The organism is Pseudomonas sp. LRF_L74, assembly GCF_965644255.1.
Classification (GTDB): Bacteria; Pseudomonadota; Gammaproteobacteria; order Pseudomonadales; family Pseudomonadaceae; genus Aquipseudomonas.
The window spans coordinates 15345-57802 of sequence record NZ_CBFFRH010000015.1 but is presented as its reverse complement, the minus strand read 5'-3'; the positions used below and the strand labels follow the sequence as shown (position 1 = coordinate 57802).

The 42458-nt window shown below is 59.6% G+C and carries 18 protein-coding genes and 2 pseudogenes (1 of these 20 only partly in view); 9 read left to right on the top strand and 11 right to left on the bottom strand.

Going from position 1 to position 42458, the window contains the following annotated elements:
• From ACSZPK_RS25535 to ACSZPK_RS25525, 3 genes and pseudogenes are all read right to left on the bottom strand, one after another.
• Positions 1 to 401 (bottom strand): annotated as a pseudogene (locus ACSZPK_RS25535) (phosphopantetheine-binding protein); the annotation flags it as partial.
• A 93-nt stretch (positions 402 to 494) separates the two neighbouring features.
• Positions 495 to 6386, bottom strand: a pseudogene (locus tag ACSZPK_RS25530) (amino acid adenylation domain-containing protein); the annotation flags it as partial.
• Between the two features lie 370 nt (positions 6387 to 6756).
• Complete coding sequence (locus ACSZPK_RS25525; RefSeq protein WP_437884428.1) at positions 6757 to 7962, bottom strand: hypothetical protein; 1206 nt, start codon at positions 7960 to 7962, stop codon at positions 6757 to 6759.
• 203 nt (positions 7963 to 8165) lie between these two features.
• On the opposite strand from ACSZPK_RS25525, the gene ACSZPK_RS25520 reads away from it, so the two are divergent.
• The 5 genes from ACSZPK_RS25520 to ACSZPK_RS25500 all read left to right on the top strand — a co-directional run bounded on the left by ACSZPK_RS25520 (position 8166) and on the right by ACSZPK_RS25500 (position 13820).
• Positions 8166 to 9590, top strand: a complete 1425-nt coding sequence (locus ACSZPK_RS25520; RefSeq protein ID WP_437884427.1) for a UbiA family prenyltransferase — start codon at positions 8166 to 8168, stop codon at positions 9588 to 9590.
• Positions 9587 to 10903, top strand: a complete 1317-nt coding sequence (locus ACSZPK_RS25515; RefSeq protein WP_437884426.1) for an FAD-binding protein — start codon at positions 9587 to 9589, stop codon at positions 10901 to 10903. The genes ACSZPK_RS25520 and ACSZPK_RS25515 overlap by 4 nt, the downstream gene beginning before the upstream one ends.
• Positions 10900 to 11640, top strand: coding sequence for an SDR family oxidoreductase (locus tag ACSZPK_RS25510; RefSeq protein ID WP_437884425.1), 741 nt, complete (start codon positions 10900 to 10902; stop codon positions 11638 to 11640). The genes ACSZPK_RS25515 and ACSZPK_RS25510 overlap by 4 nt, the downstream gene beginning before the upstream one ends.
• A gap of 8 nt (positions 11641 to 11648) precedes the next feature.
• Positions 11649 to 12626 carry a lysylphosphatidylglycerol synthase transmembrane domain-containing protein gene (locus ACSZPK_RS25505; protein WP_437884424.1) on the top strand — a complete coding sequence of 326 codons (978 nt, stop codon included), beginning with the start codon at positions 11649 to 11651 and terminating at the stop codon, positions 12624 to 12626.
• A 228-nt stretch (positions 12627 to 12854) separates the two neighbouring features.
• The gene (locus ACSZPK_RS25500; RefSeq protein WP_437884423.1) at positions 12855 to 13820 is read left to right on the top strand and encodes a siderophore-interacting protein; all 966 of its coding nucleotides are present in this window, start codon (positions 12855 to 12857) and stop codon (positions 13818 to 13820) included.
• Positions 13821 to 13861: 41 nt separating this feature from the next.
• Here the strand turns inward: ACSZPK_RS25500 and ACSZPK_RS25495 are convergent, their stop codons facing one another.
• From ACSZPK_RS25495 to ACSZPK_RS25480, 4 genes are all read right to left on the bottom strand, one after another.
• Positions 13862 to 14608 (bottom strand): thioesterase II family protein, encoded by a 747-nt coding sequence (locus ACSZPK_RS25495; RefSeq protein ID WP_437884422.1) that lies wholly within the window; start codon positions 14606 to 14608, stop codon positions 13862 to 13864.
• An 11-nt stretch (positions 14609 to 14619) separates the two neighbouring features.
• On the bottom strand, positions 14620 to 14862 hold the full coding sequence (locus ACSZPK_RS25490) for an MbtH family protein (RefSeq protein WP_437884421.1): 243 nt from the start codon (positions 14860 to 14862) through the stop codon (positions 14620 to 14622).
• Between the two features lie 75 nt (positions 14863 to 14937).
• Positions 14938 to 16335: an aspartate aminotransferase family protein gene (locus ACSZPK_RS25485; protein WP_437884420.1), complete on the bottom strand. Its 1398-nt coding sequence runs from the start codon at positions 16333 to 16335 to the stop codon at positions 14938 to 14940.
• Between the two features lie 70 nt (positions 16336 to 16405).
• Positions 16406 to 29335 carry a non-ribosomal peptide synthase/polyketide synthase gene (locus ACSZPK_RS25480; protein ID WP_437884419.1) on the bottom strand — a complete coding sequence of 4310 codons (12930 nt, stop codon included), beginning with the start codon at positions 29333 to 29335 and terminating at the stop codon, positions 16406 to 16408.
• A gap of 327 nt (positions 29336 to 29662) precedes the next feature.
• Here ACSZPK_RS25480 and ACSZPK_RS25475 point away from each other — a divergent pair, with 327 nt between their 5' ends.
• Both ACSZPK_RS25475 and azu read left to right on the top strand, forming a co-directional pair.
• Complete coding sequence (locus tag ACSZPK_RS25475; protein WP_437884418.1) at positions 29663 to 30202, top strand: RNA polymerase factor sigma-70; 540 nt, start codon at positions 29663 to 29665, stop codon at positions 30200 to 30202.
• A 264-nt stretch (positions 30203 to 30466) separates the two neighbouring features.
• On the top strand, positions 30467 to 30919 hold the full coding sequence (gene azu, locus ACSZPK_RS25470; protein WP_437884417.1) for an azurin: 453 nt from the start codon (positions 30467 to 30469) through the stop codon (positions 30917 to 30919).
• Between the two features lie 39 nt (positions 30920 to 30958).
• On the opposite strand, the gene ACSZPK_RS25465 is transcribed toward azu, so the two are convergent.
• The 3 genes from ACSZPK_RS25465 to ACSZPK_RS25455 form a co-directional block, all read right to left on the bottom strand.
• A complete protein-coding gene (locus tag ACSZPK_RS25465; RefSeq protein WP_437884416.1) occupies positions 30959 to 31393 on the bottom strand; it encodes a DUF3325 domain-containing protein in 435 nt (144 codons plus the stop codon).
• On the bottom strand, positions 31390 to 31533 hold the full coding sequence (locus ACSZPK_RS25460) for a DUF3649 domain-containing protein (protein ID WP_437884430.1): 144 nt from the start codon (positions 31531 to 31533) through the stop codon (positions 31390 to 31392). The genes ACSZPK_RS25465 and ACSZPK_RS25460 overlap by 4 nt, the downstream gene beginning before the upstream one ends.
• 152 nt (positions 31534 to 31685) lie before the next feature.
• On the bottom strand, positions 31686 to 33392 hold the full coding sequence (locus ACSZPK_RS25455; RefSeq protein ID WP_437884415.1) for a PepSY-associated TM helix domain-containing protein: 1707 nt from the start codon (positions 33390 to 33392) through the stop codon (positions 31686 to 31688).
• A 399-nt stretch (positions 33393 to 33791) separates the two neighbouring features.
• Here ACSZPK_RS25455 and ACSZPK_RS25450 point away from each other — a divergent pair, with 399 nt between their 5' ends.
• Positions 33792 to 36704: a hybrid sensor histidine kinase/response regulator gene (locus tag ACSZPK_RS25450; RefSeq protein ID WP_437884414.1), complete on the top strand. Its 2913-nt coding sequence runs from the start codon at positions 33792 to 33794 to the stop codon at positions 36702 to 36704.
• Between the two features lie 198 nt (positions 36705 to 36902).
• Positions 36903 to 39011, top strand: coding sequence for a TonB-dependent receptor (locus ACSZPK_RS25445; protein ID WP_437884413.1), 2109 nt, complete (start codon positions 36903 to 36905; stop codon positions 39009 to 39011).
• Positions 39012 to 39696: 685 nt separating this feature from the next.
• On the opposite strand, the gene ACSZPK_RS25440 is transcribed toward ACSZPK_RS25445, so the two are convergent.
• A protein-coding gene (locus ACSZPK_RS25440; RefSeq protein ID WP_437884429.1) for a calcium-binding protein crosses the window boundary here: on the bottom strand, positions 39697 to 42458 show its 3' portion. 1435 nt of this gene lie beyond the right edge of the window; 2762 of the gene's 4197 nt are visible here — the last part of the coding sequence; the start codon falls outside the window, past its right edge — the gene reads right to left on this strand; it ends in the stop codon at positions 39697 to 39699.

Below are 42458 nucleotides of genomic sequence, written 5' to 3'. Positions count from 1 at the left end.
CGCAACGCGTCGATATCCAGAGGCCCCTTGAACCGCAGAGCAGTCGGCATGTTATAAGCCGTGCTCTCCGGCTCCAGTTGCCAGAGGAACCATTGACGCTGTTGAGCATAAGACAAGCTCAGAGGCTTCGAGCGATCAGCCTGAATAAAGGATGGTGCTTTGCTGTAAACACTCTCTCTGACGGCCTGTGCAAAGCCAACCAGATCCGAGCGCTCAAAAAGTGCTTTGAGTGGGACATCCAGATCTAGAGACTGGTGCACCCGAGAGACAACCTGGGTGGCTAGCAAAGAATGTCCACCCAACTCGAAGAAGTTATCAGTTAAGCCAACCCTCTCCAACTTGAGCACATCAGCCCAGATTACAGCGATCTGCTGCTCAAGTTTGCTCTGAGGCGCGACATACTCTTGCTGTAGCTGACAAGCTCCTAGCTTTGGTAAAGCCTTGCGATCTAACTTACCGTTTGGTGTAAGCGGCATACTATCCAAGAAGACAAGATACGCAGGCACCATATAACTAGGCAGGTACTTCAACAGATACTCGCGCAGTATCTGGAGTAATAGCATTCGCTGATCCTCCGACAGCGTCTCTTCTGCCACTAAGTAGCCGACCAGTTGTCGATACCCACTCTCTTCGCTAGCCAGAACAACGGCCTCACGCAATGCTGGATGCTCACATAGCCGCGACTCTATCTCCCCAAGCTCGATACGGAATCCGCGAATTTTCACTTGATGATCGATCCGACCGACGTAATCCAGCACGCCATCAGCCCGGTAACGCGCTAGATCTCCGGTGCGGTACAGCCGACTACCATTGCTGTAAGGATCGGGCACAAAACGTTCAGCGGTAAGCCTAGGGCGATTCCAGTATCCATCACCGACACAGCTACCACCTAAATACAACTCTGCCAGTTGGCCAAAGCCAACAGGCAATAAAATGCTATTGAGTAGACATGCTTTAACACCGGGCAACGGCCTCCCAATTGGCACATCCTGCAGCCTGTCCATCACACTCATGATTTCACTGTGAGCACTAACTACATCGGTGCACTCAGTGGGCCCATATGTATTATGCAACCATAGGGGGCTAGCATGCCTTGCCCGATACCAGAACTCAATTTCATCAACACGAATCGGCTCCCCTCCCAGCACGAGGTGTCGAAGTGAACTCAGGGTTGCTCCTGAGTATTGAGCGATAGGATAAAATGCACTAGGGGCACAGTTGATTAGGGTAATTTGGTTAGTATCAATATAACGAGCAATTACCTGAGGGTCATATCCATCACATGCCATATGCAACTGCCCACCAGCGCAAATGGTTGCAAGAATATTTTTTTGTGTCAGATCGAAGCTAAAAGAACTTGCCAGCAATACTTTTGAGGTTCGACCGAGACCACAGATATTCCGGTACCAGCAAATCAATCTAGAAAGACTATCAAGCCTTACTATCGCGCCCTTAGGTTGACCAGTAGAGCCTGATGTATATATTAGATAAGCTGGAACTTTTACACTTCCACTTGCACCTTCAAAATTATTCGAATCAGTCTGCCCAAATCCGGAGCACTCTAGCGCCACCCAATCCCCAGCCGGTAAAGATTGCCCTGATTGATAAACGACAGCCTCTACCGCACTATCATTAATCATGTAAGTCAATCGCTCAATTGGATAGTCCGGGTCTAATGGAACATAAGCAGCACCGACTTTAAGAACACCTAGCATGGCGACTACCATCTCAACGCTGCGCTTGGCTAATATGCCAACCTTGGCCCCCTCGTTTATACCTTGCCCAGACAGAATACGAGCAAGGTGATTAGCTCTAGCATTAAGCTCGGCATAGCTTACCTGCTCAGTCCAAGTCACCACTGCCAGCGCCTGCGGAGTATTAGAAACTTGAGTCTCAAATAGAGCGCAAATATTTTCACCTTCGGAAAGAAAATCTGCGTCTTCACCCCAGAGCTTACGTAACTCTTCTAGTGCACCTTCTCGATATAAATCGATATTACCTAAAGCTATTCCTCCTCGCTCTTTTAACTCCTGCAACAAGACCAAAAATTGCTCGGCCATATTCTCTATACGCCCATGCAAAAACAGGTCTTTTGAATAACCAAACGACGCGAAAACCCCTCCTTGACGCTCGCTAGTCGTCAAAGTTATATCGAACTGCGCACTGCGTTCAGTCAAATCGATTTCTTCGACATGCAGGCCGTGCAGGCTGTCAGCTGACACCTGCTCACCGAAATCACGCAGGTGGTTGTACATGACTTGGAACAGCGGGTTGTGCCCCAGGCCACGCTCGGGCTTGAGTTCCTCGACCAGGGCGTCGAACGGCACGTCTTTGTTGGCCTGAGCTTCGAGGGTGGTTTCTTTCACAGCTTCGAGCAGTTGCGTAAAGGTCAGGGTGTGGTCCACGCCAATCCGCGCGACGATGGTGTTGACGAAGAAGCCGATCAGGCCTTCCAGTTCGAGGCGATTGCGGTTGGTGACGGGCACGCCAATGTTGATCTTGTCCTTGCCGCTGTAGCGCGACAGCAAAATGGCGAAGGCAGCCAGAAACACATGGAACAGGGTCGCGTTGGCGTCGACGGCAAGGCGTCGCAGGCCGTTGGTCAGGTCTGCGGGCAAGCACACGTCGATGCGCTCGCCTTGGTAGCTCTGTACCTGTGGCCGGGGACGATCTGCGGGCAGTTCGAGAACATCGAAGTCATCTTCCAACTTGGCTTTCCAATAGCCAAGCTGCGCCTGCAATTGCCCATCGGCCAAGCGCTGGCGTTGCCAGGCGGCGTAGTCGGCGTATTGCACAGGCAGCGGCTGAACAGCCAGCGAGTCGCCCGCTGCGAGGGCGTTATAAGCACGCGCGAACTCCCGTACCATAACGCTCATCGACCAGCCATCGGAAACGATGTGGTGCAACGTCACCGCCAACAGGTGCTCATCATCGTCAACCTGGAACAGCTTGATGCGAAGCAGAGGTCCGTTGGCCAGATCGAAGGCAGCGGTAGCCTCGCTCTCCAGGGCGCTGGTCCAAGATATTTCGTCTTTCCCGCGCAGGTCTTGCACGTCGATGACGACCGAACTGGCAGGCAGTATCTGCTGCCACGGCATGCCATTTTCCTCACGGAAGATCGTACGCAATGACTCATGTCGAGCGACCAGTGCATCCAGAGCACCTTGCAGAGCCTGGGAATCCAGATTACCGCGCAACCGCACCGCCAGCGGTGTGTTGTAAGCCGTGCTTTGCGGGTGCAGTTTCCAGAACAGCCACTGACGATGCTGAGCATGGGACACCGGCAACGGTGAACTGCGATCAAGCAACTCGATAGCGACGCTGACCTCGCGACCAGTACCACTTACGGCCAGGGCAAAGGTTTGCAGATCCGCTGTATCGAACAGGGTCCGCAATGGAATATCCAGGCCGACATGCTGCCTCGCGCGCGATACAACCTGAGTCGCCAGCAAGGAATGGCCGCCCAGTTCGAAGAAGTTGTCGGTCAACCCCACTCGCTCGACGCGCAATACCTCGCCCCAGATCGCTGCCAGCTGGATTTGCAATTCGGTAATAGGCGCTTCATAGATGGCAGAAGCCGCGACGGGTTCGGGCAGCGCTTTCACGTCGACCTTGCCGTTGACGGTAACGGGGAAGCGCTCCAGGGCAATCAGGTAAGCCGGCACCATGTGTTCGGGCAGGATGCGCTTGAGCGTCACGCGAACGCCATCGGTAAACGCCTGCTGATCCTGCCCTGTTTCTGCTGGAACCAGATAGGCTGCCAGTTGCTTGGCTTGGGCATCACCGAATACGCGAACCAGGGCATTGGCAACACCGGGCAGACTGCGCAGGCGGCTTTCGATTTCAGCGAGTTCCACGCGATAACCACGGATCTTCACCTGACCATCCATACGCCCAGCGAATAGAAGCTCCTGTGCCGCATTGCGGCGTACCCAGTCGCCGGTACGGTACATTCTTGCTCCGTCACCAACGGGGTTCGGCACGAAGCGCTCCGCGGTCAGTCCTGGGCGACCGAGGTAGCCGCGCGCCAGCGCAGCACCGGAAATGTACAGCTCGCCTTTTGCTGCTGTCGGAACGGGCGATAGGCACGCATCCAATACCCGCGCAGAGACATTTTCCAGCGGGCTACCCAGAACCGGTATACCACGCAGTGGCGCGGTCAGCACACCCACCGTAGTTTCAGTCGGCCCGTAGTGGTTGATTACCAGCAGCTCCGGCGCCAGCCTGGATATCTTCGCCAGCAATGCCGGAGGGCATGCCTCACCACCGAGGATCAGACAGTGCTCGGGCAATGCCGAAGCTCCGGCGACGAGCATCGCCTCCAGGTGAGAAGGGACAATCTTCAGCACGTCCACCTGATGCGCCAGTATGTGCACGCCGAACGCATCGGCGTCGAGCACCACGCTCTTGTCCAGCAAGTGCAGAGTCTTGCCAGCGCACAGCGCACCGAACAGGATGGTGTGGCCAAGATCCGCCGCCGGCGTGGACACCATGGCCAGGTTGCTGACCGCCTCCATTGGCAGGCGTTGGCTGACACCTTGAACATAGTTGACCAGCGCCCCGTGCGATACCGCCACGCCCTTGGGCATGCCGGTGGTGCCGGAGGTGTAGATCACATAGGCCAGATTGTCCGCACTCAGGCTGACAGGTAGTTGCCCTGTCTCATCGGCGCACACCATTGGGCCGTCCAGGTTGAGCAGGCGCACATCGGCAGGCAGTTCGGCAGCCCAGGACGACCGACCCAATACGATATCCACTGCACTGTCGGCCAGCATGAACGCCAAGCGCTCTTGCGGTTGCTCAGGCTCCAGTGGCAAGTAAGCCGCACCCGCCTTGAGAATCCCGAGCATGCCGACCAGCATGTCGACAGAACGATCAGCCACCAAGCCGACACGCTGGTCAGGTTGGACACCCGCAGCCAGCAGGACTTGGGCAACCTGCCGAGCACGCTCTTCCAGCCGGCCATAGGTGATGGCGTCGTCACCACTCACTGCTGCCAACTCATCCGGATGCTGGCTGGCCGCTTGCTCAATCAGTTGATGGATACAGGTATCGCCACGCTGAATCGGCACTTCGGCAACTTCAGCCGTCTCACGGGACAGCCAGAACTCACCGACCACACCCTCGTCAGCCCCAGCCATCTGCTCCAACAGCAGTAACCAGTGTGCCTGCAAACGTTCGACAGTGATCGTGTCGAACACGTCCGTCGCGTAGGTGAGCGCTGCATACAAGCGCCCGCCACGCTCATAGGTATCCAGCGACAGATCGAAGCGAGCCGTATGCCGCGATGGCTCGACGCGCTCCATGGTCAGACCTGAGCGAGTCTGCAGCGCCTGCACGTCGGCGACAGTCGCCTGGTGATTGAACAGCACCTGGAACAGCGGTGCCTGCCCTGTACTACGATCCAGGCCAAGTGCCTCGACCAATTGCTCGAACGGCAGGTCCTGATGCGCTTGTGCGCCCAGCGCAGTGTCCTTGACCCGCAGCAGCAACTGGCTGATATCGAGCAGCGGATCGATCTCCGTGTGCAGCACCTGGGTGTTGATGAAGCAGCCGATCAGGCCTTCGACATCAGCGTGGTTGCGGTTGGCGATCGGCACACCGACACGGATTGCGGTCTGCCCGCTGTGTCGTTGCAGCAGCAGCTTGAAGGCCGCCAGCAGGACAACGAACAGCGTGACGTTATGCTGTCGCGCCAGTGTTCGCAATTGCTCGGCCAGGCTCGCCTCGACTTCGAACGAATAGCGTGCGCCCTGGTGGCTGGGGTGGCCGGTCCGTTGTCGATCCAACGGCAGATCCAGCGGCGAATGATCATCGCCCAGTTTGTCCTGCCAGTAAGCCAATTGCTGCTCACGCTCGCCCGCCTCCAACCAACTGCGCTGCCACAGGGCGTAGTCGCGGTACTGGATCGGCAGCGGTGCCAGAGCCGCTTCGCGCCCCTCACAAGCGGCATCGTAGGCCTGCATGAACTCGTCGATCAGCAGGTTCAGCGACCAGCCATCGGCGATGATGTGATGCAGGGTGAGCAGCAGTACGTGTTCGTCCTCTGCCAGTTTCAGCAGGCGCACGCGCAGCAGCGAGCCCTGAGCGAGATCGAACGGAGCAGCAGCCTCCGTCTCGGCGAGCGCGGCAACTTGTTCATCGCGCTCAGAGGCCGTAAGGGACTTCAGCTCGTCGACACGAATGGCGAGTGACGCGTGATCGGCGATCAGTTGGCGGACCGTATCGCCCTCCTGGACGAAGCGCGAACGCAGGCTTTCGTGACGAGCGACCAGCACATCGAAGGCGTGCTGCAAGGCAGCACCGTTCAACTCCCCCTTCAGGCGCACCGCCATCGGCAGGTTGTAGGCGGCACTTTGCGGATCGAGCTGCCATAGAAACCACATGCGCTGTTGCGCATAAGACAGCGCATCACGGTCCTCGACTGCGACCTGCGCCGGTATTGGCAGCAACGAGAAATCCACGCCTTCGCTTTTCAACCCTTCCAGGAACAGCCGGCGCTTGTTGGAAGACAACTCAATAAAGCGGCGGGCGAGTTTGTGGGTCTGATCAGCATTCATGCGGGCTTCGTCCTGACAGTAAAACGGTGAGAAAAAGACGAAGGCATACCAGGACTATTTAGTCAGGCGTGCAGGCTATTGAGCGCAGAGGTAGATGGGGGGATTCGGATGCGGTCGCACGACTGTCCATGTCATTCAGGACAGCGATGACAGGGAGCCAGATTACGCCTGGAAAGAAGAGAAAGACCTGAGCCGTTCAGGGAACGTAGGGAGCCAACCCACAGGCGCTCAGAATGAAATTCCATAGAGGGATGAAACTCTGAAAACTGTCCATCACACCAAGCGGCCCTACGATTAAATCGAGGAGCAAACAAGCAACGACCCAATACCGGTTCTGCATGACGACCGCCATGAGCTCCGACACCTGGCCCTGCTCATGAGCAAGAAACACGACGACCACGCCAAGATTCATCAAGGCGACAGACCACCAGCGGTAATAATCGAAGCCGATGAATGACAACGCCAACGGGGACAAAGCCGAAAGCACCAGCAAGATCGACAAGAAGGACGATCCACCGAATAAAATAACGCGCAGCATTCTGGCGATCAGAACGAATGACAAAAACAGCGCCATGCCCATGTAGACAACATTGGCGGCGTTATACAGGCTGATCAGGCGCCCCAAGCCACTTTGCAGGTTGCTATCGACAGCCTTGAACAAGACGTACACCGAATACGGATGCGCATGATCACTGATCGAAAGCAGATGAGCGTAATACGCATCCAGCCCGACTCTTCCAGACAGCGTCTTCGTGTCCATGAAGCATACGAAACCAATCACAACACCGAGCACGACACATGCCGCAATAACGTCGCTCCTCATCAGCGACGAGCGCTGCTTGAACAGCCACATGGCGAGCATGAGCGGCATGAACATCAGGAAGTTCGCTTCATGGAAAAGAACCTGAAAAATACCAATCAGCAACACCGCAAACAACGCCTGGTACTTCGTCGAGGTACGAATGAATAACGCAGCGAGCAACATCAATAGCACACCAATCGTGTCGAAACGACCGACATCAAAATAGGCATGCTGAAGCGTGCCAGGGTGGGCCAGCCAAAATGCCGCGAACAACCAGGCAGCCATGGACGGGCGACGTATAAAATCCACAGAAAACAGCCCCAGTAGCAGCGCCGACAGCACAGTACTGATGGCGATCGAGATAACGCCAACCGTCTGATAATCCGTGCTTACGCCGAGCGCGCTGAGCAGTTGCCCGGCCAACCCTCGCTTCACCAAGCCAAATTCGTAATTGAACAGCCAGTGCGTATAGACCCAGTCCTCGAGAGGTGCGAACGCCCTTATCGCTAGACCGCCAGCCAATAGGCCAAGCAGCGAAAGGCCAGCGATACCGGCAACGGTGTAGCCATTACGAGCCTGTACGATGGGCGCTGCGAGCACAGTCGACACCTCACATAAATTCATACCGCCGACAGGTTTTTAAGTCGTCGGAACAGTGCCCATAAACGTTTATCCCGGAGGCGGATTTATCCGGCCGCCTCATCACGTATCGGTAAATCCTTCAGCGCACACCTCGTTTACTCCGGGAATACCAATACCTGGCCGATGGATATGCAAGACTCTGCGCATGAGGGAGAACCGACGTGGCTGAACATCCGCTGGTCATTGATCTGGACGGCACGCTGCTGCGTTCCGACATCCTCCACGAAGCGAGTTTGCGTTTCGCCAAGAACAGCCCTTGGCGGATTGCTGCACTGTTCGCCTGGTTGGTACGCGGCAAAGCCCACCTCAAGGAACAATTGGCGCTGCAGACCTCCTTGGAGGTCGAGCACCTGCCGTACAACCCTGAGGTGATGGCACTGATTCATCAACACCGCTCGCAAGGTGGCAAAGTTGTGCTGGCCACCGCCACCCATCGCTTGCAGGCAGAGCGGATCGCTGCCCACCTCAACGTGTTCGACCAAGTGTTCGCTACCGAGAACGACCGCAACCTCGCCGCTCACACCAAGCGCGACCTGCTGATCAACGAGTACGGCGAGAAGGGTTTCGATTACGCCGGTAACGCCCGTAGTGACCTAAAAGTCTGGGCCGCCGCGAACCGCGCCTATGTGGTCAGCCCGGATGTAGGAGTGGAAAGGCACGCCAAGGCGCAGGGCAACGTGGTGCAGGTGCTCAAGGACAAGACGCATCCACTCAAGCATTGGTTGAGGGCGTTGCGCGTGCACCAATGGTTGAAAAACCTGTTGATCTTCGTGCCGCTGCTCGCCGCTCATCTGATCGGCGAGCCAGCGCTGGTCGGCCGGGTAGCCTGCGCCTTCCTGCTGTTCAGCCTATGCGCGTCCAGCGTGTACATCCTCAACGACCTGCTGGACATCGACGACGATCGCCGCCACCCGCGCAAATGCCGAAGACCATTCGCCTCGGGGCACTTGAGCATCAGTGCCGGGCTGGTGGTTTGCCCGCTGCTTCTCGCGGCAGCGTTCATCGGCGCCTGGCTATGGCTGCCGCCCATCTTTACCCTGGCCATGCTCGCTTATTACCTGCTGACCTTGGCCTATTCGCTGTACCTCAAGCGCGTTATGGCGGTGGACGTAATTACCCTGGCGTTGCTCTATACGCTGCGCATCATCGCCGGCGCCTGCGCCCTGAACCTGCAGCCGACATTCTGGATGCTGGCTTTCTCGCTGTTCATCTTCCTCAGTTTGGCCTTGATCAAGCGCTACGCAGAGCTGCGTGAAGCACGCGAACTGGGCAAATCCGGGCGTGCACGTGGCCGTGACTATTACCCTACGGACCTGGAAATGATTTCCTCGATCGGCACCACCTCCGGCTACCTCGCCGTTCTGGTACTGGCCCTATACATCCAGGAAGTCAGCACCACTCACCTGTATCGCTATCCGACAGTAATCTGGCTTGCCTGCCCGCTGCTGCTATTCTGGGTCAGCCGCACTTGGTTTCTCACCCACCGCGGCCTGATGCATGACGATCCGGTGGTATTCGCGGTGAAAGATCGCATGAGCCTGGTCACCGGTTTCGTGTTCGCCCTCGTGTTCTGGCTGGCCATATGACCCTGGGCCGATCCTGGGGAGGTTATCCGTACCATCCGCAACGGCTTCTGCCCTGCCACTGGCGGGGCGAGATAGACGCTCTTATCGACCAATTGCAAACAGCCGACAGCCAGAGCCTGCCGTTCGGTAACGGCCGAAGCTATGGCGACAGCTGCCTGGCGGCGAGTGATCACGCGGTGCATCTGCGTCCACTTTCGCGCTTCATCGACGTGGATTGGGAGCGTGGCGAGGTCACGGTCGAGGCGGGCATGACCTTGGAAGAGTTACTGCAGCAATGCGTCCCTCGCGGCTGGTTCCTGCCTGTGACCCCCGGCACCCAACTGGCCACCGTCGGCGGCGCCATCGCCAATGACGTGCATGGCAAGAACCACCATCGCCTGGGGACCTTCGGTCGCCATATCGAGCACCTCGATCTGGTACGTTCGGATAAGGGTCGACTGCGTTGCAGTGCCAGCCACAACGACGAACTGTTTCGCGCCACCATCGGTGGGCTGGGCCTGACCGGCATCATCGCAAGCGCACGCCTGCGCTTGCGCCGTATCCAGTCCAGCCAGATTCGCGTGCGACAGTTGCGCTTCGCCAACCTCGCTGAGTTCTTCAACCTGAGCGACGAACTGGACCCTCTACACGAATACAGTGTCGCCTGGGTCGATTGCCTGTCGACAGGAACACAAGCCGGGCGCGGGGTTCTGATGCTGGGCGAACATGACCACGCGGCGCCCTGCCAGGTCAGCCGCCATCGGCGCTTTAACGTGCCCTTCACGCCGCCGTTACCGCTGTTCAACCGCTGGACCTTGAAAGCGCTCAACGAAGCCTACTACCACCTCAAGGGGTATGGTCCGAAACACCAGCGTCAGGATTACCAGGCTTTCTTCTACCCGCTGGACAGCATCGGTCAATGGAACCGTATCTATGGACCACGCGGCTTTCAGCAATATCAGTGCATAGTTCCCGAACCCCACGCGGGAGCAGCCATCGGCGCCATCCTCAAGGAAATCGCCCGCTGCAACGAAGGCTCGTTCCTCGCCGTGCTCAAACGCTGCGGTGATGTTTCTTCACCTGGCCTGCTGTCCTTTCCCATGCCCGGCACCTCGCTGGCCCTGGACTTCCCTCAGCGCGGCGAGTCGACCGCACGCCTGTTCCAGCACCTGGACGCCATTGTCCGTGAGGCGAGTGGGCGTCTGTATCCAGCCAAAGACGCACACATGCGCGGCGATGACTTCCGTGCGGCCTACCCTTCCTGGGAGCATCTGGAACGCCTGCGCGATCCCTTGCTGCTCTCCCGTTTCTGGCAACGAGTGACCCAACCATGAACAACATCCTGATCGTCGGCGCCACCTCCTCCATTGCCATGGCCTGCGCACGGCTATGGGTGGAAGACGGCGCCCGTTTCCTGCTGGTCGGGCGCAACCAGGAAAAACTGCACCAATGTGCGCAAGACCTAAGTGCCCGTGGCGCTGTCTCGGCCGACATCTACCTGCTGGACGTCGACCGCGTCGATCAGCACGCGGCGATGCTCGATGACGCGCGCCAACGCCTTGGCCGTATCGACATCGCCCTCCTAGCCAATGGCACGCTGCCGGACCAGGCCCAGTGCGAGCAAGACCCGCTGGTCGCCCTGGATGCCTTTGCCAGCAACGCCAGCCACTCGATCAGTCTGCTGACGGGCCTAGCCAACCTATTGCAGGAACAACGCAGCGGTAGCCTGGCGGTGATCGGCTCGGTGGCAGGCGATCGCGGGCGGGCCAGTAACTACCTGTACGGTAGCGCCAAAGCTGCGCTCAGCACCTTCTGCAGTGGTTTACGTGCACGCCTGCACAAGTCCGGGGTGAACCTGCTAACGATCAAACCCGGTTTCGTCGATACCCCCATGACCCAAGGCCTGCCTCTACCAGGCGCGCTAGTCGCCAGCCCTGAACGGGTGGCGCAGGACATCGTCCGTGCGGTGGGCAAGCGTCGCGCCAACCTCTATACGCCCTGGTTCTGGCAACCGATCATGCTGATCATCAAGGCCATCCCCGAACCATTGTTCAAACGCTTGTCGCTGTGAAGCCCGTAATGGATGTTTCGAGCACCAGGGACTTCCGGCAAAGCTGGGGCTATCGCGCGACTATTTATTCGACCGTGCTCTCGGCCTCGGGTTATCTGGCATTTTCCTTGTGGGGCGGCTGGCACGAGGTGGTGCAGGCGCTACTCAGAGTCGGCGTGCTTGGCCTATCATTCGCGCTGCTGATGTCGCTGATCAACTATGCCCTACGCTTCCTCCGCTGGCAGACCTACCTGCAGGCGCTGGGTCATCCGCTGCCAACCTGGCGCATCAGTCTGCGCATCTATATCGCCGGTTTCGCCTTGTCCACAACACCCGGCAAGGTCGGCGAAGCAATCCGTAGTGCCTTGCTCAAGGAGTACGGCATGCCGTACAGCCGCAGCCTGGCCGCATTGCTCAGCGAACGCCTGTCCGATCTGGTAGCGATCACGCTGATGGTCACCCTGGGTCTGGCGATGTATCACCAGGCACGCACCCTCGCGCTGGTCGGCACGCTGGCGATCGTGCCGGTTCTGTTGCTGCTGTCCAGGCACCGTTTTATCCAGCGAGTCAGCGACAGAATTGTCGATTACCCAGGCAAGATCATGGGCCTGCTGCGCCACCTGCTGTCGATGTTTCTCGATGCACGCCAATGCCATACGCCGGGCCTGCTGATCCGCAGCACCTTGCTGAGCCTGACGGCCTGGGGTGCCGAGGCACTGGCATTCCATGTCTTGCTGCATTGGATCGGCGCCGACTTACCGCTGACCTCATCGGTGTTCATCTACAGCGCCTCGACCCTGGCAGGCGCCCTGAGCTTCATGCCCGGCGGCCTGGGCGGCACGGAGGCGGTGATGGTTGCCTTGCTGCTCGGTAATGGACTGTCCCATGCCGATGCGGTCGCCATCACCCTAATCATCCGCTTCACCACGCTATGGTTTGCCGTGGCACTGGGTGCGGTAGCGCTGGGGCAGCGACAGCATCGGCCCGACAACAAGGCTAAAGGCTGAACGAACCGGCTCCTTTCCCCGTAGGAGTGCACTGCGCGCGAAACGAAGCAGGCAGTCGCCTCATCGATGAGACGAGCCTGAAAGACCATCCGAGCAGACAAATCAATCCATTGGAGCGGTCGTACCCGTGATCGCACGCATGGCGCGCTAAGGCTAGGAGGCTACGCCTTGCTTTATTGCCTGCGATCTCATCCGTCTTTTCCTGAGTGATCACTCAGGAGCTCTATCATGTCCATCGCCCAGTTAGTCTCCCAGAACCTGCGCCAACTCGCACAACGCGTAGGAGCGGTCAAACCACCCAGCTATCGCATCTTCGATGTACAACTCAAGCAGCGCGTTGCGCTCAGCCCTTCCCTGACACGCTTTATCTTCACCGGCCCCGAACTCGATCAATGCCGCACACTGGCCGCAGATCAACGCATAAAACTGCTGTTCCCGACAGCCGACGGCAAACCACCCGCACTACCACTGGCAGCCAGTTGGCACAAAGCATCACGTGCGTTGCCAGTTGAACAGCGACCACCAATGCGCACTTACACCATCCGCGGGTTGAGAGCAGAGCGCAAAGAGGTGGACATCGAGTTTGTCCTGCATGGCGAAACAGGTCCCGCGTCACGTTGGGCCACCCACGCCCAGCCAGGCGAGCGCCTGCAGATGGTCGCGCCTAACGCACTCTACTCCGGCGACCCCGGCGGTTATGAATGGCAACCGCCGCAGCAACCGGGAAACATCGTACTGATCGGCGACGAGACGGCACTACCAGCCATCGCCGGCATACTTGAAAGCCTGGCCCGAGTGCAATCGAGCGCCCAGGTCGAAGCCTTCATCGAAGTACCGGACAAAGCCGACTGCATTGAACTGGAGGTGCCTGCCGATATGCGCCTGCACTGGTTCGCCCGTCACGATCAGCACCTGGCCCATGGCGACGGCATGCTCAGGGCAGCCAAGGAGCTGGTGACACTACCGGCCTGGAGCGAACGCGAGAAGTCGGCGAAGCCGCTGGAAGAAATCGACATCGAGCAGCAAATACTCTGGGATCTGGCGAAGCCTACCAACAATGCTTTCTATGCTTGGGTCGCAGGTGAGTCAGGTGCGGTGATGAAAATTCGCAAGCACTGGGTCGGTGAACTGGGCATCGACCGGCAGGCCTGCAGCTTCATGGGCTATTGGCGGATGGGGCGGGCATTGGAGTAAAGAAGAGCGAGATCCGGATGCCAGAAGGCATCCGGAGTCGGTCAGCCTTCGGCTGCCACAGCGAAATGAGATGAGACACGCCGCATATGCACGGACAGGTTGTTCCTGACCAGCTTCAACACGCGTCCTTCGTGTTCGTGAATGAAAAAATGACCACCAGCGAGCATGTCCAGAGAGAAACCGGTGGCAGTCTCGTTCTGCCAGGACAGCAATTGTTCCATGCTGCTCTTGTCTTTCTTGCCGCCCAGCACATGTATCGGCAGTTCCAGACGCGGTCGCTTCCGGTACTGGTAGCGACCACACATGAGAAAGTCCGAGCGCAGGATCGGCAAGGTCAGACTCATCAATTCTTCGTTAGCCAGGATCTCTTCAGAGGTGCCATCCAGCTCGCGCAGTTCGGCGACCAGTTCCTCGTCACTCTTCGGTTCCGAGTAATCCTTCTCGTAGTCTTCGCGGCGAGTTGGGCCAGAGGTGCCGGACGCGAACAGCGCCAGGGGCGACTCAGCCTGCAGATCGCGCAGCGCATGGGCGACCTCGAAGGCCAACAACGCGCCCAAGCTGTGGCCGAATAGCGCATAGGGCGATTCAAGACGAGGTAGCAGTTCACTGGCCAACTGGCGTGCCAGTTCGTTCATGTCCGTCTGCAAAGGCTCGCCGAGGCGCGCGCCGCGCCCCGGCAGTTCCACCGGCTGCACGTGGATCCACTCTGGCAGGCTGCGGCGCCAGCGGCTGTAGACCATGGCACTCGCGCCTGAATAGGGCAGGCAGTACAGCGTCAGCTTGGACATGCTAGCTCGCCTCAGTTCGCCGCCGCGGCTTCGCGCTTGCGTGCCTGCTCTTCCATGTGTTTGCGTAGGCTCAGCGGGCGCATGTCGGTCCACACTTCTTCGATGTAGGCCAGACATTCCTTCTTGAAGCCTTCCTTGCCAGCCTTACGCCAGCCGCGCGGGATTTCCTTGTAGTCCGGCCAGATGGAGTACTGCTCTTCGTGGTTCACCACGACCTGGAACAGAATGTCTTCGCGGTCGAATACGGACGTCATGGATACATCTCCTTATCGAATGATGAGCGCTACGACGGTGGCGCCTGTTCAGAAAACGATTAATGCGGACGGAAATTAAGCGGCCAACGCCGCAAGCAGGGCCTTGCCGAAGATCCGGGCAACCTGCTCGACCTGTTCGCGGTTGATGATCAGCGGCGGCAGGAAGCGCACGACACTGCCGTAGCGACCGCCCAGTTCGATGATCAGGCCGCGCTTGAGGCACTCGCGCTGGATCAGCGAGGCAAGCACGCCATCATGAGGGCCACGACCCAGGGCATCCGTCGGTCCGCTCGGATCGATGATTTCCACACCGATCATCAAACCACGTCCCCGTACCTCACCCAGTTGCGGATGGTCCTGCTGGTGCTCGCGCAGACGAGTCATCAACAGTTCGCCCATGTTGGCCGCGTGCTGCGCCAGGTTCTCGCCATCGATGTAGCGCATCACCGCGGAGCCGGCGGCCATGGCCATCTGGTTGCCGCGGAAGGTACCGGCATGAGCGCCCGGTTGCCACTTGTCGAGCTCTTCGTGATAGAGCATCACTGCCAATGGCAGGCTGCCGCCGATGGCTTTCGACAGCACCAGCACATCGGGGACGATGCCGGCGTGCTCGAAGGCGAACATGCGTCCAGTACGTCCGAAGCCAGACTGAATTTCATCGAGGATTAGCGGGATACCGGCCTTGGCCGTTATATCGCGCAGCTCACGCAACCACTCGTTGGCAGCGGGGATCATCCCGCCCTCTCCCTGCACCGCCTCGACGATCACGGCCGCTGGCGGCTGCACGCCGCTTTCTGGATCGTTGAGCAGGTTTTCCAGGTAACGCAGGTTGGTGCGCACACCCTCTTCGCCACCGATGCCGAAGGGGCAACGGTAGTCATAGGGGAACGGCAGGAATTGCACGCCTTGGCTGACCAATGCCCCCAGCGGTGTCTTGGCCTTGAGGTTACCCATCAAGCCCAGGGCGCCCTGGCTCATGCCGTGGTAGCCACCGCTGAAGGCCAGTACCGTGCTACGCCCGGTAGCGATGCGCACCAGTTTCAGCGCAGCCTCAACGGCATCGGTGCCGGTCGGGCCGCAGAACTGGATCTTCGCCTGACGGGCGAACGTTTCCGGCAGGATGGCGTAGAGGTCCTGTACGAAGCGGTCCTTGACCGGCGTGGTCAGGTCCAGGGTATGCAATGGCAATTCATCGTCCAGTACCTGCCTGATCGCCTCGATCACCACCGGATGGTTATGACCCAGTGCCAGGGTCCCGGCGCCGGCCAGGCAGTCGATGAACACGCGCCCCTCCACATCTTCCACATGGATGCCGCGAGCGCGCTTGAGCGCCAGCGGAATACGCCGCGGGTAGCTGCGCGCATTGGACTCCTGCTGCTTCTGCCGTTGCAGCAAGGCGTTGTCTTCGAACTGGAAAAGCGCTTCGTCTGATTCCAGTCCGCTGTGTACCAGTTCCGCCACCACACTGTTCATGGATCCACTCTCCATTGGAACGCAAGATTCGTTGCGAAGAAGACGTCTGAATCTCCTTCGCAATTAGCCTCTAAAGCGCTTCGAGCCTCGACATCAAATCATCCAACCGACTGGCCTTCTGTTCGGTCAGCGCCGCGCCTTCCAACGCATCGATATAGCCGGCCAGCGCCTCGACGCTGTGGCACTCGAACATCGCCCGCAGGGGCACGTTGCGCTGCAGAGCCTTTTGCACCCGTGAGGCGATTTGCGTGGCCAGCAGCGAATGACCGCCAAGGTCGAAGAAGTTGTCGTGGATACCGACTTTCTCCACCTTCAACACATCGGCCCAGATACCGGCCAGCGTGCGCTCCAAGTCATTGCGTGGGGCCACGAAGGCCTGGGCCTGCAGTTGGCCGATCTCCAGTGCCGGCAGCGCCTTGCGATCGAGCTTGCCGTTGGCGTTGAGCGGCATGCGTTCGAGCAGGCACCAGTGCAGCGGCACCATGTAGTCGGGCAACGACGTGCGCAGGTACTGCTTGAGGCGTTCGAACAGTTCGCTGCGCTGGACCACCTCGGCCGCCGGGTCGCTGGCCTTGGCGAACGAGACAGCAGGGACCAAGTAACCGACCAGATAACTGCCATTGGCGCCCTCTTGCACGGCTACCGCGACGTCGCGTACTTCGCCATGCTCATGCAGGCGTGACTCGATTTCACCCAGTTCGATGCGGAAGCCACGGATCTTCACCTGGTGATCCAGGCGGCCGACATACTCCAGCACACCATCGTCACGACGCCTGGCCAGATCGCCACTGCGATACAGACGCTCGCCGGCAGCGCCGAACGGATGCGGCACGAAGGTCAGCGCCGTGCGCAATGGATCACCGACATAACCGCGACCGACGCCCGTACCGGCGATGCACAATTCACCACTCGCTCGCGCCGGAACCAGGTCCAGCGTTTCGTCGAGGATGAACAGTCGGTTGTTGTCGGTCGGCGTACCGATGGGCAGGTAGCTGCCCTCGGTCGACGCTTCATCCACCTGGAAGAACGCCACGTCATCCGAGCACTCTGCGGGACCATAGGCGTTGACCAAGGCGACGGAGGGATGACGAGCCAGCCACTGCCGTGCCAGCTCGGGTGGCATCGCCTCGCCGGTGGGGAGCATCCAACGTAGGCTGCCAGTCACAACCGACTCTTCGGCCAGCATGCCCTGGATCAGAGACGGCACGCTTTCCAGCACCGTCACGCCACGTTCTCGCACGCGCTGAAGCAATCCTTTCGGATCATGGGCGACGGCATTGGGGATGATCTCGACCCGCCCGCCGAACAATGGTGCCGCGAGGAACTGCCACACCGAAATGTCGAAACTCTGCGAAGCCGTCTGCGCAATTACATCCTGCTCGCTCAATTGCAGATACGGCACCTTGGCCAATTGGTTATTGAGCATCCCCGCCTGTTCGACCATCACGCCCTTGGGCAGGCCCGTGGAGCCGGAGGTGTAGATGACGTAGGCGAGGTTATCCGGAGCGCTGTAGCGACCGGGGTTGTCGGTGCCATAAGCCGCGCCCTGGACATCCTCCCAAACCAGCAAGCGCGGCCGCTGCGCTTCAGGCAGTTCGCCCAGAACATCCTTCGCCTGCTCACGACTCGCCTCGGTGCAGACCAGCACCGGCGCACGGCTCAACTGCAGAATACGCAGCAGACGCTGGCTCGGATGACCCGGATCGAGCGGCAGGTAACCCGCCCCCGCCTTAAAGCTGCCAACGATCATGCCAAGCAATTCGAGGCTACGATCCGCCAGCAGTGCCACCGGCTGGTCAAAACCAAGCCCCGCCTCGATCAACGCATGGCCCAGGCGGTTGGCCTGCTGGTTCAGCTCATCGTAACGCCAGGACTCATCCTCGCAGCGAGCGACCAGGCGCTGCGGATGGGCCGCCACCCGCGCCTCGAACAGGCGCGCATAACCGGCATCCAGCGGATAGCTCGCGTCGCTCCGATTGCAGGTCTCGATCAGATCACGCTGTTCAGCTTTGGCGATCAGCGGCAGTTCGGAGACGTCGCCCATCAACCCATCGGCCAGCGCCAGCAGCAGGCGCTTGAACTCGCCGAGCAACGTTTCGACTGTTTGCGCCGAGAAATAACGCGGATCGAAGGACAGGTGCAGGCCCAAGTCGTCGCCGGGATAGCAGACCACGGTCAACGGGAAGTTGGTGTGGGTGCGACCGGAGTCGGAGCTGGCATTCAGGCTGCGCGCATGCGCATGCACCTCGGCTTCCACCGGCGCGTTCTCGAACACGAACAGGCTGTCGAACAGCGGCTGGCCCTTGGGCAACTCACTGCACTCCTGGATAGTCACCAGCGGCAGGTACTCATGCTCGCGCAATTCCATATTGCGATCGAGCAAGCCGCGCAGCCAGTCGCGTACCGACAGCCGCTCGCCGATACCCGGCAAGCGCACACGCAGCGGGATGCTGTTGATGAACAGGCCGACAGTGCGCTGCATGCTTGGCATATCCACCGGGCGCCCGGCCACGGTCACGCCGAACAGCACGTCGCGGTCGCCACTGTAGCGACGCAGTACCAGCGCCCAGGCCGCCTGGGCGAAGGTGTTGATAGTCAGTTGGTGACGCTGCACCAGTTCGCGCAGACGGGCTCCCTCCTCGACGGCCAGACGGGTGTAGCGGTCTTCCACTGGAACGGCGCCGCCCTGTTCGCGCAGGATCGGCCGGTCGCTGGGCAATGGCGTCGGACGCTCGAAACCACTCAGCGTGGCGCGCCACCAGTTACGCGAGGCGGCCTGGTCCTGACGACCGAGCCAGGCGATATAGTCGCGATAACGCGGCGCAGCCGCCAGTTTCGCCTCGTGCCCTTCGCCCAGCGCGGCGTAGCACTCGAAGAAGTCGCTCATCAGCAGGCCACGGCACCAGGCATCGATGAGGATGTGGTGGTTGCTCATCATGAACCAGTAGCGCGCCTCGCCCACGCGGATCAGGCGCAGATGGAAAGGCGGCTCGCGCAGCAGATCGAAGCCGGCCTCGCGCTCGCGTTTGTGCAGGGCCTGCAGGATCTCCTCGTGTTTGGCCTCGGGCAGATCACGCCAGTCGAGGATATCCAGCTGCGTGCCACCCGCCTTGTGGATGATCTGCAGCATCGCCTCGCCTTCGCTCCAACTGAACGAAGCACGCAAGGCCTCGTGGCGAGCGATGACCTGCCGCCAGGCCTCGGCGAAACGCTCCAGGTCCAGTTCGGCATTGATCCGATAACGATCCTGCATGTAGTAGATGCCGGTGCCTGGCTCCAGTAGGGTGTGCAGCAACAGGCCTTCCTGCATCGGCGTCAGCGGGTAGACGTCTTCGATCTGCGCGGCCGGCACCGGCAGTGCATCAAGTTGAGCCTGATCAAGCCGTGCCAGGGGGAAGTCGGATGGCGTCGGGCCACCCGCGCCCTCCTCCAGGCAATGGCCGATCAGGACGAGCAGTTCATCGCGTAGCGCCTCGGCCAGTCGCTGGATGGTTGCCGCATCGTAGCGAGCCTCGCTGAAGGTCCAGCGCATCACCAACTGGCCATGCAGCACCTGCGCATCGACGCTCAGTTGATTGGGCAGCGGCGCCTGAGCGTCGTGTACTGCGCCGACGCCCCCTTCGAGCGGACGCAGCAGGGCATCGGCGAAGCCCTGTTCGACCTGGCCCAGGTAGTTGAAGGTGATCGGCGCCTGTGGCAGCGAAGCCACGACACTCCGGCTGCCGGCATCCGCCAGGTAGCGCAGTACGCCGTAGCCAAGCCCCTTGTGCGGCACCGCACGCAATTGCTCCTTGATCGCCTTGATGGTGTCGCCAGCACTCGCCTCGGGCCGCAGGCACAACGGGTAGGTGCTGGTGAACCAGCCAACTGTACGGGTCAGGTCGAGTTCTTCGAACAGTTCTTCACGACCATGGCCTTCCAGTTGGATCAGCGCCTTCTCGCCGCCGCTCCAACGACACACTACACGAGCCAAAGCACTGAGCAGCAGATCGTCCACTCGCGTGCGATAGGCAGCCGGGGCCTGTTGCAGCAGTTGCCGGGTATGGCCGTCATCCAGGCGTACGCTGACTTGGCGGGCCAGCGCCTCGTGATTGGCGCCGTCCGGGCGCTCGCATGGCAATGCGTCACTCGCGTCATGCAAATGTACTTGCCACCAGTTCAACTCCTCACGCAGCGACTCGCTGCTGGCGTAGGCGGCCAGACGTGCAGTCCAGTCGCGGAAGGCACTGGTTTTCGCCGGCAACACGGCATCTGGCTGGCGATACAGGTTTTGCAGATCGTCGAGCAGGACGCGCCAGGACACACCGTCGACCGCCAGGTGATGGATCACCAGCAGCAGTCGCTGTTCGTCGCGATCATTGCTGACCAGCAGAGCACGCAGCAGCGGTCCTTGAGCGAGGTCCAGGCTCTGCTGCACCTCGTTGAATAATGCTTCGCAATCCTTCAGGTCTGCCACCTGCTCGCAACGCAGCAGTGCCTCGCCATCCGGCAACACATATTCGGCCTTCCAGGTTTCGCCCTGCTGCTGGAAGCGCAGACGCAGCGCGTCGTGCTGCTCGAGCACACGTTGCAGCGCCTGCACCAGGCGCTGTGCATCCAGAGCCTCAGCAGGTTCGAACAGCAGCGCCTGGTTCCAGTGGCTGCGTTGCGGCATCGGCTGCTCGAAGAACCAATGCTGGATCGGCGTCAGTGCGCTATCGCCACTGATCAGCCCTTGTTCAGCCTGATGCAATTGCTCGTGGCTGGCGATCTGCGCCAGGTCGCGGATGGTCTGGTGCTGGAACAGATCGCGCGGGCTGAAATGCAGACCGAACTGACGCGCCCGGCTGACCACCTGGATCGACAGGATCGAATCGCCGCCCAACTCGAAGAAGTTGTCGTCCACACCAATGCGCTCGATGCCCAGCACATCCTGCCAGGCCCGGGCGAGCTGCGCCTGGGTGTCGTCCTGGGGCGCGGCGTATTGCTGCGCCGCCGCGTTCAGGTCCGGCGCCGGCAGCGCGCGGCGGTCGAGCTTGCCATTGGGCATCAGCGGTAGATGGTCGAGGAACAGCAGGTGCGTCGGCACCATATAGTCCGGCAACTGGCTGCGCAGGAACGCCTTGAGGCCGTCTCGCAGTTCATCCGCACGAACCTGGCTGGCGACATAGCCGATCAGTTGCTTGCCGGACGGCGTATCCAGCGCCAGTACTGCCGCTTCGTCGACCGCCGGATGCTCCAGCAGGCGCGCCTCGATCTCACCGAGTTCGATACGGAAGCCACGCACCTTGACCTGCTGGTCGATACGGCCGATGTACTCGGCCAAACCGTCTGCGTTTTGCGTGACCCGGTCGCCGCTGCGATACAAACGGCCTCCCTCGGCAGAGAACGGATCGGGTACGAAACGCTCGGCCGTCAGCGCCGCGCGCTGGTGATAACCACGGGCCAGGCCCGCGCCACCGATATACAGCTCGCCTGCCGCGCCCTGAGGCAGCAGCGCCAGATCGTCATCCAGCAGATAGGCTGCGCGATCCCCCACCAGGGTGCCAATCGGTACGCTCAAGGCGCCTTCGCTGAGTTGTGCAGGAGCCAGGCAGGTCAACGGCATCACCACGGTTTCGGTGGGGCCGTAGGCATTGAAGAAGCGCTCGGGCGCAAAGCCCTCGCGAATACGCTGCAGATGTTCAGGCGTCAGCGCCTCGCCGCCGGTGATGCACAGCCGCACCGGCAACCGTTCGCCGCGCCCCGCCAGCCATTGCGCCAGTTGGCTGCCATAGCTCGGGGTGAAGCCGAGGATATTCACCCGCTGCTCGCGAATCAGTTGGCAGATGTCCTCGGCGCCCCACTGCCCCTGTTCGCGGATCACCACGCGGGCGCCGCACAGCAAAGGCGTGAGCAGGCGCTCGGTGGCCGCATCGAAGTTGATCGAGTAGAAATGCAGCTCGCAGTCATCAGGGCCGAGGCCGAAGCGTTTGATCACCGCCGCGCAGTGCATGGCGATCTCGCCATGGGCCACCGCCACACCTTTGGGGCGCCCGGTCGAGCCCGAGGTGTAGATGATGTAGGCCAGGTTGCCGGCAGTCACCGCTGTCGCCGGTGCGCGGGTCGGCAACGCATCCAGGCCGCTGTCGCCGGCGAACGACCAAGCCTCGACGGTATCAGGCAACTCACCCAGCGTTTCGAACAGTGTTTGCTCACCCAGCAACAGGACGATGCCGCTGTCTTCGATCATGTATTGCAGGCGCTCGGCCGGGTACTCCGGATCGAGCGGCACATAGGCGCCACCCGCCTTGAGAATGGCAAGCAGGCCGATGACCATTTCCAGCGAACGCTCGAAGGCCAGCCCTACGCGCACTTCCGGTCCGACACCTTTCTCCTGCAGACGATGGGCAAGCTGGTTCGCCCGTGCCTCCAGTGCGGCATAGCTCAGGGTCTGGCCGGCGAAGGTCAGTGCCGGCGCCTGCGGCGTGCGGGCGGCCTGCTGGCTGAACAGCTCGTGCAGGCATTGATCGAGCCCGATCGAATCCGGCTCACCGGTGAAGCCCAGCAACGCTTCGCCGCTGGAGAACATCGGCAGGTCGGCCAGGCGTCGTTGTGGCGCCTCGACCATCGCCGCCAGCAGGTTACGCCAGTGCTCGGCCATGCGCGCGATACGCGGCTCGTCGAACAGGTCGCGGCTGTAGGTGAAGCAGCAGCCTAGGCGCTGATCGAGGTCGGTGACCTCCAGGTACAGGTCGAACTTGGTCGCCCGCGCATCGTTGACCAGGTAGTCGAGGGTCACGCCCGCCAACTGCCTGCTCTGCTGGAACTCCCAGCGCTGCACGTTGCACATCACCTGGAACAGCGGGTTGTAGGCCGCACTGCGGGGAGGCTGCAAGGCTTCGACCAAATGATCGAACGGCAGATCCTGATGCGACTGGCCCTCGATGACCGTGGCGCGCACCTGGCTCAACAGCTCGGCGACACTCATTTGCCCATCCAACTGGCAACGCAGCACCTGGGTGTTGAGGAAGGCGCCGATCAGGCCTTCGCTCTCCGGGCGCGTGCGGTTGGCTACCGGCGCGCCGATACGCAGGTCAGGCTGGCCGCTGTAGCGATAGAGCAGCAGCGCCAGGGTCGCGACCATGGTCATGAACAGCGTCAGGCCATTCGCGCTGTTGTATTCGCGCACCCGTGCAGCCAGATCATCGTCCAGATCGAAACGGAACAGTTCGCCGCGTGAACTTTGCACGGCCGGGCGTGGCCGGTCGCTGGGCAACTCCAGCAGCGGATGCTCGTCACCGAGCTTGGCCTTCCAATACTGCAATTGCCGCTCGCCCTCGCCGGCTTCCAGCCACTGGCGCTGCCAGGCGCTGTAGTCCAGGTATTGCACCGGCAACGGCGCCAGCGGCGAATCGATGCCGGCCAGACGTGCTTCATAAAGTTCGCCCCACTCGCGGGCAAAGACATCCATGGCCCAGCCTTCCGTGACGATGTGGTGCAGGGTCACGACGAGAAAATGCTCCTGCTCCGCAGTGCGAACCAGGCAGACCCGCAGCAACGGGCCGCGCTCCAGATCGAACGGCTGGTGCGCCTGCTCATCGGCCAGTGCCTGCAAGCGTTGCTTAACCCGGGTCGCATCCGAATCGCTGTAGTCCATGTGCAGCATCTGCACGTCGGAAGTTTCCGCCACGCGTTGCCAGGCTTTGCCGGCCTCGCTGGGGAAGGTTGTGCGCAGGGTTTCATGGCGCAGGATAAGGTCCTGCAGCGCTTGCTCGAAACGAGCGGCATCCAGCTCACCGCGCAGGCGTGCCATGCCGCCGACGTTATAGGCTGGGCTGTCCGGCTCCATCTGCCAGAGGAACCACATGCGCTGCTGGGAGTGGGACAACGGTACACGCTGGCCGCGATCGATCCGGGCAATGGCGCCCTGGCTGTCGTGCAGACCTTCGCTGCGCACGCCTTCGATCCAGGCCACGAAGGCGCTCAACTGGCTGGCCTCGAACAGGCTGCGCAAGGGCAACTCGATATCGAAAGCCTGTCGAGCCCGGGAGACGATGCGCGTGGCCAGCAACGAATGACCGCCCAGGGCGAAGAAGTCGTCGTCGAGGCCGATGCGCTCGATGCCCAGCACTTCGCTCCAGATCGCCGCCGTCTGTATTTCAACCGGCGTTTGCGGCGCCACGTAAGCGCGGGTTTTCCAGGCCGGCTCGGGCAGTGCCTTGCTGTCCAGCTTGCCGCTCGGGGTCAGCGGCAACGATGCCAGGAACACGAACTGAGCCGGAACCATGTAGTCCGGCAGGGACTCGGCCAAGGCGGCCTTCAGTCGCTCGACCATCACCAGCTCGGCCTCATCCCCCTCGGCACACAGGTAGGCGACAAGTTGCGCCCCCGTGGCACTGTCACGCAGGACCACCGCCGCCTGGCGTACCGCCGCCTGTTGCAGCAGCAAATTGCGGATTTCTTCAAGTTCGATGCGCACGCCACGCAGCTTGACCTGCTCGTCCAGGCGCCCGAGGTATTCCAACGCCCCATCGTGGCGAACACGCGCGCGGTCGCCGCTGCGGTAGAGCCGCGCGCCCTCGTCGCTGGGCACGAAGCGCTCGGCGGTCAACGCCGGCCGCCCCAGATAGCCGCGCGCCAGCCCGGCGCCACCCAGGTACAACTCCCCAGCAACGCCTGATGGCAGCAACTGGCCTTCTTCATCCAGCACCGTGCAAATGCTGTTGGCCAGCGGTATGCCAATCGGCATCCGCTCCCGCTCATCGCCTTGCACCGGCCAGTGGCAGGCATTGATCGCCGCCTCCGTCGGGCCGTAGCGGTTATGCAGCGCCGTATTCGGCAGCACCTCGCGTACCCGGCGCGCCAGCTCGACGGACAGCGCCTCGCCACCGGAGAACAGCAGGCGCAGGCTGCCGCTTTCACGCAGAGCGGGCTCCTCGATGAACAGTTGCAACAGCGGCGGCACGAAGTGCAGGACACTCACGCCCTGCTCGCGAACCCACTGCACCAGGCGTGCGGGGTCACGCTGATCGCCCGGTGACGACACGACCAGGCGGCTACCGATGATCAGCGGCAGGAAGCATTCCCACACCGAGACGTCGAAACTCAATGGCGCTTTCTGCAGGAACACGTCGCGCTCGTTCAGCGCATATTCTTCGCGCATCCAATGCAGACGTTCGGCCAGGGCGCCATGGGAGACACCGACGCCTTTTGGCTTGCCCGTGGAGCCGGAGGTATAGATCACATAAGCCAGGTTATCCGCCTCCACCCTTGGCATTACGCCAGCGGGAGTCTCGCCCAGGATCGGTAAAGCCTCCAGGGACAGGCGCGGCAGGGCGGCGGGCAGTTCAATGCGCTCCAACAGTTCGGCGTCGGCCAGCAACAGCGCGATGCCGCTGTCCTCGATCATGTAGCGCAGGCGGTCCTGCGGATAATCCGGGTCCAGCGGCACATAGGCTGCGCCAGTGCGGATCACCGCCAGCAGCGCCACCATCAACGCCTCGGAGCGATGAGCCATGAGGCCAACACGTGCCTCCGGGCCGATGCCCCGAGCCAGCAGGTGACGGGCCAGCTTCTCGGCCCGATCATGCAACTGTGTATAGGTCAGCTCGCCAGCACTGCTGGTCAGGGCAAGTGCATCAGGGCTGGATTTGGCTTGCTCGGCAAGCAGCTCGGGCAACAGCGTTTTCGGCTGCGCCACGACGTTACGGCTCCAACGCAGCAGTTGATCCTGCTCTTGCCCGGCCAGCAGTGGCAGGTCGAACAGCGCTCGCTCCGGCTCGTCGCAGGCATGCTTGAGCAACTGCACGAAGTGTTCGGCCAGACGCTCGACAGTCCGCGCCTCGAACAGCGCCTCGGCGTAATCGAAGGCCAGGCTGATCTGCCCGCGAGCATCTTCCTCGCTCTGCAACTGCAGGTCGAACTTGGCCTCGCGGCTGTTCCAGGGCAGTTCCTCGGCGAGCAGGCCCGGCAAACGGCGCAAGGCGCTCAGGTCACGCTGCTGGTGGTTGAACATCACCTCGAACGGCTGGTTATCGCCAATCGCCTCGGCCACCGCCGAGAAATCCACCTGCTGGTTGGCCTGGGCAGCGCTGACGACTTCGCGCGCCGCACGTAACAGTCCAGCGAAACTCTGCCGAGGAGCAATGCCGATACGCAGTACCTGAGTGTTGATGAAGAACCCGACCAGCCCCTGGGTCTGCGGCAGATAACGCCCGGCACTGGGCACGCCCAAACGAATGTCGACCTGGCCGCTGTAGCGATGCAGCAACGCCTGGAAGGCGGCCAGCAGAACCACGAAGGTGGTGGTTTCCTGCTGGCGAGCGAATGCACGCACACGCTCGGCCAGGGTCTTGTCCATCTTCACCTGCAAGCGCGCGGCGGGAGAATTCCCGCTGCCACGGGCGTGATCCAGAGGCAGGTTCAGGACGTCATGGTCCCCGGTCAGTTGCTGTGTCCAGTAGTTCAACTGCGCGTCATCCGGCGCCTGCTCATGTTGCCAGGCGGCAAAGTCGGCGTAGCGGATCGGCAACGCCGGCAGCGAAGCCGATAGACCTTGGACCTGCGCCGCATAGAGTTTGGCGAACTCATCGAGCAGGATGCTCAGCGACCAGCCGTCGGCGACGATGTGATGCAAGGTGACCAACAGCAGATGATCCTGCTCATCCAGGCTGACCAGGCGCACACGCAGCAGCGGCCCGCTCTGCAGATCGAAGGCATGCCGTGCTTCGTCATCGCGAATCTGCGCGGCACGCTCGTCACGCTGCGGCGACGGTAAACTCGAAAGATCATCGTGAATCAGCGTCCAGCCATCCGCCGGGACGATGCGCTGCAGCACCTCGTCGCCCTGTTCGACGAATACCGTACGCAACGCCGTGTGGCGCTCCAGCAGTTCGACGAACACCGTTTGCAGCGCCTGGGCATCCAGCTCTCCGCGTAAACTCAGGCCGCCCGGAATGTTGTACGCCGCGCTGTTCGGCTCTTTTTGCGCGAGCAACCAGAGACGTCGTTGCCCGGCTGACAGTGGCAGCTGCGCATCTTCAGGCTGGCGACCGATACGGACAGGCGCATCGCCGCGAGCCAAGCCCTCCAGATAAGCGATGAAGGCCGAAAGAACCGGCGCTTGATAGAGATCGCTCAACTGCAGGTCGACCTGTAGCTGATCGCGCAGCTCGGCAATCATCTGGATCGCCTGGATCGAGTTGCCGCCCTGGGCGAAGAAGTTGGCGTCGTCCGCTAGGCGCTCGACCTTGAGGCTGTCGCGCCAGACTGCAGACACCCGCTCGGCCAAGCTACCGACCGGTTCTGCACTTACCTGCGCCTGGGTTTCGCCATCACGGAAAATCGCAATGCTGTCCAGCGTTCCAGCCTCGAGCTGGGCGCGACATGCCGAACGCTGCAGCTTGCCGCTGGAGGTTTTCGGCAGCGCGCCGGGGTTCAGCAACACCACCACACTCGGTGACTCGCGGTGCGCCTCGGAGACGGCCAGGCGAATCTGTTGCGCTAGATCCTCCGGCGGCACCTGACGGGCACTCTTGCGGCTGATTTCCGCGGCGATGCCCAGCGACTCCTGGCCATCGCGCTGCACGGAAAATGCCGCGACGCGGCCCTTGCGCACCACCTCGACATGGTCCTCGACAGTACGCTCCACATCCTGCGGATAGAGGTTCTGGCCACGGATGATCAGCATGTCCTTCAGCCGCCCGGTGACGAAGATCTCGCCCATATGGCGGAATCCGAGATCCCCCGTGCGCAGCCAGGTCCGGCCGTCACGCTCGATGAAGGTCTTGGCGGTCGCCTCGGGGTTGCGCCAGTAGCCATGGGCGACGCTTGGACCGGACGACCAGATCTCACCAACCTGGCCGTCTTCGAGCACATCGAAACTGTTGGGCTCGACGATCTGCACCGGGTGCTCCGGCTGCTCCCAGCCGCAGCTCATCAGTACCGGACCGTCGCCAGGCTTTGCCTGGTTGGCGGCCAAGGCCTCGCCGTCCACTTGCAGGGCGGGAATACCCTCGCCAGGCCGCCCACCCGTCACGAACAGCGTGCCCTCAGCCAAGCCATAGCTGGCGAGATAGAACGAACGCTTGAACCCGCAAGGCGCGAAACGCTCAGCGAACGCCTCCAGGCTGTCCTGGCGAATCGGTTCCGCACCGGAAAATGCCACGCGCCAGCCAGACAAATCCAACTCGGCCAGTTTGCTATCGGCAATCCGCTCGCAGCACAGGCGGTAGGCGAAATCCGGACCACCACTGATGGTGCCCTTGAAACGCCCGACAGCCTCCAGCCAACGCACCGGGCGCTCGAGGAAATACTGCGGCGACATCAACACCACCGGCACACCGCTGTAGATGCCCTGCAGCAGGCCACCGATCAGGCCCATGTCGTGATAGAGCGGCAACCAACTGACAATCACATCGCCATCATCAACGCGATAGCCCTGGCGAATCAGCCACTCGTTGGCTTCCAGGTTGCCGTGACTGACCTGTACGCCTTTCGGCATTGCCGTGGAGCCAGAGGTGTATTGCAGGAACGCGATAGCCGAAGGTGGAAGCTCAGGAGCCTGCCAACCGTGCCCGGCCGAATCGTCCAAGGTATCCACAGCAAGCACTTCGGGCAGCGCCTTGCCCAGCGCCTTGGCCATCATTTTCAGCGGAGCGACCAGCGCATCGACCGTGAGGATCAGCGCCGGCTCGGCATCTTCGATGATCGAAACCAGTCGCTTGAGATGCTGCGGCTGGGTCGATTCCGGCGGATAGGCCGGGACTGCGATCACACCCGCGTATTGGCAAGCAAAGAACGACGCCACGTAATCCGGGCCGCTGGGGAACAGCAACAGCGCGCGATCGCCAATCTGCGCACGGCTCGAAAGCGTGGCGGCAATGGACCGCGACTTGGCATCAAGCTGTGCGTAACTGAAGACCTCGCCCTCGTGATGCTCAGCGCTGAGAAAGCGCAACGCCGGTCGCTCACCCTGCTGCGCAGCGTGCACCATCAACGCTCGCGCGACGGATACCGGCCGCTCGAAGGTCTTCTTCATCGTTCCACCTGCCTCTCGATCATGTCCTGGCGAGGCCTGGGGACCCCGGTTCATAGGGACGATGACGGATCCGACAAGGTGAAAATTAATTGGCGTAACGCGAACTGTAATTACTCGAAACTAAATTGCGAGAAGCCCCAAACGTTCAATCAGTTCGTTCCGAATAGCCGAAATCAGCCTCATCACGCTCCTACGCCGCCTAGAACGAAAATCAAGTTACAAATTATCAATTCTTATTTGACAATGATTATCAACACCACTACCGTCTTTGGCGCCGTAAGGAATACATGACTTTGGTCGCAACCTCTCGCCGCATAGGGTAGAACCATGCAGGATCTTGGAAACGAAGAGTGCAATAAAACTGACATTTCACTGACTCAGGTGCTGGTCGAAAACCGCGCCATATTGGTCAAAACTGCCGCTCGAATCACTGGCTGCCACAGCCGCGCCGAAGACGTCGTGCAGGATGCTTTCCTGCGTATCTCGGCCATGCAGGATATGTCTCTGCCCCTCAAGGCTGGGGTCAATTATGTGTTTCGTATCGTGCGAAACCTGGCCATCGATCACTACCGAAAGCAGGTCATGGAACTCAAATATTCGGGCAGCGAAGAAGAGGGCTTGAATGCCTCCAATCCTGGCGATACGCCTGAAGCCACCAATCTCCACCAGGAAACGCTGGAAATCATCGACGCCGCGCTCGGCGAGCTGCCTGGACGTACTCGTTATGCATTCGAGATGTATCGCCTATATGGCGTGCAGCAAAAAGAAATTGCCAAGGAGCTGGGTGTTTCACCAACCTTGGTCAATTTCATGATTCGCGATGCCTTGGTGCATTGCCGCAAGACCCTAGCAACTCGCCACCCTTGAGTTGCTCCAGGCAGGTCACGCAGTGTGCCAAGGCACAGCAGTACTGCGTCACCAGGCCACGCAATCCGCAACAGACGCCGCCCTCTTCCGCTCCCTCGCCTCGCCTCGCCTTTGCCACTATCAGCTCGACTGAGCGCCCCCTGAAGCTCACCAGCAAGATGCCCACACTTACAACCAGGCTAAAAGTGATGCGTCTGTATTCGTCTTGAAGGCATGCGTCGAGCTGTCGCTGACGTATCCCCTACAATCTCTCAGGAATGCCCAATGAATCGTCAGATGTTTCTTTTCGCCGTACTCGCGCTATCCACCGTCAGCGCCTGGGCAGCGGATAACTGCGCGACGGAAATCCACGGCACCGATCAGATGACCTTTGACAAGACCTCAATCGAAATCCCCAAGACTTGCAGCACATTCACTGTCACCCTCAGCCACCCGGGTAGCATGCCGAAGAGCGTGATGGGTCATAATTGGGTCCTGACCAAGACCGAAGATATGCAGGCAGTGATTGACGATGGTCAAAAGGTCGGGGAGGAAAAGGACTATCTGAAACCGCAAGATGAGCGGGTGATCGCTCACACCCGACTGCTGGGCGGTGGCGAAACGGACAGCGTGACGATCAAGACCAACGACCTGAAGACAGGGACACCTTACAGCTTCTTCTGCTCCTTTCCGTTCCACGCAACGCTGATGAAAGGCACTCTGACTTTGGGTTCCTGATTGTCGTGGGACCTGCACCGCTGTCAGCGGTGCAGCTTTTCAGCGCCCCGCCATTACGATGAAAAACCATATGGCGACGGCCAGTGGCACTAGCAGCAACCCACCAGTCGCGCTTTTGCGCAGCCAATGTCCACCCTCTACGACCGGCTGAGCATCTACGACAACGCCCTTCTTCTCGCGGCGCGGAGGAGCCTTGGGCTGCTCTGGCTGCCACGGCCAGTTGGGCATATAAAACACCAGCAGAATGCCAGCCAAGGTCAACCAGCCAGACCAAGCGGCTATACCGATACTCACCCCCCAACACACGCAACACAGCCCCAGCGACAAGGCCAGAAGCCCCCAGCCAGCCGCAGTCAAAACATTCATCCAGCGCGGAGCCAATACACGACGCAACAGGTGCTTGCAGTGTTTATCCATCGCCAAAGCGAGAGCGATGAAACCACCCAGGCTAGTTACCAAAGCCGCAATAATCATATGCTGCCTCCCGGTAAGAGCAGCCAGCACAGCAGACTGATAGCGGCAGTCGACAGTAGCATGCCGAGCCAGGCTTTGATCACGCTACGCACACTGAAGACCCAGATCACAGCCGCCGCATATAGCGCGAAACTGAGCATCGTGGATGCCAACACCGCCTGTGCCTTGGGCAACGGCCAGATCAAGGCCAGTAAAAGACTCAGCGCAGAAGCTAGGGCATACCCACCAATCGCCCCAGCCAATACTCGAGAAGCAACAGACCAGCGATATGCGGCCGATGGACCTCCTTTCATTACGCTACTGCCTCCTTACCCGAGAGACCTACCGCCGCTTCGGCCCTCAACCAACGTTTGCGAATTTTCACCGCGCCATAGGCAAAAATCGCCGCCATGCCGAACATACTCAGGTCGAAACCTGCCATCACCCAGTCGCCCTGGACGATGCTCACACCCAGATGACGACTGGTGGTCAAGGCATTGAGTACGGGAATCAAAGCAAAAGCCGCCGTCGCTATCCAGGCTGACTCCAGCCAGGCTTTCTTCAACGGACGCAACGAGGCATAGAGGAACATCCAGCCCCAGGTCAGAAACAGGCAATCGATTTCCCAGTCGGCCCGATCAACGAGATCCAACGGCAGCAGACGATTGGCCCAAAAATAACCCGCTACAGCCGTCGGCAACCCGACCAGGGTCCCTATGTTAAGCGCCTCGACCAGGCGCAAACCGTAGGTATCGAACAACGACGGGCCGTCGCCTTTCTTCGAATGCTGATTACGCCGTTTAACGGTCCACAGCACCAGGCCAGTGCCGATCATGCCGCAGCCAAGCAGGCTGGCGACCATATACAGGCCACGAATCCAGACGTCTGCAAAGCGGCCTTCATGCAAGCCGAAAAAGGTCATATTGGTCTTACCGACCGCATGACTCTTTTCCTCGAAATCCAACGGACGTCCATCATCGGCAGCGAAACGCAGCCTATCCTGACTGTAGAAATCCACCTTGCCGCCATAGATTCGACGCACCTCGACGAAAGCGGGCTCATCCTTCGGCTGCCTGATGGCCAGGCTTTCCACACCGCGCCCCGACCATTGGGCATCGGCGCGCCGGACCAGATCATCCAGCGCGACATGCGGCTTGCTCACGGGCTCATAGATCTTGTCATCACGGTCATACAGCTCGTCATACAGCGCCCTGCGCTGTTCACCAGTACCGTACAGCACCGTAGCGGCGGCCGGCATGTAGTTGAAGGCATAGAACAGCAGGCCACTGTAAGTAATCATCAGAAAGAATGGCAGCGCCATCACACTGACCACGTTATGCGCATCCAACCAGGAACGCTGGCCCTTGCCCGGTCGGAAAGTAAAGAAGTCCTTGAAGATTTTCTTGTGGGTGATCACCCCGGTGAGGATAGCCAGCAACATCAGCATGGTGCAGGCGCCGACGATATTGATCGCTACGCCATAAGGGATGTAGTGCAACGAGTAATGCATGCGGTAGAGCGCCCAGCCACCTCCCGTCTCACGCTTCTTCACCTCGGGCATCGGCAAGCCGGTGCGTGTATCCAGACGCTCTCGGTGCCTGTCGCCGAATCGCTCGCCTGGCTTAGGGAAACTTTCCCAGGCGATTTCCCATCCCTGCTCGCTGCGTGGGGACATGGAACGGTGCGGCAAGGTAATGCTCCAGCTCTTGGCACCGGGCGCAGCTTGTTCCAGGCGAGACAGAGAACGTTCGAACATCGCCGGACGGTCCACGTTCTCGATGTGCTGCTGCATCGGTACTTCCGGCGTCATCCAGCGCGAAATCTCGTCGTTCACATACCCTGTGGCACCGGTGACAAAAATGAAGAACAGCACCCAGCCGACCACCAGCCCGGTCCAAGTGTGTAGCCAGGCCATGGACTGGCGGAAACCTTCTTTCATCGTCGAGTCTCGATTCAGCGCCCCAGAGACAGACCGGGGCATACCAAACGCCTCTCCAGAGAGGCGCATGAAAATCGCCATACTAACGAGACTGATTATTATTTCTAGGCTTTTGTTAATACTTTTGACGAAAAGCCATCTGTCAATCTTTCACAAGACAATGACGAAGGCACTACTCCCCTATCTGGCTAGCTAGCACCCTGTACATCAGCGACGCACTAACTGGTGCTTCAAACAACCATCGTAATGAGTTTGCCGTACCACAACGGGTTTGATGCGCGAGTCGCCGCGAAAGGTCTGCTCAGTGATTCCTATCGCCATCTTGCGCATCCATAGCTACGAATACTACCGAGCCTGGATTTGCTTGCGCAGGTGCTGTGCAGCGGGCGTCAAAGCTTCCACTGCGTCGACGGCGGTTTCTATCCGCTAACGCTATCATGACGCTTCATATTGCCTGCGCTTGATTGAAGAGGAGTCGCCATGCCGAGCTCGAACCGCTATCCCCTGCGTCAGTGGATTTGGCGGGCGTTCGTGCAGAGTGCATTGATTCCCTTGATTCTGGTCGAGTCGGTATTGATCGCAGTCTACCTGCTCAGCAATCAGGCAATTCGTGATGCGCAGGTCGACCACCTGCAGGAAACAGCGGTCAAGGATCTGGTCAGTGCGGCGCTGCGCGAGGGGCAGGTTCTCGATGGACGCCTGCGCGCTATCGAGTCGTTGGTGCAGGTCTATCGCGACGCCACTCAGCGGGCCTTGCTGGATAGCCGTTTCCAGTCCGATGAGCTGGAATCTCGGCGCTATGCGACGACGCCCGACGGAGTGTCCTATACGAAAAGCGATGATGGGCGTGCGGCCTCCTTCTATGCCAACAGCACGCCGCTCGCGCAGCAGGATCATGCCAAGGTCATGCGCCTGTCCCAACTGGACCCGCTGATGCGTTCGATCCAGCAGACCAACCCGCTGGTAGCTGCGGTGTATTTCAACAGTTGGGACAGCTACAACCGCATCTACCCCTGGTTCAACACGCCGACCCAGTATCCCCACGATATGGTGATCCCGGATTACAACTTCTATTACCTGGCCGATGCCCAGCACAACCCGAAGCGCAAGACGGTATGGACCGATGTCTATCTCGACCCGGCCGGCCAGGGTTGGATGCTGTCGTCGATTGCGCCGGTATACCGCGAGGACTTTCTTGAAGGTGTTGTCGGGCTGGACATCACCATCGGCCAAGTGCTCGGCGAAATTGCCGGGCTGAACGTACCCTGGCAGGGTTACGCCATGCTGGTCAGCCGCGACAACAACATCATGGCCTTGCCGAAAGCCGGAGAACGGGATTTCGGACTGCGCGAGCTGACTCGGTATTCCTATGACGAAGCCGTGCGCCGTGAGGTGCTCAAGCCTGAAGACTTCAACCTGAGCAAGCGCGGGGAAATGGCGCCTCTGTTGCAGGCGATGCGCGAGGGCCCGGGGAATGCCCAGGAATTGCTGCTGGGCGGCCGCAAGCAACTGGTCGCCTGGAGCGAGATTCCGCAAACGGGCTGGCGCCTGTTACTGGTGGTGGATGAGGAGCATATCTTCCAGGACACCAATCAGTTGGCCAAACGCTACCAGCATATCGGCTACCTGCTGATTGCCGGGCTGCTGTTCTTCTACCTGCTGTTCTTCGCCTGGATGTGGCTGCGCTCTCGGCAATTGAGCAATCAGCTGGCGCATCCTATCGATGACATCGTCGCCATGGCCGGGCGCTTGGGTCAGGGCGACTATCTGGTGCAGGCGCCTGATAGCCATATCACCGAGGTCAGTCGGCTGGCCGATGCCATGCAGCAGGCGGGCAAGCAGTTGCAAGCCAGCGAGCAGGAGCGCCAGGAGGCGCAGAACCTCCTGCAACTGGTTCTGGAGAGCACCACCGAGAGCCTTTGGCAGATCAACGTGCGTGACCTGACGATCAATCTCAGCGAGCGGTTCATCAGGCGCTTTGGTTTGGGGGCCAGCCACCTGAGCCTGAGTGAATTCAACCAGCGTGTGCACCCGGATGACCTTGAGCGCTTACGCCACCTGCGCAAGCATTTCGCGGAAGGTGGTGGCGAACACTTCGATGCGGAATACCGCTACATGGATAGCCAGGGGCGTTATCTCTGGCTGCTGAGTCGCGGCAAGGTGCTGGAGCGTGATGCCAGTGGCTGGCCGCAGCGGATAGCGGGCACCCATGTGGATATCACCCGGCTCAAGCAGGTTCAGGATGAGCTGCGGCATGCCAGCCTCGAAGCACTGGCAGCCAGCCAGGCCAAGAGCCGCTTTCTGTCGAGCATGAGCCACGAGCTGCGTACACCGCTCAACGCCATCCATGGTTTTGCCCAGTTGATCGAAATGGAAGCCCAGGAGCGCAGCGAGCCGAGCGTTGAAGGCGACTATGCACGCGAGATCGTCAACGCCAGCCGCCATCTGACGTCTTTGGTCGATGACATTCTCGATCTGTCGAGTATCGAGAGCCGCCGTCAGCAACTGCAATTGCAGACGCTTGAAATTGGCGCCCTGCTCAATGGCTGTGCCGAGCTGGTACAGCCGGAGGTTCAACAGCGACAGTTGCACCTGCAAGTGATGGAGGCAGCCAATCCCTCCTTGTTCGTACAGGGCGACCCACGGCGCGTGCGGCAGATTCTGCTCAACCTGCTATCCAATGCGATCAAGTACAACAGCCCGCAAGGGATGATCCGCATGGGCTACGAAGTACGTGTCGATTGCGTGCGCCTGTGGGTCGACGATACCGGGCCAGGGCTTTCCAGTGAGCAGCTGGAACAACTGTTCCAACCGTTCCAGAGGCTGGGCCGCGAAAGCTCGAACATTCCCGGAACCGGCATCGGCCTGGTGCTGTGCCGCGAGCTGGCCAGCCTGATGGATGGCGAGATTGGTATGCGCAGCGAGCCTGGCGTGGGCAGTCGCTTCTGGCTGGATCTACCCAGTGCGGCACGGCCGGGTAAGGTTGATATCGAGTCCGAGCATGACTCGACAGCGACCGTGCAGCCTCTGGTACAGGTCCTGTGTGTTGAAGACCATCCGGCCGGCCTGAGGATTCTTCAGGAAGCCTTGCGCGACTTCGCCGAGGTTCGCGGAGTCGCCACGCAACAGCGGGCTTTGGCTGAGTTGAGCAACGATGTACCGGCCTTGCTGTTGCTGGATATCGACCTGCCAGATGGCAATGGTCTGGATATTCTCGATGCCATGCGTGCTGACCCTCGGTTGCGTGAAGTCCCGGTGATGGTGATCAGTGCAGTGGCCGATCCGGCATTGTTCGCCGAGGCCAGAGTACGTGGGGCATCCACATGCCTGACCAAGCCGGTGGACTTGCAGGAAGTGCGGCAGGTGGCACTGGGGTTAATCAGCGGTTATTGAGCAGTTGTTCACGAGCTCGCGAACCCGCCGGCCTGAGTGCCGGCCCACGATCCCAGGTCGCTTCGAGGCAGGGATCACTTCTATTGGAACGAAATTGGCCCGTATTGGCCAGCAGAACGCAACACTGACTCTGTCTGGCTGAAAACTAACGAAACCTGTATAAATGTTACGTTATAACAAATTATATAGGATAGTTTCATGTCTGTATCTGCACACAGGGGCCGGGGCTGGGCGCTTACCAACATGGCGTTTTCCATCGGCATATCGGCTTGCTCATCAGCTCTGGCTGCACAGGCAGAAACCGCAGAAGTCACCGAACTCGGTGCAATCGAGGTGGTGGGTAAAGGACAGCGAGAAGAGCACATCAAGCCGCTGGCTCGGAGCAAGGTCAGCAACGCCCCGGAAAGTCTGCCAACTGCCGTCTCCACCATTTCGGCAGACGAAATCAAAACGCTGAACGTCGACCGGGATATCTCCAACATCTATCGCCGCGTGCCGGGTGTGGTCGCCAACAACATCGACCAGGGTGACACCGGCAACGGCTTTCGCATGCGTGGTTTCGCCACCAACGGCACCCATGGCGCAGACGTAGCCGTGTACGTCGACGGCGTGCCGCAGAACGTGCCGTCAAGCCAGGGCGGTGCCGGTCACGGTCCGGTGTTTCTCGAATGGCTGACACCGCAGATGATCAAGCGGGTCAGCGTGATCAAAGGTCCGGTGTCGGCGCTGTACGGCGATCAGAACCGCGCCGGCTCGGTGAATATCGAAACGCTCGATGGGGGTGACGTGGCCTCGAGCATCGGCCTGGACATCGCCAGCTTCGATGGCCGCCGCGCGAACCTGGTGCTGGGTGGCGAGCATGAAGGTTTCGAATCCCTGTTCATCGCCGACATCTACAAGACCAATGGCTATCGCAAGACAGCCGAGACCAATCGCGACAACTACTTCTGGAAGCTTTCCAAGGTCATCGGCGATGCCAAGTATTCGGCGCGTTTCAGCCATTACGAGTCGGACTTCAAGAACGATGGCTACCTGAACCTGCCCGCGCTCAGGGCCGGCACCATCAGCCGCCGCGACACCGACAACCTCTATGGTTTCGGCACCGCCAATCGCAACACCTATGTGCTCAACCGCGCCCCTGCTGAGGGCGAAGAAGGGCTGTACTACACCGCCTATTTCGAAGATTTCAAGCGTGTGCGCGCCATCGCCAATGGCACCAACACTCACAACTACGGCAAGGATGATCGCGACATCTACGGCGGCCGCCTGGCCTATAACTTCGTCTACGAGGACTCGGCATCGCTGATGCTCGGTGCCGAGGTTCGCCGCGACAAAGGCGAGGCGTATCGCCAGCAGTACCGCAACTTCGAACCGACGCAGAGCTATTACTATGACTTCGACATGGATCTGCTCACCTACGGCGTGTTCGCCCAGGCCCAATACAAGCCAATCGACTCCCTGAAGGTGCTGGGCGGCATCCGCTACGACCGTTTTGACTACGACATCGACAACCGCAAATTCCGCAACGCCGACACCGGCTATCACAGCTCGGTCACCACACCGAAACTCGGCCTGGTGTGGACGCCTATCGAGCAACTCGAAGTATTCACCAACGCCGCCCAGGGCTTCCGTTCGCCGGCGGCGGAATACATCAGCTCCGGTAGCAGCAGCGCGCTGGTGCCAAGCGACACAGGCGGTCGAATCAACGGCAGTGTTCGCCCGAGCAAGGTGACCTCCTACGACATCGGTTTCACCGTCCGCCCCACTGAACGCCTCTCCAGCACCACCGAGTTCTACTACATCCAGAACGACAGCGAGACGCTACAAGTTTCGCCTGGTGTCTACGAGCAGGTCAGTGACACCACGCGCAAGGGCGTGGAGACCAGTATCAATTACCAAGCCACGTCCACGGTAAGCACCTACGCCAGTTATGGACGAATCATCGACGCGGTGATCGACAACCCACCGGCTGGCACCGGTGATCGACTGGTCGTCCCCGAGCACACCTACAAGGCTGGGGTGCAGTACCGCGATGCATTCATGGCAGGCCAGCTAACACTGAACGCCGACGTTTATCACCTGGCAGGCATCCCCTACTACGTCGGCATCGAGAAAAAGGAAATGCCGCCCTACACCCGCTATGACCTGCGCGCCAGCTACGACTACAGCGACTACCAGTTCAGCCTGTATGGCACCTTCCAGCCGCACCGCTATGGCAGCGAAGTCGCCTATGGCACCACGACCGGCCTGGTGATCGTGCCGCAGCCGTCTACCACACTGGGGGCGTCGGTGAGGTATTTCTTCTGACTTGTGGTCCGCTGCCTGGTAGAGCAGCGCCTCAATAGCAGTAGGGGTCTGCCCCTCCAAAGAGGCAGACCTCGAACGCTTCAAGCGTGTTAATGGCAACACTCCTACGCAGTGTCTCAGTTACAGGTTTGAGCACTACTGGGAAAGACACCGAGCCTGCACTCAACTGTTCGTCCTCGCATGAGGAGATAGTGAATAGTAAACAATCTATATTATCGGCAATTTAATACCCATTCAGTAACGTACACTGAACCTCTCAGCGTTCACCGAGAATTAGATTTAAATGGACATTCTTGAGCGCGAGCGTCTCTTAACGAGATAAAGCACCAATTAGCGTCTGGTGAAATCACCATAGGCAAAGCTATCCGACAACTGCGAAAGGAAGTCCCTGGCCTACAGCAGGCCCGCTTCGCTCAGATGTGCAAATTGTCGCTTCGAGCATCACAGCAACTCGAACATGACGAGAGCAACCCGGCGGTCCAGACGCTGAATAGCGTTTTCAAGCCATTTGGGATGCAGGTGGGGATTGTGCCAAAAACTCAGCGGTGAAATCTCTCAGCAGTAGAGAATGGCTCTGAACCCGTAAAGTTTTTATACATATATAAAAATCCTAAACCAGGAAGCAATTTACCGATGTTTACGAACTGAGACCCGATAATCCGGGCCTCAGTTTATTTAATCGCGATCAAGCCCAGCTTGCCGCAAGCACCACATCCAATTGCTGACGCTGACTCGCAGTCAAATTTGACTCTCCACCAGCAGGAACACCAAAAGACGCCATGGCATCGACCAATCCTTGCACCTGGCTGTCCACAAGCGTTTTACCGTCAGAGGTCTGAAAGACCTCAACTCGGTAAGAACTGCTGGAGTACCAGTCCTTGACCGTCACGGAGTCTTGTGTCCCACCAATAGATACGTCCAAGTTATTACCTGATCGCTTGAACCATAGGTCCTCGATTGATATTCCATCTCCAAATAGCAGCTTGTCGGTGACACTGGAGTAGGTCGAGGTCTCGACAATGGTGTCCTGGCCATCGCCCTGGTTGAACACATACTTGTCAGCGTACCAACTACCATACAACGTATCGTTACCTGTGCCGCCAGCAAGGATGTTGTCTTTCGATCCCGTGCTCACACGAAGAACGTCATCGCCAGCGCCACCGTAAAGCTGGTTACTTCCAGCACCACCATCGAGCGTGTCGTTGCCATCTTCGCCATACATAATGTCATTGCCGGTCCAGCCGTTCAGAACATCAGCTCCTGCTGTTCCTCGACTCACGATCTGACCTTGGATATGGGCAAGGTCCCAGGTTGCTCCATCAGCAAACTGCACTTGCTCGATGCGATGCGCATCGATCGCCGAAGCGCTCGACGCTGCCGAGCTGAACCAGTCTTTTACCTTTACTTGGTCCGTCCCATTGGATAGGGCAAAGACCAGGTCGACACCCACCTTGCGTACTTCGACGTCACTCTCCTTGATCCCCTCACCGAAGATCAACGTGTCGGTAACACTGGAGTAGGTCGAGGTCTCAACAATGGTGTCCTGACCATCGCCCTGGTTGAACACATACTTGTCGGCGTACCAACTGCCATACAACGTGTCATTACCTGTACCGCCAGCAAGGATGTTGTCCTTCGATCCCGTGCTCACACGAAGAACGTCATCTCCAGCTCCACCGTAAAGCTGGTTACTTCCAGCACCGCCATCGAGCGTGTCGTTGCCGTCTCCGCCGTACATGAAGTCGTTGCCGGTCCAGCCGTTCAGAGTGTCGGCCCCGGTTGTTCCTCGACTTACGATCTGACCTTGGATACGAGCAAGGTCCCAGGTTGCTCCATCGGCGAACTGAACTTGCTCGATACGATACGCATCGTTTGCCGAGGCACCCGATGCGGCTGAGCTGAACCAGTCTTTTACCTTCACCTGGTCTGTCCCATTGGATAGGGCAAAGACCAAGTCGGTACCCACTTTGCGCACTTCGACGTCACTCTCTTTGATCCCTTCACCGAAGATCAACGTGTCGGTGACACTGGAGTAAGTCGAGGTCTCGGCAATGGTGTCCTGACCATCGCCCAGGTTGAACACATACTTGTCGGCGTACCAGCTACCATACAGCGTGTCATTACCTTTTCCGCCTGTCAGGACATTGTCCTTTGAGCCATTAGCGACAGTAATGATGTCGATGCCATCAGCCCCGTTGATAACATTTTTAGCGCTATCACCTGCTTGTAAGCACCAAACTGTGCCATCGGCGAACTCAATCAGTTGAACAGGTACAGAACTGTAACCAGAAGCGGACGAATAGAAGAAACCTTCAATTGACACGCTATCTGAGGTGCCAGAAATTCGAGCTACCAATGAATTTCCAGAGCGCTCTAAAGCAACCATTTCTGTCGATATTCCTGAGCCGAACACGAGGGTGTTCAGCTTATTTTCTGTCTTATCAGAAAAAGCCCTGATGACATCATTCCCATCGCCAATTCCAAATAGATAGCGGTTGTTGCCCAAGCCTCCAGAAATGCTGTCATTTCCAGAACCGCCAACAAGGGTGTCGTCAGTCGCATACCCAGTAAGCACATCGGCACCGCCTGACCCGATCAAAGCCATTGCTTTAACCTTAGGTATGTCCCAAGCCGTGCCATCGACAAAGCGGATCTCTTCCAAGCGATAGTTGCTTGTGCCATCTGCACCAAAATAACTGCTAACAGTGATTTTGTCTGACGTGCCAGACAAACTCAGGATCAGATTGTCGCCTGAACGGCTGATGATGATGTCACTGGGCGCGATATCCGCTGCAAACTCAATCGCATCGGTCTTGTTCGCGCTCGTGTCGTAGTTGTAGACGGTGTCCTGGCCCCAGCCTCGGCTGAACTGGTAGGTATCAGAACCGGCATCACCCGACAGGTAATCATTACCTGCACCACCAATCAGGATGTCGTTGCCTGCTCCACCGTAAAGCGTGTCGTTGCCGGCATCGCCATTGAGCACGTCATTGCCCGCTTCACCGTAGAGTATGTCGTTCCCTTCTCCACCACTCAGCGAGTCATTGCCCGCACCGCCGTAGACATAATCGTTACCGGCGCCTGCGGAAATACTGTCATCCGTGGCATAACCAGTAAGCGTGTCGGCCGCGTCGGTACCCGTGATAGCCATCGCCTTGACCGTCGCGATATCCCAGGCCGTGCCATTGGCAAAACGGATTTCCTCAAGGCGATAGTTGCTCGCGCCATCCTCACTGAAGTAGCTGTTGACCGTGATCTTATCGGTGGTACCTGCCAAGCTCAGAACCAAGTTGGAACCTGAGCGGCTGACCACGATGTCGCTAGGCGTGATATCCGCCGCAAACTCAATCGCATCGGTCTTGTTCGTGCTCGTGTCGTAGTTGTAGACGGTGTCCTGACCCCAGCCTCGGCTGAACTGGTAGGTATCAGAACCGGCATCACCCGACA

What these genes read in the sequence shown, in the direction of transcription:
- ACSZPK_RS25515 (WP_437884426.1), top strand. Translation starts at nt 9,587, where the DNA reads ATGACCCTGGGCCGATCCTGGGGAGGTTATCCGTACCATCCGCAACGG.
- ACSZPK_RS25510 (WP_437884425.1), top strand. Translation starts at nt 10,900, where the DNA reads ATGAACAACATCCTGATCGTCGGCGCCACCTCCTCCATTGCCATGGCC.
- ACSZPK_RS25505 (WP_437884424.1), top strand. Translation starts at nt 11,649, where the DNA reads ATGGATGTTTCGAGCACCAGGGACTTCCGGCAAAGCTGGGGCTATCGC.
- ACSZPK_RS25500 (WP_437884423.1), top strand. Translation starts at nt 12,855, where the DNA reads ATGTCCATCGCCCAGTTAGTCTCCCAGAACCTGCGCCAACTCGCACAA.
- ACSZPK_RS25495 (WP_437884422.1), bottom strand. Translation starts at nt 14,608, where the DNA reads ATGTCCAAGCTGACGCTGTACTGCCTGCCCTATTCAGGCGCGAGTGCC.
- ACSZPK_RS25490 (WP_437884421.1), bottom strand. Translation starts at nt 14,862, where the DNA reads ATGACGTCCGTATTCGACCGCGAAGACATTCTGTTCCAGGTCGTGGTG.
- ACSZPK_RS25485 (WP_437884420.1), bottom strand. Translation starts at nt 16,335, where the DNA reads ATGAACAGTGTGGTGGCGGAACTGGTACACAGCGGACTGGAATCAGAC.
- ACSZPK_RS25480 (WP_437884419.1), bottom strand. Translation starts at nt 29,335, where the DNA reads ATGAAGAAGACCTTCGAGCGGCCGGTATCCGTCGCGCGAGCGTTGATG.
- ACSZPK_RS25475 (WP_437884418.1), top strand. Translation starts at nt 29,663, where the DNA reads ATGCAGGATCTTGGAAACGAAGAGTGCAATAAAACTGACATTTCACTG.
- azu (WP_437884417.1), top strand. Translation starts at nt 30,467, where the DNA reads ATGAATCGTCAGATGTTTCTTTTCGCCGTACTCGCGCTATCCACCGTC.
- ACSZPK_RS25465 (WP_437884416.1), bottom strand. Translation starts at nt 31,393, where the DNA reads ATGATTATTGCGGCTTTGGTAACTAGCCTGGGTGGTTTCATCGCTCTC.
- ACSZPK_RS25460 (WP_437884430.1), bottom strand. Translation starts at nt 31,533, where the DNA reads ATGCTCAGTTTCGCGCTATATGCGGCGGCTGTGATCTGGGTCTTCAGT.
- ACSZPK_RS25455 (WP_437884415.1), bottom strand. Translation starts at nt 33,392, where the DNA reads ATGGCGATTTTCATGCGCCTCTCTGGAGAGGCGTTTGGTATGCCCCGG.
- ACSZPK_RS25450 (WP_437884414.1), top strand. Translation starts at nt 33,792, where the DNA reads ATGCCGAGCTCGAACCGCTATCCCCTGCGTCAGTGGATTTGGCGGGCG.
- ACSZPK_RS25445 (WP_437884413.1), top strand. Translation starts at nt 36,903, where the DNA reads ATGTCTGTATCTGCACACAGGGGCCGGGGCTGGGCGCTTACCAACATG.